This is a genomic window from Acinetobacter sp. YH01019 (assembly GCF_013420285.1).
GTDB lineage: Bacteria > Pseudomonadota > Gammaproteobacteria > Pseudomonadales > Moraxellaceae > Acinetobacter > Acinetobacter gandensis.
This window is the reverse complement of sequence record NZ_VOYM01000001.1, coordinates 57672-115342: the sequence shown is the minus strand read 5'-3', so window position 1 is coordinate 115342 and position 57671 is coordinate 57672. Positions and strand designations below refer to the sequence as shown.

Below are 57671 nucleotides of genomic sequence, written 5' to 3'. Positions count from 1 at the left end.
AGGTAATTACATATATGATTCCGCACGTTTCACGTTTACTCGACCTTTGGCGCATTGCCGCGCACTATAGACTCGACACGTTGTTTCCTGCGGAAGAATTACCTGAAAAAGCCCGTCATATTCTGTCCATCATTCGCATGCACCCTGCGGCATGGTCGAGCCGTGAGCGTAAAAATCCGCTCAAACTCAAAGAGGCGATGGAAGAAATGGGCCCGCTTGCGATTAAGCTCGGACAGCTTTTATCGACCCGTCGTGATTTGATTCCACCCGAAGTCTTAAAACAGCTTGTTTTATTACAAGATCAAGTCAAACCATTTGGTAATGATGTCGCAAAAATGCGTATTCAAGAATCACTCAAGGCCGATGTAAATACCTTGTTTGCCCGCTTTGACGAACAACCGCTTGCGGCTGCATCTATTGCTCAAGTGCATACCGCAGCGCTGCATGATGGTCGTGAAGTTGTGGTCAAAGTGACTCGTCCGAATATTCGCAACCAAATTCTGCAAGATTTTGAAATTTTAGAATGGCTCGGCCAGTTCCTAGAGAAACGTTTAGAAGCAGCACGCGCATTACATTTATCTGAAATTATTCAGGACTATCGTCAAATTATTCTGAATGAATTGGATTTGACTTTAGAAGCAGACAATACCCGCCGTATGCGTCATTACTTCACGGGTTCAAGCATGATGTATGTACCTGAAGTCTATATGGACAGCCGTGATGTGATGGTTGAAGAACGCATTACCGGTGTGCCAATTTCAGATATTGCGACTTTTGACCGTTTGGGCATGGATCGTAAAGATTTGGCGGAAAAAGGGCTGACTATTTTCTTTACCCAAGTGTTCCGCGATAACTTCTTCCATGCGGATATGCATCCGGGTAACGTGTTTGTTGAAACTATTAATCCAAGTAATCCACGCTTTATTGCATTGGACTGCGCGATTATGGGCGAGCTGTCGAAGCACGACCAAATGACCGTTGCACGCATGTTGCTTGCAGTGATGAACAGCGACTTTATGCAGCTGATTCAAATTGTGCATCAAGCGGGTTGGATTCCACCGGGTACAGATCAAGATGCTTTGGCGCGTGAAATGCGCCGCACCGTCGGGCCAATGGTTTCTAAACCAATGCACGAACTGGACTTTGCCGGCATCCTGATTCAAGTGATGGATATTGCCCGTCGTTTCCATCTGGAAATTCCACCACAATTGATGTTGTTGCTCAAAACTTTGGTACATGTAGAAGGCTTGGGCACAGACCTTTACCCTGAATTAGACATTTGGAGTTTGGCTAAACCAATCTTGACGGATTGGATTAAAGCCCAAATGAATCCGCAGAAAAATCTTAAAGAACTTGGACAAAAAATTCCCGACCTGTTACTCGGTGCACAAGATTTACCAACCTTGATGATTGATAGCCTCAATGGCTTGAAAAATCAGTCGGCATGGCATGCAAAACAACTCAATGAACTACAAAGCATGCGCCTACAAGTGGAACATCAGCAAAAGCGTAGTTGGGTATTTGGCAGCATCATGGCAATTTTCCTATCGATTGCCATTATCTCGCCGTGGTATGTTTCGATTGTTTTAATTGCACTTTCAAGCGTATTAGCTGTGTGGCGTGTATTTAAATAAAATATTCTAAAATGTCTCGGAAAATCACTTAAAATAGTGATTTGAATATAGACATAAATTTGCTTCAATCTGTTTAGCGCCTTGATAAATCAAGGTGCAATACCATGACTCTAAAATTATTTAAAAACGTTTAAATACTTATTAACTTTAAAAAAATTAGAACCTTTAGAATCAAGATCGCAGGTTAACTATGTCATACAGTTATTTAGGGGTGCTGTATGGTCGAAATCCACTCAGAGCGTGCGCCACTGCATTGCTATATAGTTTTTCGACCCTGCTTGATGTATTCGTACATTTGAATATGTATCTGTCCTTGATTGCATGGCAACCTGCACTCAATACCACCATGTATCGAATGCAGCACAGTTCAGCTTTTTGGTGGATCATTCTCTTTAACCTGCTTCCCTGCTTATTCCTTGTTTTTTTGCCACAGCACAAACTCATGTCGGGGTTAAATTATTGGTTATGTGCAGGCACAGTCTTTTTTATCCTTAATCTATTTATGTGGGCAGTATTTCCGATGGCTACTTGGGTGATTGTCTGCTTGAGCCTGTTTCAACTCCATCGACATAACGAACTTTTATTACAACAGCGCTATTAAACACATCTACATGACTGATAAGTCATGAGTGGTAAGTTTCAGCCATTGGGCCAATTTTAAAAGCGACTAAAATAACTGTACGACTGTATTTTTAGTTTACTGCCATGACCCAAATTTTGCATAAAAGACCACCTTCGCTGAATATCCGTGCTGGCCACTTAGCACGTCAGTTGGTTGAACAAGAAGGCTTACAAGCATCACACATAGATATTATTCCTGGTGCAGCGGGTGGCCCAAAAGGTATTGGCATTCAAGGCTTAGATCAGGCGATATTTGCTGACTTTTTACCACGTGCAGCACAGAAGCGTACTTTAATTGGTTCATCTATTGGCAGTTGGCGTTTTGCCAGTATTGCGGCATGGGGCGCAACTGAAGGCACAAAGCGCTTGTCTGAGCTCTATACCCACCTACACTTTCATAAAAAAATGAGTCGTCAAGAAGTGAGTGATATTTGCCGTGGTATGTTGATTGATCTCATTCAAGGCAAAGAAGGCGAGTTGGTCAATCATCCTGACTATCATCTCACCGTCATTTCTGTCAAAGCTCAACATATCTTCCAAAGTGATAAAGCTTTGCCTTTACTGGCCTCGGTTGCAGGGATTGTCGGTACGACTGCCGTAGCCCGTAAGCACAGTCGTCACTTTATGCAACGTGTAATTAGCCAACCACAATCAGGTCCACAATTTAAAATTGATGATGATGGCTTTACTACACACTATCACTCGCTTACACCAGACAGTGTCACGCCTTGGCTGATGGCTTCAGCATCCATTCCAGGTGTCATGGCCGCAATTCGTGACATTCCAGATGCTCCACAAGGCTGTTATAGAGATGGTGGCTTAATTGATTACCACATAGATTTACCCTTCCAAAGCCAAGGCATAGTGTTGTATCCACATTTTACTGACAGCATTACACCGGGCTGGTTTGATAAATTATTTAAACGTCAGGCTAATCCTGACAATCAAGCACGTACCCTTTTACTCTCTCCATCACAGGAATATCTTGCAAGCTTACCATTAGGTCGTTTACCTGACCGTAAAGACTTTACCCTCAAAGGTTTAGACAACCAGCAACGTATTCAGATGTGGAATCAATGTGTTGCTGAAAGTCAGCGTATGGGCGATGAATTTTTAGAAATGGTTGAAAAGCAGAATTTCCCTGCGTTTATGCAAGCACTTTAAGCGTTACAGTATTCTGTACAAATGGGCGTTATAATACCGTTAGATTATTTAGGTCAGTATGTTAGTTAAGATTTATGCGGATATTTTTAATTGTTTTGCAGTATGCCTGCGTCGCTTTTGCACTCTTCCTTGGCTATCAAGTTTCTACAGCTCTCATCAGTGGTCAATACGATTTAATGGAAGTCGTTGCCGATGTAGGTACAATTCTAATTTGTATTGATTTAGCGGTGTTTCTCTTCACTTCTAATGCGAAACAAGGCATTAGTATTGAAGATTATGCGAAACAACTAGAGCAAACCCCTTCTAAATTGGTTTATGTTACCCGTAAGATGGGGCATTTCGGTATTTTACTGATTATTACCAGTTGGATTGTTCCGATGATTCGGTAGGTCTCAATGATTCAATAAAAAGTCATTTAGATGAAGCCTCTGAATGTATGTTTTTGAAGTCATAGTTAACCGTTTATAATAAATTTAAAAAAATTAGATTTAAAAAAATAATGACCTAAAGCTTTGTAACCGCGTTATGGCGAGAACAATATTGTCGGACAATCCAATTTTTAGAAAGGTAATATTTATAGACTTATTGTGTGATTTTTATACTTTATTGCTAATCTTAAGATTAGACTCATATATCATTGCTATGGCACTTATATAAAAAAACCTCCCATTAGGGAGGTTTTTTTAGAACTTAAAGATTACTTCGAACCTTTAATCCCTGCTTGTAATAACAATGCACCCAAACCACCAATTTTGTTTTCTTGTGGTTTAGCCGCTTGATGTTTCTTGCCTTGTGGGCGGTCGCCTTGAGGACGAGACTGCTGTGGACGTTTCGCATGTGGCTTACGCTCACCGCGTTGCTCTTGCTGTGCATTATCACGACGTGGTTGACGTTGTGGTTTTGCCGCAACAGCGCCTTCAGCACGCATCGACAAGTTCACACGGTTACGTTCAACATCAACGTTTAACACTCGAACTTGTACAATTTGACCTGGTTTCACCACTTTATGTGGATCTGCCACAAATTCATTTGCAAGCTCTGAAATATGAACTAAACCGTCTTGGTGAACACCTACATCAACAAATGCACCGAAGTTGGTTACATTAGTAACCACACCTTCAAGCTGTAAACCTTCCGTCAATTGACCAACTTCAGTAATGTCTTCACGGAATTTAGCCGTGCGGAACTCTGGACGTGGGTCACGGCCTGGTTTTTCAAGTTCAGATAAAACGTCTTGAATTGTCGGTAGACCAAATTGGTCATTCACAAATTCTTCGGCGTTTACTTGGCGAATAATTTCAGTATTACCAATAATATCTTTGACTGTGGTTGCTTTCGCTGCCACAATTTTTTCTACTAAACCATAAGATTCAGGGTGAACAGCAGAAGCATCAAGTGGCTCAGAACCATCTTGAATACGCAAGAAGCCTGCTGCTTGTTCAAAGGTCCGCTCGCCTAAACGAGGAACTTTTTTCAAACTTTGGCGGTTGTCAAAACGACCATTTTCTTTACGGAAATCCACAATTTGCTGTGCAATTGATTTATTCAAACCCGCGATATAACCCAAGATTGCAGATGATGCTGTGTTCACATCTACACCAACTGAGTTCACGCAGTCTTCAACTACTGCTTCTAGTGTTTTTGCTAAACCTGTTTGGTTCACGTCATGTTGGTATTGACCTACACCAATCGATTTCGGATCAATTTTCACAAGCTCCGCCAATGGGTCTTGTAAACGACGAGCAATCGACACTGCACCACGAATCGAAACATCGAGCTCTGGCAATTCTTGAGAAGCCAATTCAGATGCTGAATAAACCGATGCACCTGCTTCAGAGACAGACACACGAATCAAATTCAAATCCGTATTCGCAGCCATCATTTCAGCCACAACCGCTTCAGTTTCACGGCTTGCAGTCCCATTACCAATCGCAATTAATTCAACATTGAATTCGCGGCAAAGGCGCGCAAGCTCTGCAATTGAACCAGCTTTATCTTCTTTCGGGGCAAATGGGTAAATAGTGCTGTGTGCAAGTACATCACCTGATGCATTCACAACGGCCAATTTCACACCCGTACGGATACCAGGGTCAACACCCAGAGTGGTACGCGCGCCTGCTGGTGCAGAAAGTAATAAATGACGTAGGTTTTCAGCAAATACATCCATCGCTTCAGCTTCGGCAGCCAAACGATTTTCAGTCAATAATGAATGCTCAATAGCAGGACGTACTTTGCCCAACCAGAACAGTTTTGCTGTTTGTTTTAAGAAATCTGCGCGTGCTTGAGGCTGTGCAGTTTCAACATTGTATTCAGTTTCAATACGTGCCAATGGTGCATCATCTTCACCATCGACTTTTAAGCCTAGGACATTTTCTTGACGGCCACGTAGCATCGCCAATAAACGATGTGACGGCACTTTATTTAAGCTTTCAGAAAAATCGAAGTAATCACGGAATTTTTTACCAACTTCTTTTTTCTCATCACTTGCCACTAAACTTTTTAACATTGCTGTTTTTGCAAATGTTGCTTTGAGTTCAGTGGTTAATGGAATATTTTGCGCCCATTCATCAATTAAAATGTGTTGAATCGCATCAAGTTGACTTTCAACATCTGCATAATCTTCATGGCTAAAGCCTGCCAAAGCTTCCGTAGGATCGATCGCTTCATTAAAGATTTTTTCAGCGATTGAGCCTAAACCCGCTTCTTTTGCTTTAAATGATTTACTGGTACGTTTTGGACGATACGGTGCGTAAATTTCTTCTAATGCATTTTTAGTTTCTGCTGCATTTACTCGTGCAAGTAAGTCATCAGATAACTTGTTTTGTTCTTTTAGAGACTCAATCACTTTCTCACGACGATCGAATAAATCACGCAGGTAGGCAAGACGTGTATCAAGCTGACGTAATTGAGTATCGTCCAAGCCTTGCGTCACTTCTTTACGGTAACGAGCGATAAATGGAACACTGGCACCCTCATCAATAAGCTTGATGGCAGCTTCAATTTGATTTGGACGTACGGCAATTTCTTTTGCCAACTGCTGAACTAAGTCAGTCATCGTATTAGATCCCTGCAAGGATAAGTTCTAAAAGCCATGATTATAAAGACCAAGACCATAAAATCCACAATTGTTTTTATAAATTTATGCGTGGTTTTTATTGCCAATCCATAGCAATGACACATTTTTTTACTAAACTGACTATGAAACAGCAAATTAGCGAATCCAGCGTACAGAACTTAAACCGCTTAACATGTATACATTTGGTATCTATGTCTTGATTTTAACTGCAATATTTGTTGCTTTAGAGCATAGTAAATTTATATAAATGAATCGTATACTCAAGTGAAATCTACTTTTTGTTTACGATGACAATAAAGGAGCACGTCATGAGTTTAGTTGTACCTGCTGAAAAAACAGATGCCGTACATGCCGAAACCGACCGAGTTGAACGCATTTTGGTTGTCGATGACGACGTTCGTCTGCGCACGCTCTTACAACGCTTCTTAGAAGATAAAGGGTTTGTGGTTAAAACCGCACATGATGCGACTCAAATGGATCGTCTGTTACAGCGCGAACTTTTCTCTTTGATTGTGCTTGACTTCATGTTACCCGTTGAAGATGGCTTAAGTATCTGTCGTCGCTTACGTCAATCAAATATTGATACACCTATCATTATGTTGACTGCACGTGGCAGTGACTCAGACCGTATTGCCGGTTTAGAAGCTGGCGCAGATGACTATCTACCTAAACCATTTAACCCAAATGAACTTTTAGCACGTATTCGTGCGGTATTACGTCGTCAAGTACGTGAAGTTCCTGGTGCACCAAGCCAGCAAATGGAAGTGGTTTCATTCGGTCCATGGTCACTGGATTTGTCTACCCGCACATTAACACGTGAAGGCCAAGTGGTAACGTTAACGACCGGTGAATTTGCGGTTCTTAAAGCTCTCGTTCAACACCCACGTGAACCACTCACTCGTGACAAACTGATGAATCTTGCACGTGGTCGTGAATGGGGTGCAATGGAGCGTTCAATTGACGTTCAAGTCTCTCGCCTACGCCGCTTGGTGGAAGAGAACCCTGCCCGTGCTCGTTATATCCAAACCGTATGGGGTGTAGGTTATGTATTTGTTCCAGATGGTGCGGAATAAGATTAAACAAAGATAAATGTCGCTAACACGACGGAGTCTTTTCATTAAACCTAATAGATATGCAATAACCTGTGGTTCGCCTTACTTTTGTTTCGGCAAAAGTAAGCAAAACCATTGTCATCCGCAAAACTCGTCCATTTTCTGCACATAGATAAAATCATCGCAGAAACTTTATATATTAAACACCTCCTGCCTCAAACAGTTGCGGATGACCTGAGCGCGTATCGGACATGGTTTATTGTTCTAACACTTTAAATTTTGCTCTAGGATAATGCGTGAAACTAGAACCAATCGACCCACAGGAATTTACCGACTACGTTGCCTACTCCGAAAAAAAACGGACACATTGGGAACGCTTCCTCGATAAAATTAAACCTCGTTCGGCAGCCATGCGCACCACCGTATTGGTCTTGTTTGTGGTGTTTTTTAGCCTGTTCATGTCTTTATGGTTCTTCTGGCGTACACTTTACCTCCCTGAAATTCAACAACATGCACGCTATTTAGCAGTTGAATTGGAAATCATTAACAACCCCGATCTACGTATTTTTCACAATAATGCCGAAGTTGATGTCGATGACTGGATGCGTAATCGTGTTGGCATTGAATATGTCACCGATCCTAAAGAGTTTCCGAACGTTAAAGACAAAGTTATTGCTGAATTCTTTACCAATCAAATTGAGAAAAAATTAGCCAAGGAAATGCGTATTGACAATGCCACCGTGTATTTCCAATTTAAGCCCGACCCACGCATTTGGATTCAAACTCCCGAAATGAACGGGAACTGGGTCCGTGAACCATTAAAAACCTATGCGAACTATAGTGCTGAACTAATTCTCGGATGGTTACTTGGAATTCCGCTGATTGCTGCCGCGATTATTTTAACTTTAGTGCGTCAGCTCAACCGTCCACTCAAACGCTTACAAGATGCCGCGAATAGCTATAGTAAGCATGGCACTGCACCATATTTAGAAACCAACCATGGCCCACAGGAAATTCGTGAAGTTAACCAAGCCTTTAATCACATGGTGTATACCTTAGAGCAGACAGAACGCGACCGCCGCATTATGTTGGCCGGCATTTCTCATGACCTACGCACCCCACTGACACGCATTCGACTCAGCGCAGAAATGATGCCCGATGATGACTTCTTAAAAGAAGGGCTGATTTATGATGTTGAAGATATGGATGCCATTTTGAATCAATTTATTTCATATATGCGTGATGGTTCAGATGAAACGCCTCAAGATACCGACTTGAATGCCGTACTACAGGAATTAGTCATTCAATTTAAACCATTGGATATTCGTTTTGAGCCACAGGATTTACCAATTATTCAGGCACGAACCCTGTCTTTAAAACGTTTAATTGGTAATCTCATTAATAACTCGAAGCGTTATGGTGCCGAACCGATTGAACTATCAACCGAATATGAAGGCGATCATATTAAAATTCGTGTTGCTGATCATGGTGAAGGGATTCCTGAAGATCAAATTGAAGATTTAATGCAACCTTTTGTGCGTGGAAATGATGCTCGAACCATCCAAGGAAGTGGTCTAGGTTTAGCCATTGTAAAACGAATTGTAGACATCCATTGTGGTGAACTTTCAATTCACAATCGTGCCGAAGGTGGACTAGAAGCGATCATTTCCTTACCAATCAATAAATTAGAAAATGATGAAATTTTAAACAACAGTCCATTAGAAAAAATCAAACAAACTTTGACTGAACGCTTTTAACAAGCGTTCAAAAAAAAGACAAACGATTTTGTTTAACGATTAACCGTTGTATTTTTTTACTTTAATAATCAATAAAATAAAAACCATAAAAATATCTTATACCCACATTTTTTCAAAAAATTAGACCTTAGCCTAACAGGTATGCAAAATGGCTTTTTTGATCGGTACAATCCGTATCAGTTTTAGGAATTTCACGAGAGTATAAGATGTCTTTAGATCGCATCCGTTTAGCGTCACTTCACGATAAAGTAATCAGTGCTAAACAAGCTGCTGAATTTATCAAAGATGGTATGACTGTAGGCATGAGTGGCTTTACCCGCGCAGGTGAAGCAAAAGCAGTGCCTTTAGCATTGGTTGAACAAGCGCATGCGAACCCGTTGAAAATCACTTTGATCACGGGTGCGTCTCTAGGCAATGACTTAGATAAAAAATTGACTGAAGCAGGTGTTCTTGCTCGTCGCTTACCGTTCCAAGTTGACAACACTTTACGTAAAGCCATTAACAAAGGCGAAGTGATGTTCATTGATCAGCATTTGTCTGAAACGGTTGAACAAATGCGTAACCTTCAGCTTAAAAAGCCTGATGTTGCGATTATTGAAGCTGTTGCTATCACTGAAGATGGCGGTATCATTCCCACAACTTCAGTAGGTAACTCTGCTAGCTTTGCTATTTTTGCTGAAAAAGTAATTGTAGAAATCAATACAAATCTAAGCCCTGCATTTGAAGGCTTACACGATATCTACATCCCGACATATCGTCCAACACGTCAAGCGATTCCATTGACTCATGTTGACGAACGTATTGGTACACATGCAATCAACATCGATCCTTCAAAAATTGTAGGTATCGTATTTAACAACGAATTGCATGACTCTCCATCTACAGTGACTGCACCTGATGATGAAACTCAAGGTATTGCAAACCACCTGATCGCTTTCTTTGAAAAAGAAGTTGAAGAAGGTCGTTTACCGAAAAACCTAGGTCCATTACAAGCAGGTATCGGTTCAATTGCAAACGCAGTATTGACTGGTCTTAAAGATTCTAACTTTGAAGACTTGATCATGTACTCTGAAGTACTTCAAGACTGTACATTTGAATTGATCGACGCAGGCAAAATGAAATTTGCTTCAGGTTCTTCTATTACGCTTTCTGCTAAATATGGCGAAAAAGTATTTAATAACCTTGAACAATACAAAGACAAACTTGTATTACGTCCACAAGAAATTTCGAACCATCCAGAACTTGTACGTCGTTTAGGTATTATCGGTATCAACACTGCACTTGAGTTTGATATCTACGGTAACGTGAACTCAACTCACGTTTGCGGTACAAAAATGATGAACGGTATTGGTGGTTCAGGTGACTTCGCACGTAATGCACACTTGGCAATCTTCGTGACTAAATCAATTGCGAAAGGCGGTGACATTTCATCTGTTGTTCCATTTGCTTCTCATATTGACCATGCTGAACACGATGTTGATATCCTTGTAACTGAACAAGGTCTTGCTGACTTACGTGGTCTTGCTCCACGTGAACGTGCTCGTGCTGTAATCGACAACTGTGCTCACCCAAGCTACCGTGATGCGTTGAACGATTACTTCGATCGCGCATGTGCAAAAGGCGGTCAAACACCTCATCTGCTTCGTGAAGCGCTTTCTTGGCACATCAACTTCGAAGAGAACGGTCACATGTTGGCAGCTCAACCTGAAGTTAAAACTGCTTAATTGACAGTTGTATAAAAGACGCTCTTCGGAGCGTTTTTTTTATGGCTTTTATTTTTCTATATAGCTTATCAAGGGCGCAAAACTCGATTAATCTAAATTGGTCAAAATAAATGCAAAACTATAATTATGTTTATTATTCGCCCCTATTTAGAATCCGATTTAGATGATGTCATTGCACTTTGGGAACTGTGCGGATTGACCCGTCCGTGGAATAACCCTGAAATAGATATCTTTCGTAAATTGGCGCAGCGCGATCAACTGTTTTTATTGGCGGTCAAAGATAACCAACTGATTGCAACCGTTATGGGTGGCTACGATGGTCATCGCGGATGGGTTAATTACTTGGCTGTACATCCTAATTTTCAACGTAATGGTGTTGCAACGGCATTAGTGCAACAACTAGAAAAACGTTTAATTGCATTAGGTTGCCCAAAACTACAACTGCTTATACGTAAAAATAATATTGATGTACAAAGCTTTTATGAACAATTGGGCTATGACGAAATTGACGTCATTTGTTTAGGCAAGCGCCTAATTCAAGATTGAAGCCGGTCTCATTTTGTTTAAACACACTTCCCTTGCATCACAAAATTGACCTGCAAATGTAATCGCTATGTTTGTAGAAATGGATGCATTTAACATTTTCATGATATGAGCCGAAGATCAAAAAGGGTTTGCATTCCTTGGCTTTAAAATTTAGGATTTGCCCCCATAACTCCCAAAGAACATTGAATAGAGATTTATCATGCGTGTAGATATTTGGTCTGACGTGGTTTGCCCATTTTGTTATATTGCCAAAAAACGCCTTGAATCCGCTGCTGAAGAAGCAGGCGTTGAGCTTGAAGTATTTTGGCATAGCTACCAATTAGATGCGGATGCCCCTGCTCGCTTACAGATTTCAAATACTGAGCGTTTAGCGCAAAAGTATGGACGTAGCATTGAAGAAGTCGAAGAAATGCAACGTAATATTGCTGCAATGGCAAAAGCTGAAGGCATTGAATTTAACTGGGAAAATGCAAATTCTGGTAACACATTTAATGCACATCGTTTAATTCATCTTGCACAAAGTAAAGGCTTGGGTAATGAAGCTAAAGAGGCTTTTTTCTATAGCTATATGACTCAAGGTTTAGCAATTGGTGAACGTGAAACTCTAGAAGATGTGGCTTCACGTATTGGTTTAAACCCAGTTGAAGTTGATGACTTACTTGATTCAGATGAATATGCTGATTTTGTCAAATACGATGAAGAAGTCGCGCGTGATCAGCTTAAAGTTACGGGTGTTCCGTTCTTTGTTTTTGAACAACGTATCGCTTTAGCTGGTGCACAGCCTAAAGAAGTTTTCTTACAAGTTTTAGAAAAAGCTGCTGAATTACCAGAACAGAAACCAACGCCAATTTGTTCTGATGACAGCTGTGAAACACCTGAAAAATAAGGCTTAAAATTTATTAGTATTAATAAATTGATGAGCAAAAAAAATCCCCAATTGGGGATTTTTTTTATATGCACTACTCGCCATCATTCAACCAAGAAGCTAATTTTTAAATTCACACGATATTCAGCAATCTTATTATCTTTCACCACGACTTTTTGTTCGTTAATCCATGCACCTTGTACATTTTTAACCGTCTCAGTGACCTTATTAATACCAGTTTGAATGGCATCTTCAAAGCTTTTTGTACTACTAGCATTGACTTCAACAACTTTAGCTACCGACATTTTAATAATCCTCATTGTTATGATTTTTGAACCTTCATCATAAGATCAAGTCATGCTAATTGGTTATTTTTTAAACACTAAAACATCAAAATATTACATGCCTTACACATGCAGCTTCATTTTTTGTCTTACAAACAAAAACGTTGCTTTACATGCGACAAATACTTATCTCACTAAGAGCAGGTTAGGCTAATCATTAATCTTTCATCAAGTTTTGGAGCGACACCATGACCATTGAAAATCAAAGCACGAACAATCCAACTCCGACAACAACCCCTTATTCCGCAACCACACCGCTCGATATACCGACCTCAACTACGGCTGAGGCTAAAAAATCACGCTTTTCACCAACAGTAAAAGGTGCGCTGGTTGGCGCGGTCGCAGGTAGTGTACTCCCCGTTTTTGGCACGTTCAGTGGTGCGATTATCGGTGGTATTGCAGGGAAAATTTATGAGAAAAAGTGTATTAAAAATTAAAAATTTTTAAGCACGTCCCTATTAGTTCTACGCGCTTGAATACGTATAAACAGGTTAGAGTAATAGCTCTAATCAATTGTTTTATATAATTTTATTTTATGCCGTTTGTCGTTTGTTGCCGATTCGATCATTTCTAGTTGATTATTTTTTGATATTATTTTCACGTAAATTAAAGATATCAATTTTCTCCCAAGTCTGACTTTGGTCAGACGAAATGATCGTTAGGAATACATTATGAACGCTCTTAAATGTGCTTTAGCTGTTGCTGTTTTAGCTCTATCTGCTAACGTTGCTGCGCAAATCGTTTATGTACCAGATTTTCCAGTTAAAAAAGCAGTAAGTACTGAAACTGCAAATGCTGAAACTAAAGCACCTGCAACTGAAGAAGCAACTCAAGGTGCAACAACTGCTGAAAAAGCTGCATAATATTTAGCAGAATTTTCATGCAATAAAAGCCGATTATTCAATGTAATCGGCTTTTTTATGCCTGAATTTTTTATTCATAAGATTGATCAGTTTTAATTAAAAATAACCAAAATTAAGATCAAACGTTTTGTTTAGAATTACCCAAAGTGAGGCCTTTTCACCAAGCTAGTAATGGCTTTAAAAGCAACATACACCATTTACTAGAATTTTTTTTGCTCAAAATGAGCATTATTTGTCATTACTTGAATTTTATTGCTAGAAGCTGACAATTATTTCCATGTTTTTTTTAATGAAATCCCTATAATCAAAAAATAATAATATTCTTAATTTTTTATTCATAAGCATTGCCCTATGCAAGAACTTCAAGCACTTATACAAGGAAAAATTTCAGCTCAGGCCATAGATATTGACCAGCTATTAGCTTTGGCTAAAAAATATAATGATCCCAATTCTTCAGAATATAAATTAGTGGATCTTGCCACCAATATTGTGTTGGCTAAATATTTAGAAAAAGCAAAAAAAGTCATTTAGGACGATATAAAATGGATGCACTCATAAAAGCGCAATTGATCAAAGAAATTCATGATCTGACTTACAAACTCGAGCATCGTTCATTGAGTTTGTATGAAACTGCGATTTCTAAAAAGCGCATACATGACATTTTTGCTTGCTGTGATGAACCCATTTTTCAAAAGCAAATACTTGAATATAAAGCTCTGACACAACCTGAAGTTGCAGCACAAACATTTGCCCTACAGACCCCTTTTGCACTCTCTTTCCGAGGCTATTTCTTAGAGCATGAAATGCTTGAAAATGCACTTTATGCGCAAGCAGACGCGGGCTGGGCTTTCATGCATGAAGAAAATCTAGGCTGGCAAATTTGGCTGATACCGGCACCCTCACGTACAGCATTAATCAGTGAATGGGGCGATTTCAGCAGATGCTATGACTGGTTGCTGGAACAGCAGCAAATCTATCGTTGTCTGGCCACGGATAACGAGATCAGTAGCCTTGCTGTACCGCTTCGAATTGATCAACAAACACTGAAGCATGATCGTCTAATTGAGCAACAAAATGAACTTGAATTAAGGTCTATGCAGCCCGCTATCCTTATAAAAGACGAAATTGAAACGCAGTACAATCTTGCTAATGAAACCTTAGCTCAAAAACAACAAGTACACGTTGCAAGAGAGAATCATCATATCGAAGAACAGACTGCCTTTGATAACTTAGCACTCACCCCATTAGCCCACACAACACAGACTTTCCCTGAGTTCATTCATATTGGTGCTTTACACGCGCAGCTAATCCCCCCTGTTCATGATGTTTTAAATACACAGCAAATTTTTGCGTTAGATGTATCATCACAAAATGAATTAGGGACATATATAGATTTCGTCTTGCATCTTTCTGAGTTCAATTCATGGGAAGCATGCCCCTGCTATATTGCGGAACAATTAGATAAACAGTCACAATTTATAAAATATCTCGTTCTTTTAGGGGCAGAGAACCAAATGGAAGCGATCCGTCTCGCATCGTTGTTTGCTGAGCAAAATAGTCACTACATAGCTTCTTTGAAAGTCATTTCGAATACAGAGTTGGATATTTTTATCGATCAAACCGAGCAGCTGTATCAGCATTATCAAAATGCAGAATTGCTATGGAACAAAGATCATTATTTTCCTTTTATTCCAGCGGCTTATATTCACACTCAAAAATTTCTGCATTTTGATGAAATGGACGCAGATTTTGAAACGCCTGTCTTACTGCTTCAAGAACGTAATAAAATTCGGCTTATCCATGGTGAAAAGCGCATGACTTTATCGCAGGTTGAACACGCTTATCCTTATTTGTTGCTAAACCGTCAACAAGGTATCAACTGGCAAACAATTCAGCATGTCATTCAACAATTAACGCCGCCCATCCAGGTCACACAGCTCTATACCGCATTAAAGGCGCATATTCAGGAATAATTGCAGTGGTTTTGTAGTTTAACTTGCTTTTTTTATACAAATTTTACAAAACTACAGAAGCAGATTCACTTAATAAGAGCCAAAACATATGCACAAAAAACAACAGCACTTTGTTAGGACTTTTTTACTGACAGTTTCTCTGGGTCTTACTTACCAAAGTATTTGGGCAAATGAATCAATCAGCACAGCGACGCTACCTGTGACGGATGCTGAATCTAAGGATAGTGCTGACACAGACAGCATAAATACACCGAAGAATTACGATTTACTCGACCAAATTCCACGTTGGATTGATGCCTCACCAACGTTCTTGCCAGGCCAATCTGATCACGCAATCGTACCGAATACAAACCAAACTGAAAATAATAGCTGGACAGATCGACAACAGAAAAAAGTCCGAAATTGGGCAGATCGAACGGCCGTTCGTATGGATAACTGGTTTGGTCAAAGTGAGCCTGATAAACCAGCCAATGCTACCCTTAGGGTGATTTTAGACAACAGTTGGAATAAGCACGATGAATACGAAATTAAGCCACGTATTCGCGGTAAAATTAAGCTTCCCACTTTAGAAAAAAAATTGAGTGTGGTCTTTGGTGATGACTCACTTGATAATGAATTAGAAAATAATACTGCAATTACCAATGAAAACCCTGCGGGGCGTAGTGATAAAAATTATGACAATAAGCAAACCCGTGAAGATAACAGTTCACTGGCTTTACGTTGGTCAGAAATTTCAGATCGACTACCCTTCGAAACTGACGCTGATCTAGGTTTACGTTCTGGTGATGATTTATATGTCCGCTTAAAAGCAGCTAAAAAATGGCAATTAGATAATGATTATAGTTTTCTAGCCGAACAAATTTATCGTTATGGTATTGATAGTGAAAATTATCTACGTACCAATCTTGAATTGACCCATACTCGCCCAGGTGAACCTTTCATTTCAAATCAGTTCAATCTGACCTATGCCGATACTCAGGATGATGATTTAAAATGGGACAATTTCAGTTATCGCCAACACCAGTTTTTTAAAGGCAATCGCTTCAACTACGGCCTGTATACAGGTGGATTTTATAATAATGATCAACTGCGTCTAAATAGCTGGGGACCTTACATATCGTGGCGCCAACCATTTTTGCGTGAATGGTTCTATATACAAGGTGATCTCAATTATTTAAATGACCATCGTGAAGACAAGAGTCACTACCTCGGTGCCCTAGTTCGTTTAGAAGCCTTGTTTTAATTGCCCCATAAAAAAGCCCATCACTTAGAGATGGGCTTGAATACACATTTAACTGCAACACATTAAATCGCCTTAATTACACTCACGCGATCATTACGCATAATACGCTGTTTCTTTTCAGCCACTTTTTCTACTTTCGGCATATTGTACTGAACACGATCATTACGAATGACACGACGGCTATCCACAAATGGATTGATGTCATAATGTGCGACATGTTTTGTCACTTGTACACGATCATTACGCATCATTTTTTTTACTGCTCTCAGCCAAAGCCGATTGCATCATAACGACAGATAACATTGATACGACAACGAGAGATACAAAAGTTTTCATCAAAAAAATTCCCAATATTTAATAATCGCTATTATAGATTGTTTTTATTTTTTTAATTTGTTTTTAGAATTAAAACTTGGACGTATTTATTTATCGTTTTCATCGAAAAATTTAATCTCGATAAAAAGAAAGCCTCCTATAGGAGGCTTTCTCATTTTGACTTGCTTATTTTAATAATAAGCTGTTAATGCGTTTAATATACTGTGCCGGATCTTCAGGTAAGCCGCCTTCAGCAATCAACGCTTGATCGAAGATCACATTTGCCAAATCATCAAATTGCGCTGAACCTTCTAATTTTTGTACCAATGGATGTGATGGATTAATTTCTAAAACAGGTTTTGATTCAGGTACCGCTTGGCCTGCTTGTTTCAGCATACGAACCAGTTGCGGTGACAACTCACCTTCAGCCACCACCAAACACGCAGGAGAGTCTACCAAACGTGTTGTTACACGGACTTCAGAGGTCTTATCTTTTAACGCATCCGAAAGTTTTTCAACAACAGGTTTAAACTGCTCAGCAGCTTGCTCAAGTGCTTTCTTCTCTTCAGCATCTTGTAGATCACCCAAATCAACTGCACCTTTCGATACGTTCTGTAATGGTGTGCCATCAAATTCAAAAACGAATTCCATTGCCCATTCATCAACACGTTCGGTCATGAGCAGTACGTCAATGCCCTTTTTCTTAAACAGTTCAAGTTGTGGTGAGTTTTTCGCAGCATTTAAACTATCAGCCGTCACATAGTAGATCGCCTTTTGGCCTTCTTTCATATTGGCTTTATAGTCTGCAAATGATGTTTTCACTTCATCATTATTCGACGACGCAAAGCGTAATAATTTTAGAATACGCTCACGATTCGCCATGTCTTCGCCTAAGCCTTCTTTCAAGACTGAACCAAACTCGGCGTAGAATTTTGCAAACTTCTCTTGGTCAGCAACATCTTCAGATTTCGCTAAACCATCTAGCACCGTTAAAATACGGCGTGCATTACCTTCACGAATCGTTTTCACGTCACGACTTTCTTGTAATAACTCACGACTCACGTTTAAAGGTAAATCTGCACTATCCACAACACCCTGCACAAAACGTAAATAATTCGGAATTAAATTATCCGCATCATCCATAATAAATACACGTTTCACATACAGCTTAATACCTGCTTTAGCTTCACGAGTGAAAATATTGCTTGGTGCGCGTGCAGGAATATACAGTAATTGCGTATATTCCGTACTTCCCTCTACACGGTTATGTGCCCATGCAAGTGGTGCTTCATAGTCATGACTTAGATTCTTATAGAATTCAGTATATTGTTCTTCACTGATTTCATTTTTATTACGCGTCCATAATGCACTTGCTGAGTTAATCGCTTCCCATTCATCTGTTAGTACATATTGACCCGGTTTTGCTTCTTCGCCTTCGGCAGCTTCCTCTTGTTGCCAAACTTCTTTCTGCATTTCAATTGGCAAACTAATATGATCAGAATATTTATTAATGATCTGCTTTACTTTGTTACGATCTAAATAATCCAAAGCATCTTCACGTAAATGCAAAATGATGTCGGTTCCACGTGAAGCCTTATCAATTGGTTCTACATCAAACTCACCTGTACCATTACTAACCCAACGTACCCCTTCAGCGGCACTAACCCCAGCACGACGTGATTCCACCGTAATCTTTTCAGCAACAATAAAGCCCGAATAGAAACCCACACCAAATTGGCCAATTAATTGTGCATCTGATTTCTGATCACCCGTCAGCTTCGACATAAAGTCTTTAGTGCCTGACTTGGCAATCGTTCCCAAATGATCAATCGCTTCTTGTTGTGTCATACCAATACCATTATCAGAAATGGTAATCGTCTTCTGCTCTTTATTTAAATGAATGCGGACATGTAAATCTGGATCATTTTCATAATATTCAGGGTGGTTAATGCCTTCAAAACGTAATTTATCACAGGCATCAGATGCATTTGATACCAACTCGCGAAGGAAAATTTCAGGGTTTGAATATAAAGAATGTGTTACTAAATGCAGTAACTGAGCCACTTCCGCTTGGAAGCTATGTTTTTGAGATTGTTGTTCGCTCATCAGTCTCTCCGTTCATACTGAGTAAAATTATTAACTGCCTATATGAATGGAGTGACTTGATTTTTTTTCAATGGGGTTGAAAGATTTTTTTATATTGAAATTCAAATGAATTTAAAAAGGCCCCTGTTTATACACTCGATTCATATATAGATCGAGCTTTTGTTGACGCATTTTATAAACATCCGTTAAGCAACTCAGGTTGTCTCGACATTGATCGCGCAATTGTATCCATTTGATCTGCTGATCTTGAATGGCACCGCGCGTCCCCATTGGCACCAAATGACGGATAATATTATAGGTGGTTGCCATTTTGACATCCGCATCATTAATCACACGATGTTCACAAATCGCATGTTCAGTTATAGTTTTTGCTTTAGCACAATCAAAACTTGCTGCCTGTGCAGGAAACACAAGATAAGCAGAACTCAGTAGTATTCCCCATTGAATCATCCGTTTCATTTTATTCATCCTAAGTTCTAAAGTTTAAAAATTATTGATTATTCATTGCAATCTCACAAATCTACTTTAGTTGAGTATTCCCAATCAGCTCAATTATATTTTGTGTTTACATGTTTTTTTTTACAAAAAAACCCTGCTTTAAAGCAGGGTTTTAAGCACAAACTAAAAATTAGAATTTGTAGCTATAACCCAAAGTGTAAATCACTGGATCAATATCAAGATCAAATTTTTCAACTCCTAATGCTGCAGCGGTATCAGCATTTAGAGTTACCTCTGGGCTTAACTGAGCATAACGAGCATCAAAGAATATACCCCAATTTTTTGCATCTGCTGGCTGGTAGTTGAAGCCTACTTGACCTGCAAAACCAAAGTCTTCTTTCACATCTTTAGCAATACCTGACTCATCCCAAGCAATAAATGCTGTGCCACCTACACCAATATATGGCGTAAAGCGAGTTGAGTTTTTAAAGTGATATTTAGCAGTCAATGTTGGTGGCAAGTGTTTAATACTTACAGCTTCTCCACCATTCACAAGTACATCATGTTTGATTGGAGCAGCAAGAAGTAATTCGGTAGAAATATTGTCATTAAAGAAATATTCAACAGATGGTGTAAATGCTAATTCATTATCAGCTTCAACTTTTAAATCACCTAATGAAACTGATTCAGTCGGAGCTAATGCTGATGCACCAACTTTAACTTGCCACTCACCTGCCATTGCAGATGCTGAAAGACCCATTAATGCAATTAGAGCAACTTGCTTTAACATTTTGAATACCCCATGGGAAGAATAATTATCAAGAAAAATAAACCTTAATTAATAATAAACATGGCTTAAATTAATATGCAATAGAGGTTTTAAAACTAATTTTTATTTATTATTTAAGTATATGTAATTATTATACATTTATTTTAAATCAACCATATTGGTTGGTTTTAAATACCCAGTAAATTAATCAGATTAAAATAATAATATTCAGAGTAAAATAATCAGGTTTATATTAATTTTTTATTTAAATATATATTTTAAATACATCTTATAATTTATTTTAAATCTAGGCAAATCTGCTCCGATTTATATCAGAGCAGATTAAAAAGAACTTACAGAACCATGGCTGCAATCCAGCCAAAAATGATAAGCGGAATATTAAAATGAATGAAGGTTGGAACCACACTATCCTTCATATGGTCATGCTGACCATCCATATTCAGACCGGATGTTGGGCCTAGAGTTGAATCTGATGCTGGAGAGCCGGCATCACCCAAAGCAGCCGCAGTCCCGATGATCGCAATAGTTGCTGTAGGACTAAAACCAAATTGAATACAGAGCGGTACATAAATAATCGCCAGAATCGGAATGGTAGAGAATGATGAACCGATACCCAGAGTAATCAGCAGACCAATCAACAACATTAAAAAGGCTGCAAGTGCCTGGCTATTACCAATCCAGTCAACCGACGCTTCAACCAGCGCAGGAACCTGTCCTGTTGCCTCAATCACGGCAGCAAAACCTTGCGCGGCAATCATGATAAAGCCAACCAGAGCCATCATACGCATACCGGTGATGATCACATCATCTGCTTCTTTCCATTTAAAGATTCCGGCACAACTCAAGATTGCGACACCGACCAGACCGGCAAGAATCATCGAATCTGAATAGAGCTGTACCACAAGAGTTGCAATCACCGCGATCGCTGCCATCCAGATGGTCAGTTTGGCAATTTGTGGTTTTGCTGATTTTTGTTCTACACCCAGTTCAGCAGAGATACTTTGCTGCTGTTCCACATGGATATCTTTATAAAGACGTGGCTTACGGTAGCTGATAAACATGGCTACCAGCAAACCCACGAACATACCTGAGACCGGAATTGCCATCGCAGCGGGAATCTGGTCATAAGTAATCTCAAAGCCATAAGGTTTACCAAAGGTATTGATGTTATGGCCCAGAATATCATTCAGGAAGATGGCACCAAAACCGACTGGAACCAGCATATATGTTCCCACCAGACCAAAGGTCAGCAGACAGGCCACCAAACGGCGATCCAGCTTCAGATGGTTAAATACCAGCAATAACGGTGGAATCAGAACCGGAATAAAGGCGATGTGCACTGGAATCACGTTTTGCGAGAAAACGGCAGCCAATGCGACTGTACAGAAGATCAGATATTTAACCTTGCTCTGTGCCTTTTCTGATGCCTCACCTTTTAAGGTAGTGATCATTTTATAGGCCAGCAAGTCAGGCAAACCGGAACGTGCCAAGGCCAAAGCAAAGGCACCCAAGATGCCATAAGCCAAGGCAATTTTAGCGCCACCGCCCAGACCATTGTTAAATGCGTCTAAAGTTCCCTGGAGGCCAAGACCTGCCAGCAAACCACCCGTAACAGCACCAATGACCAGGGCAAAAACCACAGGTACACGTGCCAATGAGAGTCCAAACATGACTCCAATAGCAGCAAGAATTGCGAACATAATGAATTGGGAATGAGAGAAAACGGCTATTTTATCAGAAAATCCGGATAAAAATTCTTCCACTTATCCCTTGCCGAGTCACGTTCCCAATCTCCGTATTAAGTGGTCGCTGTTAATTTCTGCTGAATAAAATTATGGATTAGATGAGCCACCTGTTCCGGCTGGCTCAAAATCGCCCAGTGATTGGCATTTAATTCTACCCGGGAAAAATCTTTTACCCATTTTGGCATTTCATCAATCAGATCTGGGCCAACAAACTGGTCCTTCTTGAGCACAATTGCCTGTACCGGACAGACTGCAAAACGCTGTCTAGGTCGAGATAAACGCGGTAAAAAGTTCGCCCGATACAGATTAACGCCATATTTTCCGTCTTTGACAATATTCTGGTTTAGCGGCAGATTTTCCTGCTGTTCCAGCTGACTGATCATTTTGCCCCAACGTTCTGCATTAAAGAAATTCCATGCGGTAGGTGCTATAAAAGGCAACTGGAATACCGCGATATACCAGGACCTGGTCATCTGTTTAAAGAACTTGGTCTTATGCTGTTTAAACTGTTCACGCATCCAGAAAGCCGCATGATCCAAACATGGACCAGAAATAGTTGAATAAGACAAAATACGTGAGCGAAATTTTGGCTCAGTCACCGATTCCCAAGATTGGATAGAACCCCAATCATGCGCAGCCAAATGAAAACAACGTTCACCTAATACAGCGTGAGTGACGCTATCCAAATCAAGTGATAATTGCTCCAAACGATAATCTCGAATGTTTCGAGGCACGGAAGATTGCCCTGCGCCACGCACATCATAGCTAATGACATAAAAATCATGAATCAGATGCTGAATCACAGGCTCCCACACTTCCTGATTGTCCGGATAGCCATGAACCAGGACGAGTGCAGGGTTAGCCTCATTGCCCCATAACTTTACAAAAAGCCGCTGTTGATCGGTCGTATTGACCCACTGAGTTTGTACTTGCATTTTTGTTGTCCTTTTATTGTGACTTTCGCATTGACGTTTTATTTAGGATTGCGGGCAATGTGATCAATGCCACATTTTTAAAACTCATTTAGTATGATGAGCTCAATATAAAAAGAAATTGACCGCTATGAGCATAATCCAGAAAATAATGACAATGCCAATTGTCTCTAAATTTTTATTGAATCATTATGCCCCATATAAAGGTGCAGGGATTGCGATTGATAAAATTGACCTAGCAAATCATCATATCCGCGTCAAAATGCCACTAACACGAAAAAACCAAAATATCGTTGGTGTCCATTTTGGTGGCAGCCTATATTCGATGGTCGACCCATTTTATATGCTCTTGCTTATGCATCATTTAGGTTCTCGTTATATTGTTTGGGACAAAGCTGCAACTATTCAGTTTTTATCACCTGGTCGCGGTATGGTTTATGCCGATATTCAACTTGATCCAAATGAAGTCTCACACATAAAAAACTTGGCGGAAAATCATGCTCCGGTTCTACGAAATTACACCTTAAATATTTTTGATGAGGCTGGCGTGCGTATTGCTGAAGTGCAAAAAACATTATATATCCGTCGTAAACAGCCACGGCCGCGCAAATAAAAAGGCGCTTAATCCATAAGCGCCTTTTTTTAAAATAATAACGTTGAATTAACGGTTTTGTTCAATCGCAGCACCTGCACCGCCACCGATTGCGCCACCAATTGCAGCACCGGTATTACCACCAAAAATGCTTTTACCGACAGCTGAACCAATCGCACCACCTACGCCACTATAGGTTGCATTACGGTTTGAACCGTTTTGGGTTTTACTTCCCACGGCAGCACCTGCACCACCACCAATCGCCGCGCCTGTACCACCACCAACATTGTTACCAACGCCACCACCAATAGCACCACCAAGTGCTGCTGCACCAATACGCTGTTCATTTGGGCTCATGCTCTCACAACCAGCAAGCATCATGGTCGACATAGTCGCTACTGCAAATACGCTCATTAGTTTTTTCATTGCGATGATCCTTGTCTTCTTTAATTCGTTTCAGTCTAATTTCATTGTATGAAACAATTCCAAAGAGCTTGTTAAGTCTCTAGACATAAATGCTGCATTTTGTAAAATGCCTACAGATATTCTAGCTTAGAAACTATTCAGTACTTTCTGGATTGTCATCCACAATCAATAAATCTTTGGTGGTTTCACCATTTTCAGTCAAAACCGCATGTGAAATTTTAGCTTTGGTTTCAGGCTGGGTTGCTTGCTCCAATTGAAGCGTACGTTTAATAGGCGCTTGGCCTTTTTTAAACTCCATGCCTTCCGCATCAATATTGGTCGTTTGGCGAATCACTTGCCCTTCTTGTTTCACTGTCGTTTTGGTTTCAATTTTAGAGGTTGGCACAATGACACCACCACGTTTGACTACAGGAATCGACAATTGCTTTTCGGAAAATTCGCCTTGTTGATCTGAAAGCTCTATTTCACGTGCCACAATGTCTTGGCCTTTATTGCTCATTTCCAATACGGTAGCAGTCACTTGACGCACTGGCTCTTGCCCAGCAACACGGCGAATAACCTCTGTTTTTAGTACCGGTACAATCGCTTTATCCTGCACAACAATTGAATTGGGCATCGGTGCAGCAATCGCTGCAAAAGACGTGAACAAAGCAGAAACAGCTAAAAATTTATAGGTTAGTTTCATTTAAAGACCCCATATTGTTTAAGTTTAAATATCAATAAATTTGTTATGTACTTTTTTACTATAGGAAATTAAACGATATTAGGAAAGCTTTAATTTTCAAATAATCAGCATAAAAAAGCCACCCGAAGGTGGCTCTTTTTTGAATGGTTTAAAGGCTAATTAAAGACCGTTAAATTCATCGCTAAATGCTTGGCTTAAAGCTTGATCTACATCAGAGAAATCATTGTGAAGTTCAAGCTCTGCAGCTTCAGATTCTTGACGACGACGCTCTAAGTGGTAAGCCAAACCTGTACCCGCTGGGATCAGACGACCTACAACTACGTTTTCTTTCAGACCGCGTAATTCATCTTCTTTACCTGTTACAGCCGCTTCAGTTAACACACGAGTTGTTTCCTGGAACGATGCAGCAGAAATGAACGAGTCAGTAGAAAGTGACGCTTTGGTAATACCCATCAATTGACGTTCAAACTTCGCTGGGAACTTGTTCTGAGCTGCCACTGCTTGGTTTTCTTGAACAACGCGGATGTATTCCACTTGTTCGCCTTTGATGAAGCTTGTATCACCACCGTCAGTGATTTCAACTTTACGCAACATTTGACGTACGATAACTTCAATGTGCTTATCGTTGATTTTTACACCTTGCAGACGGTATACGTCCTGAACTTCGTTCACGATGTAGTTTGTCAGTGCAACTTCGCCTTTCAAACGTAAGATGTCATGTGGGTTTTGCGGACCATCAGAAATGGTTTCACCACGGTTCACATGCTCGCCTTCGAACACGTTAATGGTACGCCATTTCGGAATTAACTCTTCGTAAATCTCAGAGCCATCATCCGGAGTAATCACAAGACGGTTCTTACCTTTGGTTTCTTTACCGAAGCTCACGATACCTGAAATTTCAGCAAGGATCGCATGCTCTTTCGGTTTACGTGCTTCGAACAAGTCAGCTACACGCGGTAGACCACCGGTAATATCACGTGTACGTGAAGATTCTTGTGGTACACGACCAATAACGTCACCGACACCAATTGTTTCGCCGTCGCGAACAGTCAGAATCGTATTTTGTGGCAAGAAGTAGAACTGTTCGCCGCCATCCGTTGTATCCAATACAACAGCTGGACGCATATCTTTACCAGATGCTGGACGTGAAGTTACTGGAAGTACTTCAATAGTCGTCATACCTGTTGCATCATCAGTTTTCGATGTAACAGTTACGCCATCAGCGATTTGGCTGAAACGTACTTTACCTGCAACTTCTGTAACAAGTGGATGTGTATGCGGATCCCAAGTCGCTACGATACCGCCAGCTTCCACAGCTTCGCCATCTTTAATGATGATTGAAGCACCGTATGGAAGTTTGTAACGTTCGCGTTCACGACCTAAATCATCAGCAATACCGATTTCACCTGAACGTGAAGTTGATACCAAGTGACCTTTTGCGTGTTGTACTGTTTTCACGTTGTGGAAACGTACTGTACCTTTGTTTCGAACTTGTACGCTGTTTGCAGCAGAAGTTCGGCTCGCAGCACCACCAACGTGGAACGTACGCATCGTTAACTGAGTACCTGGCTCCCCAATTGATTGAGCAGCCATTACACCTACAGATTCACCTGGGTTCACTTGGTGACCACGTGCTAGGTCACGACCATAACACTTCGCACATACGCCGAATGTAGACGCACAGTTTACAACTGAACGTACTTTAATTTCATCGACACCTGCATTTTCAATAAATGCAGCAAGTTTTTCATCGATCAATGTGTTACGTGCAAGAAGAACTTCTTCTGTACCCGCTTTTTTCACATCTTCAGCAACTACACGACCCAATACACGAGTACCAAGGTTTTCGATTACATCGCCACCTTGAATGAACGGTGTCATTACTAGACCGTCGTAAGTACCACAATCTGGCTCAGTAATTACTAAGTCTTGTGCTACGTCTACAAGACGACGAGTCAAGTAACCAGAGTTCGCAGTTTTAAGTGCTGTATCGGCCAAACCTTTACGCGCACCGTGTGTTGAAATGAAGTACTGAAGTACTGTCAAACCTTCACGGAAGTTTGCTTTAATTGGTGTTTCAATGATCGAGCCATCTGGCTTAGCCATCAAACCACGCATACCCGCTAACTGACGAATCTGAGCTGCCGAACCACGGGCACCTGAGTCAGACATCATATAAATCGAGTTGAATGATTTTTGTTTCTCGTCTTCACCCTGTTTATTTTTAACAGTTGTGAATGACAAGTTGTCCATCATTGCTTTCGCTACTTGGTCGTTTGTACGCGCCCAAATATCGACAACTTTGTTATAACGTTCGCCGGCAGTTACGAAACCTTGCTCAAATTGTTGTTCGATTTCACGAACTTCAACTTCAGCTTTTTCGATAATTGCTTGTTTTTGTGGCGGAATCAACATGTCTTCCATACCAACAGACACACCTGAGTGAGTCGCTTGACGGAAGCCCAAGTACATCAATTGGTCAGCAAAGATAACAGTATCTTTTAGACCCAATTTACGGTAGCAAGAGTTGATCAATTTAGAGATGTTCTTTTTAGTCATCTCAACGTTAATTTGTTGGAAATCCATGCCTTCAGGCACAACTTCCCAAAGTAAACAACGACCTGGTGTTGTATCAACAACAATCGTTTGTTGTTCACGGTTACCATTTTCGTCGATTACAGTTTGGTGTACACGCGCTTTAACACGAGCGTGTAAATCAACTTGACCTGTTGCAAGTGCACGGTTTACTTCGTCAGTATCCGCGAACACCATGCCTTCACCTTTGGCATTAATTGCATCACGTGTGATGTAATAAAGACCTAAGACAACGTCCTGAGAAGGTACGATGATTGGCTCACCGTTCGCAGGAGACAAGATGTTGTTAGTTGACATCATTAACGCACGAGCTTCTAACTGAGCTTCAAGTGTTAATGGTACGTGTACCGCCATTTGGTCACCGTCGAAGTCGGCGTTAAATGCCGCACAAACTAACGGGTGAAGACGAATCGCTTTACCTTCAATTAGAGTCGGTTCAAATGCTTGAAGACCCAAACGGTGAAGTGTTGGCGCACGGTTCAACATCACTGGATGTTGACGGATTACGTGAGCAAGAACGTCCCAAACTTCTGGTGTTTCGCGCTCAACCATTTTCTTCGCAGCTTTAATGGTTGTTGCTTGGCCAGATGCTTGTAGTTTCGCAAAAATGAATGGCTTGAATAATTCAAGTGCCATTTTCTTCGGAAGACCACATTGGTGTAAACGTAAAGTAGGGCCTACAGTAATTACCGAACGACCTGAATAGTCAACACGCTTACCAAGTAAGTTTTGACGGAAACGACCTTGTTTACCTTTGATCATGTCTGCCAAAGATTTAAGAGGACGTTTGTTCGAACCAGTAATTGCACGACCACGACGACCGTTATCCAGCAATGCATCCACAGATTCTTGCAACATACGTTTTTCGTTACGTACGATGATATCTGGAGCCGCAAGGTCAAGTAGACGTTTCAAACGGTTATTACGGTTAATTACACGACGGTAAAGATCATTCAAGTCAGAAGTCGCGAAACGACCACCTTCTAGAGGAACTAAAGGACGAAGATCTGGTGGAAGTACTGGCAGTACAGTCAACACCATCCATTCAGGCTTATTGTTCGAATCTTTAAACGCTTCCATCAATTTCAGACGTTTCGATGCTTTTTTCAGCTTCGTTTCTGAAGTTGTATTTGGAATTTCTTCACGAAGACGTGAAATTTCTGCTTCAAGATCGATGTCTTTCAACAAGTCTTGAACAGCTTCCGCACCCATTTTCGCGCTGAATTCGTCACCGTGTTCTTCTAATGCTGTGAAGTATTCTTCATCGTTTAGAAGTTGGTATTTCTCAAGCGGAGTCATACCAGGATCAGTGACAACATAAGATTCGAAATACAATACGCGTTCGATATCACGTAGCGTCATGTCTAATAATAGACCGATACGGCTAGGAAGTGACTTTAAGAACCAAATATGTGCAACTGGAGAAGCAAGGTCAATATGACCCATACGCTCACGACGTACTTTTGCAGTTGTTACTTCAACGCCACATTTTTCACAAATGACGCCTTTGTATTTCATACGCTTGTATTTACCACACAAGCATTCGTAATCTTTTACTGGACCAAAGATTTTGGCACAGAATAAACCATCACGTTCTGGTTTGAACGTACGGTAGTTGATGGTTTCTGGCTTCTTCACTTCACCGTGAGACCATGACTTAATCATTTCTGGTGACGCAAGACCAATACGGATGCGATCAAACTCTACAGGAGCATGACCGTCTGAATCCGTCTTTTTGCGCATGATATCGAGCAAGTCTTTCAATTTTTTTCTCCGTGTGTTGTGGAGATTTTCACTTCACAACTGGGTCACAAATATTGTTTTTTAACTGAGTAATCCCCCTCAATCCCGCCTGATTTAAGCGGGAAACTCCCCTTAAAATAAGAGGAGTAAATCCCCCCCTTATAAAGGGGGTTGGGGGGATTGAATGGTTACTTAGTCACCATTTTTCAGTTCAATGTTGATACCTAAAGAACGGATCTCTTTGGTCAATACGTTGAACGATTCAGGCATACCCGGATCCATATAATGGTTACCATCTACAATGTTCTTGTAGATACGAGTACGACCTTCAACGTCATCCGATTTCACAGTTAACATTTCTTGAAGTGTATATGCAGCACCGTAAGCTTCAAGTGCCCATACTTCCATCTCACCGAAACGCTGACCACCGAATTGAGCTTTACCGCCCAATGGTTGTTGTGTAACTAGAGAGTAAGAACCAGTAGAACGCGCATGCATCTTGTCGTCAACCAAGTGGTTCAGTTTCAACATGTACATGTAACCTACAGTTACTGGACGGTCAAAACGTTCACCTGTACGTCCATCATACAATACTGTTTGACCAGTACGTGAAATGTTCGCAAGTTCAAGCAACTCTTTAATTTGTGATTCTTCAGCACCATCAAATACAGGCGTCGCTAAAGGAACACCTTTACGTAGATTGCCTGAAAGTACCAAGATTTCTTCATCAGTTAAGCTATCAAGATCTTCTTGCTCGCCACCAACTTTGTTGTAAATCTTGTCTAAGAATGCACGAAGCTCAAGAATCGTACGTTGCTCTTTCATCATCTTGTCGATTTGATCGCCAAGACCTTTTGCAGCCATACCCAAGTGAGTTTCAAGAATCTGACCCACGTTCATACGTGATGGTACACCCAGTGGGTTCAACACGATATCAACAGGTACACCGTTTGCATCATGCGGCATGTCTTCTACTGGTAAGATGTTAGATACAACACCCTTGTTACCATGACGACCTGCCATCTTATCACCCGGTTGGATGCGACGTTTTACAGCAAGGTAAACTTTAACAACTTTCAACACGCCAGTTGTAAGCTCATCACCTGTAGAAAGTTTGCGTTTTTTCTCTGCAAATTTCTCGTCAATCTCAATGCTCTTCTCTTTTAAGAAAACTTGGATTTGAGTTAGACGTTCAGCAACTGCTTCATCTACTGGTTGAATTTCAAGAAGTTCAACAAGCTCTAAGCTAGACAATAAATCTTCAGACAGTTTATCGCCACGTTTAGTCGTGCCGCCGCCATTCGATTCTTGGCCTTTCAACAAGCGAACGATACGTTCACGTGCTGCTTCTTCGAAGATTTTGTATTCTTCTTTCAAGTCTTTACGGTACGCATCAAGCTGTGCTTTCTCAATTGCTTGAGCACGTTCGTCTTTTTCTAGACCGTCACGTGTAAACACTTGTACGTCAATAACTGTACCTTTAACGCTTGAAGAAACACGTAAAGATGAGTCTTTTACGTCAGCAGCTTTTTCACCGAAGATTGCACGAAGCAATTTTTCTTCAGGTGTTAATTGCGTTTCACCTTTAGGCGTTACTTTACCTACAAGGATGTCGCCCGCAGTAACTTCAGCACCAATGTAAACGATACCTGATTCGTCAAGTTTAGAAAGTGCTGCTTCACCCACGTTTGGAATATCGGCAGTAATTTCTTCAGCACCCAATTTAGTATCACGTGCTACACATGATAATTCTTGGATGTGGATTGACGTTAAACGGTCTTCTTGAAGAACACGCTCAGATAATAAGATCGAGTCTTCGTAGTTGTAACCGTTCCAAGTCATGAATGCTACACGCATGTTTTGACCTAATGCCAATTCACCGCCATCTGTCGATGGACCATCAGCAAGAACGTCACCACGTGCAACTTTGTCGCCTAAACGTACAACAACGTTTTGGTTAATACATGTATTTTGGTTCGAACGTGTGTATTTGATCAGGTTGTAGATATCTACACCTGCTTCACCTGCGATCATCTCTTCTTCGTTTACACGAATAACCACACGAGATGCATCAACAAACTCAATACGACCACCACGTTTCGCAAGTACACACACACCAGAGTCATGCGCTACGTTTGCTTCCATACCTGTACCAACGAGCGGTTTATCAGCACGTAAAGTAGGCACAGCCTGACGTTGCATGTTTGAACCCATCAATGCACGGTTCGCGTCATCGTGTTCAAGGAACGGAATCAGTGACGCCGCTACAGATACAACCTGCTGAGCAGATACATCCATATGCGTTACTTTTTCAGGAGGCATACGTACGAAGTCACCTTGGTGACGTACAGATACGAACTCTTCAGTCAAATGACCGTCTTTATCTACACCAGAATCGGCCTGTGCAATCACAGTACCTACTTCTTCAATCGCAGAAAGATATTCAACATCATCAGTTACACGACCTTCAACAACTTTACGATACGGCGTTTCTAAGAAGCCGAAGTTGTTACATTTCGCATAAACAGACAATGAGTTGATCAAACCAATGTTTGGACCTTCAGGAGTCTCAATTGGACAAACACGACCGTAGTGAGTTTGATGTACGTCACGTACTTCGAAGCCCGCACGTTCACGTGTTAAACCACCTGGACCAAGCGCCGATACACGACGTTTGTGTGTGATTTCAGACAACGGGTTGTTTTGGTCCATGAACTGAGATAACTGGCTTGAACCAAAGAATTCTTTGATTGCAGCAGCTACTGGCTTCGCATTGATTAAATCTTGCGGAGACAAGTTATCAGTTTCAGCTTGTGATAGACGTTCTTTAACAGCGCGTTCTACACGAACAAGACCTACACGGAATTGGTTTTCTGTCATTTCACCAACAGAACGAACACGACGGTTACCTAAGTGGTCGATATCGTCGACTTCACCTTTACCGTTACGGATTTCAACCAATGTTTTTAATACATCAGTGATGTCTTCGTTAGAAAGAATGCCTTCAACTTCACGAGACTTCTGATCTGTACCTACTTCGTAAGGACGACCCAAACGACGGTTAAACTTCATACGACCTACTGGTGATAAGTCATAACGTTCAGAAGAGAAGAACAAGTTGTTGAATAAGTTTTCAGCAGCTTCTTTTGTTGGTGGCTCACCAGGGCGCATTACTTTATAGATTTCAACTAGCGCTTCTTCGCGACCAGTAGTTGTATCAGCACGTAATGAGTCAGCAATGAACGGACCACGGTCGATGTCATTGGTATAAAGTACGTTAAATTGTTTAACGCCACCTTCAGCCAATTTCACCATAATTTCATGGCTTAGTACTGTATTTGCAGCAATTACTTCGCCGTCACGTAATGCAACGTCTTCAGCAATAATACGTTCATACAAATATTCGTCAGGTACTAAAAGTTTTTCCAGACCAGCTGCTTCCATTTGACGAACATGACGCGCATTAATACGTTTGCCTTGTTCAACAATTGTTTTGCCATCTGTACCAACGATATCAAATTGAGCCATTTCACCACGCAGGCGTTCAGGCACAAGATCAATTTGATAGCTACCCATGTCCAGGTAAACAGGAACTTTTTCATAGAACATGTCTAAGATTTGTTCGTTGTTATAACCCAACGCACGAAGCACTACAGTCGCTAATAATTTACGACGACGGTCAATACGAACGTATACAAGATCTTTCGCATCAAATTCGAAGTCTAACCATGAACCACGGTAAGGAATGATACGAGCAGAATAAAGAACTTTACCGCTAGAGTGTGTTTTGCCTTTATCGTGGTCAAAGAACACACCTGGTGAACGGTGTAATTGAGATACGATTACACGCTCAGTACCGTTAACAACAAAAGTACCGTTGTCTGTCATGAGTGGCATTTCACCCATGTAGACTTCTTGCTCACGCACGTCTTTAATTGTCTTCGTTTCGCGATCTTTAATGATCAGACGAATTTTTACACGCATTGGTGCAGCATAAGTTGAGCCACGAAGGATACATTCGCGTACATCAAACTCAGGCTTACCAAGACTATACTCAACAAATTCTAAAGCAGCATTGCCAGAATAACTTTCAATAGGAAAAACTGAACGAAATGCGGCTTGGAGACCGATATCTTCGCGGTTTTTTGGAGTTTTGCCGTCTTGAAGGAAGGTTCTGTACGAGTCCACTTGAATCGCGAGCAAGTACGGAACATCCATTACCTTGGGCAATTTACCAAAATTCTTACGGATCCGTTTCTTTTCGGTATATGAGTATGCCATCTGGAGTCCTCGGAAAGTAAACTAAGGCCGCCTGCAGAACGGACTTAGAAGGAATTACGCAGGCCGATATGGCCACCACTTTCACAAATGCTGCAATTTTTAGTGGTATTAAAACGCTTAACAATATTTTTTACTGAAAAATATTGGTAAGCGTTTGTTTTTATAAATTATTTCTAATTTGTATGATTTTTATATCATGCAAACAAAAATCGAGCCGATTATTGTAACGCAAAAAGGCTGATGACCCAAGGGGCACCAGCCAATTTGTGGAGTCGATTATAAAAAAATCGACTCCCCTTAAGATTACTTAAGTGTAACTGTAGCACCAGCTTCTTCAAGTTTTTTCTTAAGCTCTTCGCCTTCTTCTTTAGAAACGCCTTCTTTAAGAACTGAAGGAGCGCTTTCAACAAGATCTTTAGCTTCTTTAAGACCAAGACCAGTAGCTTCACGAACTGCTTTAATTACAGCAACTTTGTTAGCACCGAAAGAAGTCAACTCAACGTTGAATTCTGATTGTTCTTCAGCAGCAGCAGCAGCGCCAGGAGCAGCAGCAACAGCTACAGCAGCAGCAGATACGTTGAATTTTTCTTCGAAAGCAGAAATAAGTTCAACAAGTTCAAGAACAGTTTTTTCAGCTACTGCGTTTAAGATTTCTTCGTTTGTTAAAGCCATGAGATTAACTCCAAATGGGTATTGAATGATGTGTGTTTAAGTTTGAGCTTATGCAGCTTCTGACTCGTTTTTCTCTTTGAGCGCAGTAATAAGGCGACCCAATTTCGAAATAGGAGCTTGAAGTACGTTTGCAAGCATAGTAAGAGCTTTCTCTTGGTTTGGAAGGTTCGCGATAACGCTAACTTCAGCACCTTGATAAACTTTACCGTCAAATGCAGCAGCTTTAAGTTCAAATGCTTTATTAGTTTTAGCAAATTCTTCGAACAAACGAGCAGCAGCGCCCATGTCGTCTTCAGAAGTTGAGAAAGCTAAAATTGTTGGGCCAACAAGGTTGTCGTTCAAGATATTGAATTGAGTATCTTGAAGAGCGCGTTTAGCCAAAGTGTTACGAACTACGCGAGTAGCAACACCCAGTTTACGAGCTTCAACACGTAGAGTAGTTAATTGCTCTACAGTTAAACCTTGATAGTCAGCAACAACAGCAGCAAATGCAGTAGAAGCAACTTCAGTTACTTCAGCTACGATCTGTTTTTTGCCTTCGATAAGAAGAGCCATTGTAAAACCTCCTAACGGTGATTTATGCACTCAAACAAGTGCACTCCCAATTCGTAAATTCATTACTGAACTTACACGCGGAGGATGAACAAATCACACCACCGCGTCTACGCAGGCTGGACGATTAAGAAAAGAGCATAAAACTCCCCTCACCTGCGGTCTTTGACGCTGATAAACGAAAAATTTATCAATTCAAAGTTTGCCTAAGTTTGCAAGTAGTCCGAAACCGGTTTCTTCTTGCGTAATATTTGAAGCAGTGCTTCAAATATTACTCAGGGCTTTAAAATTCTGTAATAAGTCGAAACTTATTTAGAAACGTTAGCTACGTCAATAGTAAGACCAGGACCCATAGTTGAGCTCAAAGTGATCTTTTGAATGTAGATACCTTTAGAAGTAGCAGGTTTTGCTTTCTTAAGGTCAGCAACAAGTGCTTCAACGTTTTGACGAACAGCTTCAGCAGTGAAACCTACTTGACCGATCGCAGCGTGGATGATACCCGCTTTGTCTACACGGTAACGTGCTTGACCAGCTTTCGCGTTTTTCACAGCGCCAGCTACATCAGGAGTTACTGTACCCACTTTAGGGTTTGGCATTAAGCCACGTGGACCAAGAATCGTACCTAATTTACCCACAACACGCATAGCGTCTGGTGCAGCAATTACTACGTCAAAGTCAAGGTTACCCGCTTGGATGCTTTCAGCAAGATCATCAAAACCAACAACGTCTGCGCCTTCAGCTTTAGCAGCTTCAGCAGCCGCGCCTTGAGCAAACACAGCAACACGTACAGTTTTACCAGTACCTGCAGGAAGTGTAGTCGCGCCACGAACAACTTGGTCAGATTTACGAGGGTCAACACCTAGGTTTACTGAAACATCCAAAGATTCTTTGAATTTAACAGCAGGGATAGTGTTAAGAACTTGCACTGCTTCTTCCAAAGTGTAAACTTTGTTTGCTTCAACAGCAGCAGCAATGGCTTTTTGACGTTTAGTTAATTTAGCCATGTCTTATAGCTCCACTTCCAAGCCCATAGAACGCGCAGAACCAGCGATGGTACGTACACGTGCGTCTAAATCAGCACCAGTAAGATCTGGTTCTTTAGTAGTCGCAATTTCTTCTAATTGAGCACGAGTCAACTTACCAACTTTAGTTTTGTTAGGTACAGCTGAACCCTTTTGGATACCAGCAGCTTTCTTAAGAAGAATCGCAGCAGGTGGAGTTTTCATGATGAATGTGAACGACTTGTCGTTGTACACAGTGATCACTACAGGAATTGGAAGACCAGCTTCAACTTTTTGCGTAGCAGCATTGAATTCTTTACAGAATGCCATGATGTTTACACCACGTTGACCTAGTGCAGGACCAATCGGTGGAGATGGATTTGCTTTACCAGCTGGAACTTGCAGCTTGATATAGCCGTCAATCTTCTTAGCCATTTTCAATTACCTCTGGGTACAAGCGCCGATGAAGGCTCCCCAATGATTTCAAGTAACGACAACCGTTACAACAACAATGCCCGACTTATAAAAAATCGGGCGTTTATCAACCAACTAAAATTAGTTCGCTTTTTCGACTTGTCGAAATTCGAGTTCTACTTGAGTCGGTCGATTAAATACATTAATCGTCAAAGTAAGACGAGATTTTTCGTATTGAACTTCTTCCACCACGCCTTTAAAGTCGGTGAATGGACCATCAATAACGAGTAATTCTTCACCTGGCTCAAACATTGTCTTAGGACGAGGCGCTTCACCAGTATTACGTACACGAGCAAGAATCGCATCAGCTTCTTTTTGCGTAATCGGTGCCGGTTTTTCAGCCGTACCACCAATAAAACCTAAAACTTTTGGACATTCTTTAACAATGTGCCAAGTTTCATCGTTCATTTCCATTTCGACTAACACATAGCCTGGAAAGAACTTACGCTCTGACTTACGTTTCTTACCATCCTTCATTTCCACCACTTCTTCAGTAGGGACAAGGACTTCACCAAAGCTATCGGCTACAGCGCTACGCTGGATTCGATCATTAAGTGAGCGTAACACTTGTTTTTCATAGCCTGAATAGGCATGAATAATGTACCAACGTTTCATAGCTCTCTTACCCGATAATAAACTTCATTAACCAGCTCAAAGCGTAGTCAAAACACCATAATAAAATGGATGCCACTAAGACTACAGCAAGTACCTGCCAAGATGTGGTCACGGTCTCTTGCTTTGTTGGCCAGCTCACTCGACGTAGCTCAATACGAGCATCTTTCAACAATCGAACAAAGCCTTTGCCTTGATGGGTGGCGTATAATAAACCTAAAGCCACGATGATACAAGCCAAAATCACCCCAACACGAACCCAGACATCATTCGCTGGTGCCCAGTATGCTGGCAAATATTGATTCACCATCATTGAACCGCCGAGTAAAATCAATGCGATAGCCCACAGAACAACGTCCAGAGGGGAACCAGAATTAACAACTTCAGCAGAATTATTTCTTTGAGGAATTGGCGCGTCGCTTAATGCGTCACGCGATTTATCATTCGACATTTTTGTACTCGTCGTAGAATTCGCGACTTATTATATGACCAGTTGAGCCAGCATCAAGCTTCTTTTTAAAAAAATTGGCAGGCCAGGAGGGACTCGAACCCCCAACATTCGGTTTTGGAGACCGACGCTCTACCAATTGAACTACTGACCTGCAGAGCAAATCGAGAGTCGTAACTCTCGATCTGTATTTAACAATGTGTATTATGCAGTAACTTTAGCAACTACACCAGCACCAACTGTACGACCGCCTTCACGGATTGCGAAGCGTAGACCTGGGTCCATTGCGATCGGGTGGATAAGCTCTACTGACATCTCAACGTTGTCACCAGGCATTACCATTTCAACACCTTCTTTAAGTGCAATCGCACCAGTTACGTCAGTTGTACGGAAGTAGAACTGTGGACGGTAACCGTTAAGGAATGGAGTATGACGACCACCTTCTTCTTTAGAAAGTACGTATACTTCAGCGTCGAATTTAGTATGCGGTTTGATTGCACCTGGTTTAGCAAGTACTTGACCACGTTGAACGTCTTCACGTTTAGTACCACGTAGAAGAACACCACAGTTCTCGCCCGCACGACCTTCGTCAAGAAGTTTACGGAACATTTCTACGCCAGTTACAGTTGTTTTAACTGTATCTTTGATACCAACGATTTCAACTTCTTCGCCTACTTTAACGATACCAGTCTCAACACGGCCAGTTACTACTGTACCACGACCTGAGATTGAGAATACGTCTTCGATTGGCATAAGGAATGGAAGATCGATAGCACGTTCTGGCTCTGGAATGTAAGAGTCAAGCGCTTCAACAAGAGCAACAACAGCTGGTTCGCCGTATTGACCTTGGTCACCGTTAAGAGCTGCAAGAGCAGAACCACGGATAACTGGAGTGTCATCACCAGGGAAGTCATAAGTAGAAAGAAGTTCACGAACTTCCATTTCCACTAATTCAAGAAGCTCTTCGTCGTCTACAAGGTCGCATTTGTTTAAGAATACAACGATGTAAGGTACACCTACCTGACGAGAAAGAAGGATGTGTTCACGAGTTTGTGGCATTGGACCATCAGTCGCAGCACATACAAGGATCGCGCCGTCCATCTGAGCAGCACCAGTAATCATGTTTTTAACATAATCGGCGTGGCCCGGGCAGTCTACGTGAGCGTAGTGACGAATAGTTGAATCGTATTCTACGTGTGAAGTATTAATTGTAATACCACGTGCTTTCTCTTCAGGTGCAGAGTCAATTGCAGCGTAGTCTTTCGCTTCGCCACCAAAAGTTTTTGCACATACAGTTGCAATTGCAGCTGTTAAAGTTGTTTTACCATGGTCGACGTGACCAATTGTACCCACGTTAACGTGTGGCTTATTACGTTCAAACTTAGCCTTAGCCATGCTCTTCTTCCTCGTTTACGTCGAAAACAATTCTGAGTAACACCCAGCTCCGACATATCGCCTAAAAAATAAACACCCAATACTTGAAAAGCAGACTAAATAGCCTGCTTTTTGGAATCTTGTGCAACAATGTTGCTAAACTGTAATCTGGAGCTCTTATCGAGATTTGAACTCGAGACCTCTCCCTTACCAAGGGAGTGCTCTACCACTGAGCTATAAGAGCAAATATAAGTACTTCAATATATATGGAGCGGGAGACGAGGGTCGAACTCGCGACATGCAGCTTGGAAGGCTGCCGCTCTACCAACTGAGCTACTCCCGCACGATGTTGGTACAAACCACTTATTGAAGTCTTAAAATTGGTGGTGAGGGAAGGATTCGAACCTTCGAAACTTTCGTAGCGGAGTTACAGTCCGCCCCCTTTGACCGCTCGGGAACCTCACCATTTTACACTTACTTCAGTGTTGTTCTTTCTACTCACTCTCAAACTTCTAAGATGGTGCCGGCACACGGATTCGAACTGTGGACCTACTGATTACAAGTCAGTTGCTCTACCAACTGAGCTATGCCGGCGTTTCTTAGTGTTTCGTACGTTTCGTATCGGAACGGTGTGCAGTTTAGCAAAAACAAAAATCTGTGCAAGTGTTTTTTCTAAAAAAAACGTGAAAAACTCACAAAATCAATCCATTTGACGATAATTCAACCGCTTTGATCACTGCGCGAGCTTTTATTTGGGTTTCATTCCATTCAGATTCAGGATTTGAGTCATAAACCACCCCTGCTCCCGCCTGTACATAGACCTTATTTTCACGAATTACACAGGTACGAATCGCAATCGACATGTCCATTTCACCATGCCAGCCTAAATAACCAACAGCACCGCCAAAAATTCCACGTTTGACCGGCTCAACTTCGTCAATAATTTCCATTGCACGTATTTTTGGTGCACCAGATAGCGTACCCGCTGGGAATGTTGCCTTAAAAACATCCAACGCATCTACATCATCGCGCACTTCACCTTGCACATTTGACACAATATGCATGACATGTGAATAACGCTCGATCACCATTTGATCAGTCACGTGAACTTTACCGATTTTTGATACACGACCAACGTCATTTCGACCTAGATCGATCAACATCAAATGTTCTGCAATTTCTTTCTCATCAGATAGCAGATCTTTTTCCAGCGCCAAATCTTCTTCTTTGGTTTTACCACGTGGGCGTGTACCCGCTAATGGACGCACGGTTGCGATACCATTTTCTAAACGCGATAAAATTTCTGGTGATGAACCAACAATATGAAAAGGTGTATTGTTTTCTAAAGTCCGCCCTTGCACCAAGAACAAGTACGGTGATGGATTAAGGTGGCGTAATGCACGATAGACCTGTAACGGCTCACCATCAAAGTCTGAGACCATCCGATGCCCTGGTACAACCTGCATCACATCACCCGCCTTAATGTATTCTTTCACATTGGCAATCGACTCAATAAAGTTATCGTGCCCTGTAATAGATTCAAAATTTGGTGCAGTGTGCTTTTCAGCAATCAAAACAACAGGTGTTGCCAACAATGCTTCGATGTCATCGAGCTGCGCTTGTGCTTTGGTATAAGCCGCTGGATCATTCACATCTGCATGCACAATTAAAAACAGCGTATCTTTTAAGTTATCAAAGACAATGACTGTCTTCGATAACATCATCCAAATATCAGGAATGCCGACTGGATCAGCTTCTGGGACATTATTCAACTTAGGTTCAATATAACGTACAGCATCATAACCAAAGTAGCCCACTAGACCACCAGTAAAGCTTGGCAGTGCAGGTAGCTCTTGCTGTGTCGGCACTTTAAACTGTGCTTGGAAGTCACGTATGTATTGGAATGGATCTAAGCAAGCCTGTTTTTCGATCTGACCATTGGTATGTTGAACCGTTAATTGCCCTTCATTACAAGAAAATACGGTCGATTCACCTAAGCCAATGATTGAATAACGTGCCCAGTTTTCACCACCTTCAACAGATTCAAATAAATAGGCTTGTTTATGTTGTTTTAATCGAGCAAAGACAGATAAAGGCGTTTCCGTATCTGCTAAGCGCTGGCGATACACAGGAATGAGGTTATAACCTGCTGATTTTAAATCTTCAAATTGAGCTTGTGTAGTCATCTTGTTTCTCTATCTATTTTCGTATGGTTGATTTTCATTTGCTATTTTGGATGCTGAATTAATCACGCCATCGAAAAACTACACACTCACTCATTCCCACGTCCTTACCCACTGCTTATTTCAACCCAATAATTCTTTTAAATTATCAACCACCATTTGTGGCTGGCAATCTTGAATATTTTCCCCATGATTATAGCCATAGCTGACCACAATACAATCGATACCCGCACGGCGTGCAGCTTCAACATCATTCACCGAATCACCAATCATTAGAATCTGCTCTTTCGGCAAACCATAATGTTCTGCACAATACAAAAGTTGTTTCGGATGCGGCTTACGCTCTTCAAAGCGATCACCACCAATTACATCTACAAAGTATTGATTCATCCCCAGTGCCTCAACAATGCTGCGCGCAGGCTGCTCAGGTTTATTGGTGACACAAATTAAAGTCTTTTGCTCAGCTTGCCCCCATTTTAAAAATTCTAGGATGCCATTAAAAGGCTGTGTTAACACACAAGGATCTGCATTATAAATTTTCAAGAAAGTTTGCAGTAACAAATGATGTTGTGCCGCATCCACCTTACCAGTCAAATGTTCTAATACACTTTGACAAAATAACGATGTTCCTTTACCTATCCAATTACGCACCTGCACTTCTGTCACAAGCGGCAACTGCAAGGTATTCAAACTCATATTCATGGCACGATATAAATCTGAAGCTGAATCCACTAGGGTTCCATCCAAATCAAACAAAATCATTTGGCGATCTGCTAGGCGTACATCCAACATTTTTACCCTCTTTAAATTGAAACTGAAACAAAAAAGGCATGCTCATGCATGCCTTTTGATTGAGCTGTCCAAAATTATTTGAACATTACCCATGCAATAATGGCAAGAATGACCAATACAATGACAGAGATCAAACCCACAGAGGCATTTTTTTGCGCTTCTTTTTCTTGCTCAACGCAGCTCTCTGGAATTTCAACATTGCAGGCTTCGGGTGTCACAGGCGCATTAACATCAACCCCTTCAGGAATTGGTGCTGGCTTAGGAATACCCACATTCGTAGGCATACCATCACGGGTTAACTGCACCGAACCATCACGTTCTTTGAGTTCAGGCATGCCTTGATCATTCATTTGCTGCGCAGCAGACTTTTCTTGCGCAGTTTCAGATACAGCCACAGCTTCTGCTGGCTGTTGAATAGCTTCAACACTTTGAATCTCATTAATGCTTTGCTGTATTTCAACAGGCACATCAACAGCTTTAGCAGGTGCAAGCACGCTAAACTTTAAACTCGCAAACTGAACAATATCACCCTGTTTTAATAAAGACTCACCATCCAAACGCACATCATTAATAAATGTACCATTTGAAGAGTTTAAGTCCTGCAACCAGAGTGCCTGTTCTTTAATTAAAAATGCCGCATGCTTACGCGAAATTTCAGATTGTTGTAGCACAATATCGGCCTGTTGGTGGCGACCCACCAACATATCGCGATCAATACTGATTTCCTGACCGGTTAAATCACCTGAAATCGCTTGAATTTTCCAAGTCATAGCTTATCTCTCTTTACCTAAATCAATCATAACACAGAGAATATCCATTCCCATTCTGACAACTTGGCGTCGATTGTGTGAACGGTTGATTTTTTTGAAATGCTAACAAATTTTCAGGGTTCAAATGTATGGTTCGGTATTCATCTTTGTGATCATTCATTCTATTGGCAGAAGCTGATGCTTCATCCAACTGAAAAGATCTAGATAAACCTGCAACAACCATCGGTTGATCAATTTTTTGCACCACACTTTGCTGAATTTCCCGCACTAACACTGATTCATTAACCTTTACATTCATTGTGTGGGTAGATTGAGCAACAGTAACTTTTTTTGTGGACTGTGGTTGTGTCGGTAACACATGATAATTTGAACTTGTTTGTCGACTGCCATTTGGTACAGCAATTGTTTGACGCTTAACAGGTGGCTCAATCGCAACAGGGGTTGTCACCACAGGTTGTGTCACTTGTGGCTGTGCAACAGGGGCCGGCTGAACGGGTGCAGGTGCAACACCTTTAGACACAGGAATACGTTGCTGATAAATATCTTCAACACTTTCAGGCAACTTAGCAAAGTTGCCATCGGTATCCAGTGCCAATTGCAAGCTATATAACTGGTTATAACGCTGCTGTGACATTTTTTTCACATCAGCTGAATTACCTACAATTGTTGGATGAATGAAGATTAATAAATTTCGCTTAACATTGGACTTGCCCTCAGAACTGAAGAGCTTACCCAAAACAGGAATCGAACCTAAACCAGGCACAGACTGACGGCCATGCTGGGTATTATCTGAAATTAACCCACCTAAAACGATGGTTTGACCATGCTCAGCCAAAATGGAGGTTTTAATGGCACGCTTACTGGTCACCAAGTCAGATGCTTCACCTTTATTGGTTTTCACATCTGAAACTTCTTGCTCAACCTCTAAACGAACCGAACCACCATCACCAATGTGCGGAACCACTTTTAAGGTCACACCGACATCTTTACGCTCGATGGTAGTATATGGATTTGCAACGCCTGCTGCACCGGTCGATACAGAACCTGTTACAAAGGGTACGTTCTCACCAACCACAATATAGGCTTCTTCGTTGTCCATGGTCACAATCGACGGCGTAGACAGTAAGTTCGACTTGGTTTTTTCTTTTAATGCTTGAATCATGGCACCGTATAATTTACGAGAACCATCACTTCCTTCTCGATAATCACCCAATACTAATGATGTTCCCGCACCGACCGCACTACCCGCGCCCGCAGCACCACCTGTCAAATAACCTGCTGCAATATTTTTTAAACTTGAACCAAAGTTATCAAAGTTAATCAGTCCAATACCACTACTGATATCCCCTAATGCCCATTGCACACCCAATTGATCTGCATCGGAACCCTCTACCTCGATGATGGCAGCCTCGATCAATACCTGTTGACGACGGATATCTAATTGTTGAATAGCTGATTCGATTTCACGCATCAATTGCGGATCAGCTTTGACCACCAAAGCATTTTGCGTCGCGTCAGCAATAATGCTAACACCATTGGCATTAAAGCTACTGATACTGTTTTGATTATTTGAATTATTATTACTGTTGAGATTAATCCCAGAACTAGTATTGTTATTGGCTGTTAATGACTGATTATCAGATGTGCCGTTGAGTAAGTTACTCGTTGAATTATTATTTGAATTAGCCGAATTATTGTTACTTGAAACCGCCTGCCCAGTCACTAGCCCTTGTAATATTTCAGATAAATTTTTCGCACTGGCATATTTTAAACGGAAGACTTTCAGCCCACCTAAACGATCCGCTGCAGGAACATCTAAGGTTTCAATCATCTGGCGGATACGTTTACGCGTCGCCGTATCCCCTTTAATAATAATACGATTGGTACGATTATCAGCGATCAGGCGAATGCGCGAGCCTTTCGGATCTTTCGACGCACCTGTCGAGCTCATTGCTTCAAGCAAACCAATCATTTCTTCCGCCTGACTTGATTGCAAAGTCACGGCTTCAATATCATTTTGCCCAGTTCCATCCAAATTACGAATAATGGTTTCAAGCTGATAAATATTGCTCGCACGGTCTGAGACAATTAGCGCATTGGTCCCCGCTACTGCAGACAAATGTGCAAACTGTGGCATCAATGGGCGTAAAGCAGGGATCAAGTCATTGGCATTGGTATTATCCAACCAAATCACACGCGTCACAATTTGATCGCCCGAAGCACGGTGTCGGGCATCATAAGGAATACCTGAACTTTTAACGTTACTATCAGGTACAAGCTTAATGGTATTGCCTGATGGAATGGCCACCACACCATTAACGTTTAAAACACCCAAAAATAAATCGTAGACTTCTGTTTTATTTAAAGCCTTATTGGAAATGACTGTGACATTACCACGCACACGAGGATCAACAGCAAAGTTTTTCCCCGTGATATCAGCGACTTCATTAATGAACGCTGTTAAATCAGCATCACGTAGATTGATTTTCCAAGTTTGAGCGAAACTTGCCGTACTGACCATCGCAGCCAAGGGCAACATGGCATAGGCAGCTAGAGTTGAACGATTATTATTAAAAAAAGCCATATACGCCTGTGTTTCCTAACCCTATATAGTGATGAATCATCACTAAAAATCCTGTTGTATGGTCATCACTTGATCACCACGTTTTACTTCAAGTTTCACCTGCCCTTCACGGCGGGCTTGTTCTAATAATTGCGCTTCTGATTGACCTTGACCTACGGTTTGCCCGTTTAAAGACATAATACGGTCACCCGGTTGCAATCCTAGCTTATTTCTTAATGCGGTCGGTGTGCGGCTTGTCACTTCAAAGCCACCACTTCCTGAAGGGGTAACCCCCATTTCTTGCATATATTGTTCACGGTTTTCAGCCATGCGCTGAACTGCTTGCCCGATCGCCGTTTGTGTCTGACTTTGTGCCTTGTTCGATGTCATGGCGCTATTGTCAGTGCTGCTATTTTGCATCGTTGTATTATTGGTCGCATTGGCTGTAGGGACAATCGGCTGATTCAGCCCATTCTCGATGCCTTTAAATGCCAGTTCTCGTGTTGCCCCATTGGCTTGACGCAAAATCACTTTATCCCAATAGACTTCAGACAATTGATAAGAAGAACCCTCTATCGTTTCACCTACCAAGTAACGGTCTGAACTTTCATTAATTTTGATCACCGCAGATGAATAGCGACTTGGCTGCCCAACCACCACACCTTGTAACACCATATTCAGTTGTTCGTTTGCTGCATTTGATGATTGTTCCTGAAACAACGCAAACGAACTAATATTCGGTACTTGCACTTGAGCAGAACCTAGCTCAACACGCTCAATTTGCATAGCCTGAGGTGGTGCAATCAAGAGCCAAAAAAATGCCGCCAATTTCCAGCATAGATACAAGATTAATAAGGCCAAGACCAATGGAGCAATACGATCAGCTTGCTTCCAGTTCAATTCGCGCATTGTGTCTAGATAATTACGCATCAGTTCACCCCAGCTAATAAAGGCTGACGTGAGCTAATTACGTAAGTATCAAGACCAGCTTTACCTTCATAGGATGCAACATTCATCAAAAACCGCTGGGTGAGCTGCACATCTAACATCAAGTCTGGCTCAAGCTGCAAATTCATCATTTTTTGTTCACGTTGATCCCGCACATCAATCGTTAACTTACCGTTATCATCTTTTAATTTTGCCGACAAAACAGGAATATTCATCGACTCTTGGCGCTGCGCAAAGGTAAAACCAAGATCTCCACCCGCCCATTGCAATTCACCATCCGTCGCAGTAAATCCTTGTTGCGGCTTGTATTTAAACTGCACGTCTTTCAGCTGGATCGCATTGATTGGCCATTGCCATTGGGCAAAACTTTTTAATGTTTCAGGTGCAATTTGCCCTTCTAACGCTTTAATGGTGATGGCTTTACCCAAGCCATAACCCACTACGCCTTGTAGTTTGGTGTTACCGCTATGAATTTCAACATTTGCACCAAGACGCAATAAGATCAAATCCCAAGGTCGTGTCTTCCAATTTAAAGAACCTTTAAGGTTACCTTTGGTCCAATCCGCTTGGCCATGCCAAATATTGCCGCTAACGTTGTGCAACATTTGATTATTTTTATAAAATTTTGTGATCAACCATGCTGCTGGGACTTGCAGCAAGACAAAAATAAAAAAACTCAGGATGGCGAAAATGAGCCATCGAATATTATTAGATTTACTGATCATCCCACCACAACCGAACTTTCAACTTTACATCCATGATTTAAACTTTTTTTCTTTATAGGCACATTATGCATACTTTTTCTGCATAGCCAATTCAAAGAGCTAAAAAAACCGAGCATTTGCTCGGTTTCATCATCCTAGATTCAGGATGTTACGACTTGATGAAAGACTTAGATTAAGAAGTCTTCAAGTTTTGCGCCTTTTTCAAGCTCAGCAACTAACCAACGTGGTTGTTTACCGCGACCTGTCCAAGTATCAGCAGCATTCGCTTTACTACGGTAACGTGGCTCAACAGCTTTACGTGTTGATTTTTTACGTTTGTTCGCGCCAGATTCAAGAATCTGCTCTACGGTTAAATCTAAGTTTTCAGCAATTTCTAAAATACGATTATACGCATCTTCAATCGCTTGGTCTTTTTTAGACGCAATTAAAGCTTCCGCTTCAACTTGTAATTTCTTTAACTCTTCAACTGATAGATTGCTAATATCAGGCATAATCTTTACTCCGAAATATCGTATTATTTTGCTTTTTAAAACTTGCACATAATATTTATAATAAAATAATTATTCAATAAACAATTTACGCTACACAACAATAAATTAACACAAATATATTCATTTCATCATGCATTTTTGTATTTAAATATTATTTTGAGCAGTCAATTCAATTTCTTTAATACGTTGTTTAATATTTTCAGGTATCGCCATTTTTTGCATCAATTGATTATCGACGCATACAATAACTGCATCACCCGATGCTACATAGGCTTGCTGTGACTCGCTCCATAATAGATAACTCATACGAAATGCACTATTTCTTAATTCTTCTACTCGCGTTGCCACTTTTAATTGATCTGGATAAATTACAGGACGAATAAATTTGCACTGACTTGATGCAACAACAGTAAGTACATCTTGATTAAATATATTCAACAAATCTAAATATGCAATTCGTGCACTTTCCATATAGCGATAATAATGCACATTATTAACATGACCAAATGCATCCATATCGCCCCATGCAACTTTTTGTTCATATATCACAGGATAGTTGTTTAATTCTTGCATATTCAATTTCCTTATATTTTTATTTCCATAAAATTCGCATTGTTTTCAAAGATTAAATTTAATTGTCGAATTAAATCATCCTGCTGATTTAATGCTGATTTAATTCTGAGATAGCTCATTAATACATCATCAGGATATTGTGCCAACAAAGCATCCGCTTCTGCACTACGCTGGGTTGCGTTATAAATATTCCACTTTGCAAAATTCAATACAGGCAATGCAGGATATTTTTGTTCCCACAGCGCAATCTGTTGCTCCACCGCGACATAGTCAGGATTTTGTTTGAGAAGTTGTGCCTGAAACCACATATAAAACACATCTTGATTAAACTGCTGTTCTAGCAGATGCACAGCTAATCGTTCATGTTCTTGGCTCATATCCGGCATGCGAGATAACACTTTGAGCCACAGCACTTTGACCGCATAATTTCTCTCGGCAATTTGATCCTGCAAATCATGGTAACGCTGTTTTAAATTCTGCAAATCATCGACATCTGCTTGATCAAAAGCTTGTAATAACTGTGCCAACCAGGCCTGCTTAGTCACCTCATCCAAATGGCCATAACGTGTTGAGCGTAAATACAACCATGGAAATTGTAAAGCAAAGGCACCCCACAAGGTATTCAAGCGCTGTTCATACGCAGTTTTTACTTTATTTAACCATGGTGACAATTCATGTTGATTTAAAAACTCTAAATGCGTTAATGCTTGCTCACCATCATTTTGTCCTAAATAAATTTCTATTCGTTGTAATTCAGCCAATTCAAAAGCCATAGGACTGGTTTGATTTAATGCCTGTAATGCTGCTGGATAATCTTGCTGAATCCAAGATAATCGTGCATCGATCACACCTTTTAATAAACCTGACTCAGTAAATGCTTGTTGAATAAAATCCTTTTGATCATGTGCAGCATTCAATAACCAAATAACTGCAAGCTGTTCATAAGGGTGTAATTTATTAAAATTAAAAACAGTTTCACTTTTGCGTTGCTCACGGCTTAAATAACGCTTTAGCCCATACCAAAGCATTTGAACAATAAAACTGATTAAAGCTAAAACAAAAATAATAAACCAAATATTGGATTGAACTTGCCAATCACGCCAGTAAACATAGACATAACCAGCACCATAACCAAAGCTCAATACACTCATAATGGCTATGGCAAATAAGCTAATCAATAAATAGGCCAATAAAATTTGTTTCATCGCCATTAACCTATCAGTGCACGGGTATTTAATTGAGGAACAGATAAAACAGGTGTTTCTTTTAATTGCACTATTTTTTGTTGTATCTGCTTTAAATGTGGATCAGGCAATTGCTGCATGATTTGAATAATTTCAGTCAATTCTTGTTGAAATTCAGGATACTGCCCTTTCAACATAATTTGCTGAGCCAATAATAATCTGAGTTGAATTTCTTTTAAGACAATTCCACGTTGTAATAAATCCACACTCGGCCGTTCAACAGCTTCAACCTGAATCCAGCGACTCAAAAATGACTGTTCTTTTTGTTTTGGGGTATTTTGATAAGGCTGCTGTATTTCTTTTTGCAGTGCTTGATCCAGTGTCTGTAAAACTTGTTTAATTTTATTTTGCTGAGTTTGGCGCGCAACCACATATTGCGTCAGCATCTCTCGATCTTTCGCAATCACCTGATGCAGACTCATTCTAAGTGCGGGTGCCAAACTAAATATTTCCAGCTGTTGATCTAGCTGATTCAATTTTTCTAGCGCCACACCAAATTGCTGCTGTTGTAATGCGAACTCAACCAACTCTAAACGCTGCCCAATCAAAGTAATCGGCTGAACACCAACGTGATCATCTGCTTGCATTGCTGGCGGATTTGCAGGTGAAGAAGTTACAGGCTGACCATCATATTGTCGCTTCATCGCAACCAACTGATCATTCAAACCTGCATTTTGCTGCTGCAATTGCGTTTGCTGCTGCATCAACTCCGTTTGTTTGGCATTCATTTGATAAACATCAAAACTTAACTTGAACAGCCAAAGTAGCGCGGCAATGACAACAACAATAACCAACCTCTTCATGTATTTCCCTGCACCTGCCTAACCTGCTGCAAAATATGTAATGCATTTAAATCGTTTAATTGCAGTATTTTGAGTTCTAAATTTGACTGCTGTCCGTAATGTTCAAGCAATTGCATCAGACGCTCGCCCAACACCAAATAATATGCATCCGCAACACATTGTGGATATGGCTGCATCAGTCGCAACCAATTGAGCCAACTGGCTTCACTGGTCACGAGCATACAATACGAAGATGACGACTCAAAAACAGTACGATTTTTTTTAATAATTTGTTCGGCTTCAGTTGGACATTGCCGATGGTATAAAACAAAGTTAAGGACATGAATACCACGATCAATTAACTGCTGCATCATAAATTGGCGACCACCTTCACCACGCCAAAATGCAACTGTGGCACCAGCAGCCAATTGTTCTAGAATCGGTAAACTCAACATGCCTTCTGAAGTTTCGACTTCTGGAACTGCACTATTGATACCGTAATCCGCTAATGTATTTGCAGTTGCCTGTCCTACAGCAATCCAATGAATCTGCTTTAATTGCTCAATCTTCAGTCCCGCTTGAGCCAATCCAGCCATTCCCATATGTACGGCAGAAGGACTCACCACAACAATGACTTGCGCATACAAAAGGGCTGAATATAGCTGCGCCAAATCTTGTGACCATGGGGCAGCTTTTAACTCAAGGAGTGGAAGCTCTAGTACACGCACTCCGGCCTGTTGCAAAGTCTCAGTGAGAACCGCTGCACGATCTTGAGGGCGTGTATTGATAAACAACATGTATTAATACAATGCCTTCAAAATATCACCAGCACCTTGCGCTAAAAGCTCTTGTGCTAAGGCAACACCAAGTTGTTCAGCGTTCTCGCTTGCGCCAATTCGCTGTGCTTTCAGTAATGTTTTACCGTCCACACTGCCGACACGACCTTCTAAGTGAATTTGACCATTTTGCAGTACTGCATAACCTGCAATTGGAACTTGGCAACCACCTTCCAAATACGCATTGAAAGCACGTTCTGCACGTACACATGCATTAGTTTCACTATGCATTAAAGGCTGAATCAAATCTAAAACGGCTTGGTCATCGGTACGGCACTCTAGCCCCAATGCACCTTGACCTACTGCTGGTAAACTAAATTCCGGTTGGATGGTATGACGGATACGCTCGGCCAAACCCAAACGTTTCAAACCTGCACTCGCCAAAATAATGGCGTCATAGTTACCCGCATCTAATTTTGATAAACGTGTACCCACATTGCCACGCAGATCAATAATCTCAAGGTCAGGACGTTGTTTTAAAATCTGACATTTACGGCGTAGACTTGATGTACCGACTTTTGCACCTTGTGGTAGCTCATCAAAATGATTGTAGGTATTCGAAACAAAAGCATCGAGCGGATCTTCACGTTCACAAATTACCGCTAAATTTAATCCTTCAGGCAGCGCCATCGGCACATCCTTCATTGAATGCACCGCTAAGTCTGCACGACCATCTAATAAGGCCGCTTCAAGCTCTTTTACGAATAATCCTTTACCACCAATTTTAGCCAAAGGTGTATCAATAATTTTGTCACCTTGAGTGACAAAAGTAACCAACTCAACTTTTAAATCGGTATGGAGTGCTTCTAAACGCGCACGAATATGTTCCGCTTGCCATAATGCAAGTGGGCTTTGTCGAGTTGCAATCTTGAGGATTTTCATAAAATTTAAAATGCAGTCTGTTTAAGCGTTATTCTAAACTTAACCTGCTCACTTTAAAATGCAAGCATATTTAAATTTGAAAATACGCGTGTGCATTATAATTTTTGAATTCGCTCACGTAAATTTGGCAAATGACGGCGACTCACCGCAAGGCGTTCTTCCAGATCGCGACAACGCACTTGGTATTGACCTGAACTCACAACCTCAAGGCCATCTAGAAAACCAATAGAAACCAAAGCGTTACGATGGATACGTATAAAACGATCACCAAATTCATTTTCTAAATCTTTTAGCGTCTCATCAATTAAGACACTGCCATTTTTATGTCTTACCGTGACGTATTTTTGATCTGCTAAAAAGTAGTAAATATTTTCAACAGGCACCAATTCCACACCACGATAGGTTTTTGCCGCTATTTGATGTCGGCTGATTTTGATTTCGTCCATATTTTCTTTTTGTTTTATCGTGCTCAGCTGAGCTTGGGTTAATTTAATAATATGATCTAAAACCTGCTGCAATTCCTGTTGCATAACTGGTTTTAGCAAATATCCCTCTGCATTTGATCGAAACGCATCAAGTGCATGATGATCATAAGCAGTACAAAAAATAATTGCGGGCATTGGATCTAACTGACGCAAATATTGCGCGCAAGTTAATCCATCCATTTCAGGCATTTGAATATCTAATAGTATGACATCTGGCTCTAGGCTTTGAACCAACTCAATTGCTTGCCGACCATGTGTTGCTGTTGCCACAACATGATGTCCAAGTTGAGTGACTAAACGTGACAATCGTTCTATCGCTAGAGACTCATCATCACAAATCAGGATGTCCATATCTCCTCCTTTATACAGTTAACATCAGTTGTTTTTATAGATTAACTGTAATTTTCTACTTATATCGATATTGCACCACAGTCGTATACATTCCTTCGCCTGCATTGGTTTGAAAGATGACGCTTTGACCATAGTATGCCTCAAGTCGCTGCTTCACATTTTCAATTGCAATACCATTCCCCTGACGTAAATTTATTTTATCCTGTGTATAAGGATTTGTAATAACGATATTTATTTGATTTTGTAAGATTTCAATCAATATACTTATCGTACTCTTTGTCAGAATTTTTTCAACTCCATGAAAAATACTATTTTCTAGCAAAGGTTGTAAAGTTAATAGTGGAATTTGTACGCTTGAGTATCGATCTGACGGCTGTAATTTCCATTCAACATTTAAACGATCTCCCAATCGCATCTGTTCAATCGCCAAATAGCGCTGACATAAGTCTATTTCCTCTTGCAAACTCACCAACTTTAACTCTTGAAAACTGGCTCGAAATAATCGAGACAGATTTAATAGCATTTGCTCTGCTTTATCCGGATCAATTGCGATTAAACTAATGACACTATTTAAACTATTAAATAAAAAATGTGGATGAATACGTGCCTGCATGGCCTGTATACGCGAATTTAACTCGCTATGTTGTTGACGCCCCCACTGTTCTCTTAAATATAAATAACGAAAACAAAATGCGCCAAGCAATACACCATAACTTAAATGCAAAACCAAATTTTGCGTCGCCGTAGCCAAATTAAGGTCTGAAAGACTCATATTTGTACCAAAGTGCAGCAAGATATTTAAAGCGACTGTGGTGAGAAAGACCAAAGCTTGTAACAAACTAAAACCACACAGCAAAGCCATTTTAATACCCATTTGACTAAATCGATCTTTCCAGAGATCTACAAAAGCCGCAAAGGCAAGGAGTATCCAGTTAATAAATAGAATATGTTGTAAAACAGAATTTAAGCTCAAAGCCTGCCATGATTGCACCTGTGCTAAAGCCAACACCAAGCCTAATATATTGCCTGCTACAAATAACTCCAGAAGATGCTGCCAACGCCCCATTCTGCTAAAAAAATACGATGCTGGATCATGCCTATTTGAAGAAGTCGAAGATAGATGTCGCTTGACTGCGGCAACAGAGCTCGAATTTGCTATACTGTTTTTAGTTCTACTGCTTTTTATCTTATTGAGCCGACATGACCACATCTTCTAATTCCTCAAATCCGTCACAAGCCCAAACTTCAGGCATGTGGGGCGGTCGTTTTTCTGAAGCTACTGACGCTTTTGTTGCTGAATTTACAGCATCTGTACAATTTGACCAACGCTTTTATAAACAAGATATTGCAGGTTCAATTGCACATGCAACCATGCTTGCAAAAGTAGGCGTATTAACCGAGCAAGAACGCGAAGACATCGTAAATGGTTTGAACACCATTCAAGCTGAAATTGAAGCGGGTAACTTCGAATGGCGCATTGATCTTGAAGATGTGCACATGAACATTGAGTCTCGTTTGACTCAACGTATTGGTATTGCGGGTAAAAAACTTCATACTGGCCGCAGTCGTAATGACCAAGTTGCAACTGATATCCGTTTATATGTACGTGATGAAATTGATGCCATTTTAGGTTTGTTACAAAAATTGCAAAAAGGTATTTTGGGTCTCGCTGCTAAAAACACCAATACCATTATGCCTGGCTTTACTCACTTGCAAACCGCACAACCTGTGACTTTCGGCCACCATTTAATGGCTTGGTTTGAAATGTTGGTACGTGACTCAGAGCGCTTAATTGACTGTCGTAAGCGTGCTAACCGTATGCCATTAGGTTCTGCTGCACTTGCAGGTACGACTTACCCAATCGACCGTGCATATACTGCTGAATTATTAGGTTTTGAAGCGGTTGCTGAAAACTCGCTAGATGCAGTGTCTGACCGTGACTTCGGTATTGAGTTCAACGCTGCGGCATCTTTAATCATGATGCATTTGTCACGTATGTCTGAAGAAATGATCCTATGGACATCTGCTCAGTTCAAATTCGTGAACATTCCAGACCGTTTCTGTACAGGCTCTTCAATCATGCCACAGAAGAAAAACCCTGATGTTCCTGAGTTAATTCGTGGTAAAACTGGCCGTGTTTATGGTGATTTGATGAGCCTATTGACCCTCATGAAAGGTCAACCATTGGCTTATAACAAAGATAACCAAGAAGACAAAGAACCGTTGTTTGATGCGATTGATACCGTTCGTGGTTCATTGATGGCCTTTGCGGATATGATCCCAGCATTAGTACCAAACATTGAAATCATGCGCGAAGCAGCACTTCGTGGTTTCTCTACAGCAACTGATCTTGCTGACTACTTAGTTAAAAATGGCGTTGCATTCCGTGATGCACATGAAATTGTAGGTAAAGCCGTTGCACTAGGTGTTCAAGAAGGTAAAGACTTATCTGAATTAACACTTGAGCAACTTCAGCAATTCTCTGACTTGATTCAAGCGGATGTATTTGAAAAAGCATTGACTTTGGAAGCATCAGTCAATGCCCGTAACCACATTGGTGGTACGGCACCGGCTCAAGTTGAAGCTGCGATTGAACGTGCACACGCTCGTTTAGAAAAACTTTACGCATAACTGTTCAAGTTAAATGGAGTATTGATATGTCTCGACAAGTTTTTTGCCGTAAATATCAGGCTGAAATGGAAGGTTTAGACTTTGCACCATTCCCCGGTGCAAAGGGTCAAGAATTGTTTGACAGCGTGTCAAAGCAAGCTTGGCAAGAATGGTTAAAACACCAAACAACGTTAATCAATGAAAAGCGTTTAAATGTGTTTGAACCAGATGCAAAAAAGTTTCTTGAAGAACAGCGTGAAAAATTCTTCAGCAATGATGAGTCTCTTGAAAAAGCCGAAGGGCTCAAGCCTGAAGCGTGATAAAGCGGAGCACTGCTCCGCCACGCTGCAAGACGAGAAGCTATGCTTCGAGTGAAAAAAAGGCGCTGCCTTATTTTTCTGCAAGACAAGCGAAGCGCGTAGTTCTAATTGTCAAAATGGGAACTCATTCCGGGTTCCCTTTTTATTTTAAGAAGCACTGCCCCGCTCTTTCGCAATACAAACATCGAAGATGTGCATAGGCTTGAATAAAAAAAGAGACTCTATGGAGTCTCTTTTTTTATTTTAGAAGCATTAGTACACTAGGCTAAAAGAAAGCGGAAGCGTAATTTACAACCACATCACAGGGTCTAAAAGGCCGCTTTTTATCTTGATCTAAGCTAAAACCAAAAGCAGAACTAAACGAAAAATATTGCTTATTTTTTTATTTAAACCATAGAGAATAGTGGTAAAAATTATGAGCTAAAATATTTTACAGCACAAAAAGTTTTTATTACGTAGTCAATTTTATTTCAAATTAAATCATTCAATATATTATAAAAAATTAAAATATTTCGATTTTCTAGGGTTCAATTAACACATTTAACTGGCTTTCAAAAGGCAGATTACACCAAAGTAAGCTTATAAGTTGTATCAAAAATTAAGTTTGTAAATCTGTGATACATTTCTCAATAAAACACAACATTACACTACAAGAACCTACATGCTTTTTTTAAATCACTTTCCTATAATACAAATCAAGGAGATGGAAACATCTTCAATAATAGCGATAAGTAACCCCGATTTCCTTCCCAGTCTTCCCCCAAAGTCTGGGAATTTTTTTATCCAAAATTTGCTTATTTAATCATGATCTAATTACCTGAACAATTTTTGCTTCATTTGTTCATTCCTGTCTTCACTTTATAATTTTTAAAAACACAAAATTTAGTTAACTCAAATAGTTGGCCATAAAAAAGCCCCTTATGAAAGGAGCTTTTCAACTGTAATCGTCAGTTTAAGGCTGTTTTAAATAGGGCCATGCGGCTTTTAAATAAATAAACATCGACCATAATGTTAATACGACTGCGGTATACAGTAATCCATACGCCAACATTTCAAGTGGTTGCCAATTCAATAAGAAGACTGAAATTGCAATCATTTGAAATGCTGTTTTGTATTTACCGACAGTAGACACTGCAACGCTAGTACGTGCACCCAGTTCAGCCATCCATTCGCGTAGTGCCGAAACTGTAATTTCACGTGAGATAATGACAATTGCAGCAAATGCCATAGAAATGGTCGGCTGCCATTGCACCAAGACGATCAATGCCGCCGCAACCATCAATTTATCTGCTACAGGATCTAAAAAACGCCCGAATGCAGAGGTTTGATTTAATGATCGTGCTAAATAACCATCAAACCAATCCGTCACAGCAGCAATAACAAAAATCGACGTCAACAAAATATGACGTGACATACTTGCAACATGCTCACCCACACCCATTGCAGGTGGCCAATAAGCCACAAGCAAAAATACAGGAATTAAAGCAATTCGTGCCAGTGTTAAAATATTAGGAATATTCAGGATTCGACCTGTTGTCATAGACACCCCAGTTTTCCCCTCATGCACGATGTAAATGCAGAATAATTTGAGGATTTATCCATCGTTAGTTGCACTCACTTTATACGAAATGCCTAGCAGTGTCACTAGGCAAACACTGTAACCGTCTGCCGTGCAATTGCAATTAACCGATCCTGATCATCCCATAAATGCGCATATTCTGTTGCATAACCATCTGCTGCATAGTCTGTAAATACTTTATATTTAAACCAGTTATGCACATTCGATTGTAATGGATGTACATAGGTTAAAGTCCAGGTCAGTGAGCTCGCTGGTGCCATGGTTTTAAACATGGGTAACACGCCAGGCGGCCACATATCCATCGAGACCAATAGATCAGCCTCAGTCATCTTCCGATTTTCATGTTTGAGGGGATTGAATCGCATCCAACCACTGAAGTCTGGCTTACGACTGGCTGTACATGGATATTGCCCATCAACCCAGGCCAAGTCCATTTGCTGGAAGCATTGCGGTGCAAGTGGATGGTGTTCTGCAATTTTCAGTGTTTCCACATTAGGAAAAGTCGGTGCAATGCGCTCTTGATTAACGACAATCGAGGATTCACGTGGAACACCAAAGCTCACCAATAGAATACTTTGCACTGCATCATCTTGCCAAAGACGTACTTCAATGGTGGTCACTGACTTGCCCTGTCTTAAAATTTCCGCAGCTAAGCGGACAGGTGCCAATTGAACAGGGCCTACAAATGTCACATTACAACTGAGTAGACGACGCCCCGTATCAGCTAGAGTTATCAAGGCCTTTTGCATCATCATGCCTGCAACTAAACCACCATAGATGGTTCTGCCTTGCAACCAACCTTCTGGAATATCCACCCATTCATGCTGTTCTATATGTTGATATAACGCTGTAAGTGACATATCCATCCCTGATCTTTTTTGAATTTTATATCAT

General features: G+C 40.8%; 51 protein-coding genes, 5 tRNA genes and 1 pseudogene. 17 read left to right on the top strand and 40 right to left on the bottom strand.

Going from position 1 to position 57671, the window contains the following annotated elements; genetic code table 11:
• Window positions 1–14: 14 nt before the first annotated feature.
• From FTT84_RS00595 to FTT84_RS00580, 4 genes are all read left to right on the top strand, one after another.
• Window positions 15–1634 carry an AarF/ABC1/UbiB kinase family protein gene (locus tag FTT84_RS00595; RefSeq protein ID WP_180056254.1) on the top strand — a complete coding sequence of 540 codons (1620 nt, stop codon included), beginning with the start codon at window positions 15–17 and terminating at the stop codon, window positions 1632–1634.
• A 190-nt stretch (window positions 1635–1824) separates the two neighbouring features.
• Entirely contained in the window at window positions 1825–2235 is a 411-nt protein-coding gene (locus FTT84_RS00590; RefSeq protein ID WP_180056253.1) for a hypothetical protein, read from the top strand.
• Between the two features lie 104 nt (window positions 2236–2339).
• Window positions 2340–3419 carry a patatin-like phospholipase family protein gene (locus FTT84_RS00585; RefSeq protein ID WP_180056252.1) on the top strand — a complete coding sequence of 360 codons (1080 nt, stop codon included), beginning with the start codon at window positions 2340–2342 and terminating at the stop codon, window positions 3417–3419.
• A gap of 74 nt (window positions 3420–3493) precedes the next feature.
• Entirely contained in the window at window positions 3494–3808 is a 315-nt protein-coding gene (locus FTT84_RS00580) for a hypothetical protein (protein WP_067761284.1), read from the top strand.
• 308 nt (window positions 3809–4116) lie between these two features.
• Here the strand turns inward: FTT84_RS00580 and FTT84_RS00575 are convergent, their stop codons facing one another.
• Window positions 4117–6474 (bottom strand): Tex family protein, encoded by a 2358-nt coding sequence (locus tag FTT84_RS00575; protein WP_180056251.1) that lies wholly within the window; start codon window positions 6472–6474, stop codon window positions 4117–4119.
• A 329-nt stretch (window positions 6475–6803) separates the two neighbouring features.
• Between FTT84_RS00575 and ompR the strand changes: the two genes are divergently transcribed.
• The 5 genes from ompR to FTT84_RS00550 all read left to right on the top strand — a co-directional run bounded on the left by ompR (window position 6804) and on the right by FTT84_RS00550 (window position 12460).
• Complete coding sequence (ompR, locus tag FTT84_RS00570; protein WP_067761296.1) at window positions 6804–7568, top strand: two-component system response regulator OmpR; 765 nt, start codon at window positions 6804–6806, stop codon at window positions 7566–7568.
• Between the two features lie 275 nt (window positions 7569–7843).
• Window positions 7844–9304 (top strand): ATP-binding protein, encoded by a 1461-nt coding sequence (locus FTT84_RS00565; RefSeq protein WP_180056250.1) that lies wholly within the window; start codon window positions 7844–7846, stop codon window positions 9302–9304.
• Between the two features lie 206 nt (window positions 9305–9510).
• Window positions 9511–11028, top strand: a complete 1518-nt coding sequence (locus FTT84_RS00560; protein WP_067761300.1) for an acetyl-CoA hydrolase/transferase family protein — start codon at window positions 9511–9513, stop codon at window positions 11026–11028.
• Window positions 11029–11154: 126 nt separating this feature from the next.
• A complete protein-coding gene (locus FTT84_RS00555) occupies window positions 11155–11574 on the top strand; it encodes a GNAT family acetyltransferase (protein WP_180056249.1) in 420 nt (139 codons plus the stop codon).
• A 199-nt stretch (window positions 11575–11773) separates the two neighbouring features.
• Window positions 11774–12460, top strand: a complete 687-nt coding sequence (locus FTT84_RS00550) for a DsbA family oxidoreductase (protein ID WP_067761306.1) — start codon at window positions 11774–11776, stop codon at window positions 12458–12460.
• 83 nt (window positions 12461–12543) lie between these two features.
• On the opposite strand, the gene FTT84_RS00545 is transcribed toward FTT84_RS00550, so the two are convergent.
• On the bottom strand, window positions 12544–12744 hold the full coding sequence (locus FTT84_RS00545; RefSeq protein WP_067761311.1) for a dodecin family protein: 201 nt from the start codon (window positions 12742–12744) through the stop codon (window positions 12544–12546).
• Between the two features lie 227 nt (window positions 12745–12971).
• Between FTT84_RS00545 and FTT84_RS17985 the strand changes: the two genes are divergently transcribed.
• The 5 genes from FTT84_RS17985 to FTT84_RS00520 all read left to right on the top strand — a co-directional run bounded on the left by FTT84_RS17985 (window position 12972) and on the right by FTT84_RS00520 (window position 16862).
• A complete protein-coding gene (locus FTT84_RS17985) occupies window positions 12972–13220 on the top strand; it encodes a hypothetical protein (RefSeq protein WP_067761314.1) in 249 nt (82 codons plus the stop codon).
• A 234-nt stretch (window positions 13221–13454) separates the two neighbouring features.
• Window positions 13455–13646, top strand: coding sequence for a hypothetical protein (locus FTT84_RS00535; RefSeq protein ID WP_067761317.1), 192 nt, complete (start codon window positions 13455–13457; stop codon window positions 13644–13646).
• Window positions 13647–13997: 351 nt separating this feature from the next.
• On the top strand, window positions 13998–14177 hold the full coding sequence (locus FTT84_RS00530) for a hypothetical protein (protein WP_067761320.1): 180 nt from the start codon (window positions 13998–14000) through the stop codon (window positions 14175–14177).
• Window positions 14178–14188: 11 nt separating this feature from the next.
• On the top strand, window positions 14189–15619 hold the full coding sequence (locus tag FTT84_RS00525) for a hypothetical protein (RefSeq protein ID WP_180056248.1): 1431 nt from the start codon (window positions 14189–14191) through the stop codon (window positions 15617–15619).
• A gap of 88 nt (window positions 15620–15707) precedes the next feature.
• On the top strand, window positions 15708–16862 hold the full coding sequence (locus FTT84_RS00520) for a hypothetical protein (protein ID WP_180056247.1): 1155 nt from the start codon (window positions 15708–15710) through the stop codon (window positions 16860–16862).
• A 62-nt stretch (window positions 16863–16924) separates the two neighbouring features.
• Here the strand turns inward: FTT84_RS00520 and FTT84_RS00515 are convergent, their stop codons facing one another.
• The 6 genes from FTT84_RS00515 to FTT84_RS00490 form a co-directional block, all read right to left on the bottom strand.
• Window positions 16925–17113, bottom strand: coding sequence for a hypothetical protein (locus FTT84_RS00515; protein ID WP_067761329.1), 189 nt, complete (start codon window positions 17111–17113; stop codon window positions 16925–16927).
• 250 nt (window positions 17114–17363) lie between these two features.
• Complete coding sequence (gene htpG, locus FTT84_RS00510) at window positions 17364–19283, bottom strand: molecular chaperone HtpG (protein WP_180056246.1); 1920 nt, start codon at window positions 19281–19283, stop codon at window positions 17364–17366.
• Window positions 19284–19394: 111 nt separating this feature from the next.
• On the bottom strand, window positions 19395–19742 hold the full coding sequence (locus FTT84_RS00505) for a lysozyme inhibitor LprI family protein (RefSeq protein ID WP_180056245.1): 348 nt from the start codon (window positions 19740–19742) through the stop codon (window positions 19395–19397).
• 169 nt (window positions 19743–19911) lie between these two features.
• Complete coding sequence (locus FTT84_RS00500) at window positions 19912–20511, bottom strand: OmpW family protein (RefSeq protein WP_180056244.1); 600 nt, start codon at window positions 20509–20511, stop codon at window positions 19912–19914.
• A gap of 332 nt (window positions 20512–20843) precedes the next feature.
• A complete protein-coding gene (locus tag FTT84_RS00495) occupies window positions 20844–22211 on the bottom strand; it encodes a Na+/H+ antiporter family protein (protein WP_180079665.1) in 1368 nt (455 codons plus the stop codon).
• A 98-nt stretch (window positions 22212–22309) separates the two neighbouring features.
• Entirely contained in the window at window positions 22310–23191 is an 882-nt protein-coding gene (locus FTT84_RS00490) for an alpha/beta fold hydrolase (protein WP_067761336.1), read from the bottom strand.
• Window positions 23192–23318: 127 nt separating this feature from the next.
• Here FTT84_RS00490 and FTT84_RS00485 point away from each other — a divergent pair, with 127 nt between their 5' ends.
• Window positions 23319–23801, top strand: a complete 483-nt coding sequence (locus tag FTT84_RS00485) for a DUF4442 domain-containing protein (RefSeq protein WP_180079562.1) — start codon at window positions 23319–23321, stop codon at window positions 23799–23801.
• 48 nt (window positions 23802–23849) lie between these two features.
• On the opposite strand, the gene FTT84_RS00480 is transcribed toward FTT84_RS00485, so the two are convergent.
• From FTT84_RS00480 to FTT84_RS00335, 30 genes and pseudogenes are all read right to left on the bottom strand, one after another.
• Window positions 23850–24206: a DNA transfer protein p32 gene (locus FTT84_RS00480; RefSeq protein WP_180056243.1), complete on the bottom strand. Its 357-nt coding sequence runs from the start codon at window positions 24204–24206 to the stop codon at window positions 23850–23852.
• A gap of 133 nt (window positions 24207–24339) precedes the next feature.
• Window positions 24340–24891 (bottom strand): hypothetical protein, encoded by a 552-nt coding sequence (locus FTT84_RS00475; RefSeq protein ID WP_180079560.1) that lies wholly within the window; start codon window positions 24889–24891, stop codon window positions 24340–24342.
• Window positions 24892–25050: 159 nt separating this feature from the next.
• Entirely contained in the window at window positions 25051–29250 is a 4200-nt protein-coding gene (rpoC, locus tag FTT84_RS00470; RefSeq protein WP_067761347.1) for a DNA-directed RNA polymerase subunit beta', read from the bottom strand.
• Between the two features lie 171 nt (window positions 29251–29421).
• Window positions 29422–33510, bottom strand: a complete 4089-nt coding sequence (gene rpoB / locus FTT84_RS00465; RefSeq protein WP_067761350.1) for a DNA-directed RNA polymerase subunit beta — start codon at window positions 33508–33510, stop codon at window positions 29422–29424.
• Between the two features lie 303 nt (window positions 33511–33813).
• Entirely contained in the window at window positions 33814–34182 is a 369-nt protein-coding gene (gene rplL, locus FTT84_RS00460; RefSeq protein WP_067761353.1) for a 50S ribosomal protein L7/L12, read from the bottom strand.
• A gap of 48 nt (window positions 34183–34230) precedes the next feature.
• The gene (gene rplJ, locus FTT84_RS00455; RefSeq protein ID WP_067761356.1) at window positions 34231–34737 is read right to left on the bottom strand and encodes a 50S ribosomal protein L10; all 507 of its coding nucleotides are present in this window, start codon (window positions 34735–34737) and stop codon (window positions 34231–34233) included.
• A gap of 305 nt (window positions 34738–35042) precedes the next feature.
• On the bottom strand, window positions 35043–35738 hold the full coding sequence (gene rplA / locus FTT84_RS00450; RefSeq protein ID WP_067761358.1) for a 50S ribosomal protein L1: 696 nt from the start codon (window positions 35736–35738) through the stop codon (window positions 35043–35045).
• A gap of 3 nt (window positions 35739–35741) precedes the next feature.
• A complete protein-coding gene (gene rplK / locus FTT84_RS00445) occupies window positions 35742–36170 on the bottom strand; it encodes a 50S ribosomal protein L11 (RefSeq protein WP_004868049.1) in 429 nt (142 codons plus the stop codon).
• Between the two features lie 120 nt (window positions 36171–36290).
• The gene (gene nusG, locus FTT84_RS00440) at window positions 36291–36824 is read right to left on the bottom strand and encodes a transcription termination/antitermination protein NusG (RefSeq protein ID WP_067761361.1); all 534 of its coding nucleotides are present in this window, start codon (window positions 36822–36824) and stop codon (window positions 36291–36293) included.
• Between the two features lie 7 nt (window positions 36825–36831).
• Window positions 36832–37272, bottom strand: coding sequence for a preprotein translocase subunit SecE (gene secE / locus FTT84_RS00435; protein ID WP_180079558.1), 441 nt, complete (start codon window positions 37270–37272; stop codon window positions 36832–36834).
• A gap of 75 nt (window positions 37273–37347) precedes the next feature.
• Window positions 37348–37423: transfer RNA gene (locus FTT84_RS00430), tRNA-Trp, on the bottom strand.
• Window positions 37424–37473: 50 nt separating this feature from the next.
• On the bottom strand, window positions 37474–38664 hold the full coding sequence (gene tuf / locus FTT84_RS00425; RefSeq protein ID WP_067761367.1) for an elongation factor Tu: 1191 nt from the start codon (window positions 38662–38664) through the stop codon (window positions 37474–37476).
• Between the two features lie 148 nt (window positions 38665–38812).
• Window positions 38813–38887: transfer RNA gene (locus FTT84_RS00420), tRNA-Thr, on the bottom strand.
• Between the two features lie 23 nt (window positions 38888–38910).
• A tRNA-Gly gene (locus tag FTT84_RS00415) sits at window positions 38911–38986 on the bottom strand.
• A gap of 38 nt (window positions 38987–39024) precedes the next feature.
• A tRNA-Tyr gene (locus FTT84_RS00410) sits at window positions 39025–39108 on the bottom strand.
• A gap of 53 nt (window positions 39109–39161) precedes the next feature.
• A tRNA-Thr gene (locus FTT84_RS00405) sits at window positions 39162–39237 on the bottom strand.
• A gap of 98 nt (window positions 39238–39335) precedes the next feature.
• Window positions 39336–40829, bottom strand: a complete 1494-nt coding sequence (trpE, locus tag FTT84_RS00400; RefSeq protein ID WP_180079556.1) for an anthranilate synthase component I — start codon at window positions 40827–40829, stop codon at window positions 39336–39338.
• Between the two features lie 120 nt (window positions 40830–40949).
• Window positions 40950–41618 (bottom strand): phosphoglycolate phosphatase, encoded by a 669-nt coding sequence (gph, locus tag FTT84_RS00395; RefSeq protein WP_180057769.1) that lies wholly within the window; start codon window positions 41616–41618, stop codon window positions 40950–40952.
• Between the two features lie 74 nt (window positions 41619–41692).
• Window positions 41693–42388: an FHA domain-containing protein gene (locus FTT84_RS00390; protein ID WP_180057767.1), complete on the bottom strand. Its 696-nt coding sequence runs from the start codon at window positions 42386–42388 to the stop codon at window positions 41693–41695.
• 528 nt (window positions 42389–42916) lie between these two features.
• Window positions 42917–44972 (bottom strand): annotated as a pseudogene (gspD, locus tag FTT84_RS00385) (type II secretion system secretin GspD); the annotation flags it as partial.
• Between the two features lie 42 nt (window positions 44973–45014).
• The gene (locus FTT84_RS00380; RefSeq protein ID WP_180057764.1) at window positions 45015–45881 is read right to left on the bottom strand and encodes a type II secretion system protein N; all 867 of its coding nucleotides are present in this window, start codon (window positions 45879–45881) and stop codon (window positions 45015–45017) included.
• Window positions 45881–46624: a type II secretion system protein N gene (gspN, locus tag FTT84_RS00375; protein WP_180057761.1), complete on the bottom strand. Its 744-nt coding sequence runs from the start codon at window positions 46622–46624 to the stop codon at window positions 45881–45883. Before gspN ends, FTT84_RS00380 begins: the two co-directional genes overlap by 1 nt.
• Before the next feature lie 167 nt (window positions 46625–46791).
• Window positions 46792–47118 (bottom strand): H-NS family nucleoid-associated regulatory protein, encoded by a 327-nt coding sequence (locus FTT84_RS00370; protein WP_067761817.1) that lies wholly within the window; start codon window positions 47116–47118, stop codon window positions 46792–46794.
• A 141-nt stretch (window positions 47119–47259) separates the two neighbouring features.
• Entirely contained in the window at window positions 47260–47688 is a 429-nt protein-coding gene (locus FTT84_RS00365; protein WP_067761385.1) for a thioesterase family protein, read from the bottom strand.
• A gap of 11 nt (window positions 47689–47699) precedes the next feature.
• Window positions 47700–48893: a heme biosynthesis protein HemY gene (locus FTT84_RS00360; protein ID WP_180057759.1), complete on the bottom strand. Its 1194-nt coding sequence runs from the start codon at window positions 48891–48893 to the stop codon at window positions 47700–47702.
• 5 nt (window positions 48894–48898) lie between these two features.
• A complete protein-coding gene (locus FTT84_RS00355) occupies window positions 48899–49735 on the bottom strand; it encodes a hypothetical protein (RefSeq protein ID WP_067761388.1) in 837 nt (278 codons plus the stop codon).
• On the bottom strand, window positions 49732–50511 hold the full coding sequence (locus tag FTT84_RS00350) for a uroporphyrinogen-III synthase (RefSeq protein ID WP_067761391.1): 780 nt from the start codon (window positions 50509–50511) through the stop codon (window positions 49732–49734). Before FTT84_RS00350 ends, FTT84_RS00355 begins: the two co-directional genes overlap by 4 nt.
• A 3-nt stretch (window positions 50512–50514) precedes the next feature.
• Window positions 50515–51432, bottom strand: coding sequence for a hydroxymethylbilane synthase (gene hemC, locus FTT84_RS00345; protein WP_218949592.1), 918 nt, complete (start codon window positions 51430–51432; stop codon window positions 50515–50517).
• Between the two features lie 95 nt (window positions 51433–51527).
• On the bottom strand, window positions 51528–52268 hold the full coding sequence (locus FTT84_RS00340; protein WP_067761397.1) for a LytTR family DNA-binding domain-containing protein: 741 nt from the start codon (window positions 52266–52268) through the stop codon (window positions 51528–51530).
• Window positions 52269–52323: 55 nt separating this feature from the next.
• Window positions 52324–53478, bottom strand: a complete 1155-nt coding sequence (locus tag FTT84_RS00335; RefSeq protein ID WP_180057756.1) for a sensor histidine kinase — start codon at window positions 53476–53478, stop codon at window positions 52324–52326.
• On the opposite strand from FTT84_RS00335, the gene argH reads away from it, so the two are divergent.
• Window positions 53469–54899 (top strand): argininosuccinate lyase, encoded by a 1431-nt coding sequence (gene argH, locus FTT84_RS00330; RefSeq protein ID WP_171256639.1) that lies wholly within the window; start codon window positions 53469–53471, stop codon window positions 54897–54899. The genes FTT84_RS00335 and argH overlap by 10 nt on opposite strands.
• Before the next feature lie 26 nt (window positions 54900–54925).
• A complete protein-coding gene (locus FTT84_RS00325) occupies window positions 54926–55198 on the top strand; it encodes an oxidative damage protection protein (protein ID WP_067761406.1) in 273 nt (90 codons plus the stop codon).
• Window positions 55199–56150: 952 nt separating this feature from the next.
• Here FTT84_RS00325 and pgsA read toward each other — a convergent pair.
• Both pgsA and FTT84_RS00315 read right to left on the bottom strand, forming a co-directional pair.
• Window positions 56151–56738: a CDP-diacylglycerol--glycerol-3-phosphate 3-phosphatidyltransferase gene (gene pgsA, locus FTT84_RS00320; RefSeq protein ID WP_067761409.1), complete on the bottom strand. Its 588-nt coding sequence runs from the start codon at window positions 56736–56738 to the stop codon at window positions 56151–56153.
• 104 nt (window positions 56739–56842) lie between these two features.
• Entirely contained in the window at window positions 56843–57637 is a 795-nt protein-coding gene (locus FTT84_RS00315) for a thioesterase family protein (protein ID WP_180079554.1), read from the bottom strand.
• Window positions 57638–57671 lie beyond the last annotated feature (34 nt).

Bases quoted from the DNA above. Each gene is read 5' to 3' on its own strand.
- FTT84_RS00595 (WP_180056254.1), top strand. From the start codon at position 15: ATGATTCCGCACGTTTCACGTTTACTCGACCTTTGGCGCATTGCCGCG.
- FTT84_RS00590 (WP_180056253.1), top strand. From the start codon at position 1,825: ATGTCATACAGTTATTTAGGGGTGCTGTATGGTCGAAATCCACTCAGA.
- FTT84_RS00585 (WP_180056252.1), top strand. From the start codon at position 2,340: ATGACCCAAATTTTGCATAAAAGACCACCTTCGCTGAATATCCGTGCT.
- FTT84_RS00580 (WP_067761284.1), top strand. From the start codon at position 3,494: ATGCGGATATTTTTAATTGTTTTGCAGTATGCCTGCGTCGCTTTTGCA.
- FTT84_RS00575 (WP_180056251.1), bottom strand. From the start codon at position 6,474: ATGACTGACTTAGTTCAGCAGTTGGCAAAAGAAATTGCCGTACGTCCA.
- ompR (WP_067761296.1), top strand. From the start codon at position 6,804: ATGAGTTTAGTTGTACCTGCTGAAAAAACAGATGCCGTACATGCCGAA.
- FTT84_RS00560 (WP_067761300.1), top strand. From the start codon at position 9,511: ATGTCTTTAGATCGCATCCGTTTAGCGTCACTTCACGATAAAGTAATC.
- FTT84_RS00555 (WP_180056249.1), top strand. From the start codon at position 11,155: ATGTTTATTATTCGCCCCTATTTAGAATCCGATTTAGATGATGTCATT.
- FTT84_RS00550 (WP_067761306.1), top strand. From the start codon at position 11,774: ATGCGTGTAGATATTTGGTCTGACGTGGTTTGCCCATTTTGTTATATT.
- FTT84_RS00545 (WP_067761311.1), bottom strand. From the start codon at position 12,744: ATGTCGGTAGCTAAAGTTGTTGAAGTCAATGCTAGTAGTACAAAAAGC.
- FTT84_RS17985 (WP_067761314.1), top strand. From the start codon at position 12,972: ATGACCATTGAAAATCAAAGCACGAACAATCCAACTCCGACAACAACC.
- FTT84_RS00535 (WP_067761317.1), top strand. From the start codon at position 13,455: ATGAACGCTCTTAAATGTGCTTTAGCTGTTGCTGTTTTAGCTCTATCT.
- FTT84_RS00530 (WP_067761320.1), top strand. From the start codon at position 13,998: ATGCAAGAACTTCAAGCACTTATACAAGGAAAAATTTCAGCTCAGGCC.
- FTT84_RS00525 (WP_180056248.1), top strand. From the start codon at position 14,189: ATGGATGCACTCATAAAAGCGCAATTGATCAAAGAAATTCATGATCTG.
- FTT84_RS00520 (WP_180056247.1), top strand. From the start codon at position 15,708: ATGCACAAAAAACAACAGCACTTTGTTAGGACTTTTTTACTGACAGTT.
- FTT84_RS00515 (WP_067761329.1), bottom strand. From the start codon at position 17,113: ATGATGCGTAATGATCGTGTACAAGTGACAAAACATGTCGCACATTAT.
- htpG (WP_180056246.1), bottom strand. From the start codon at position 19,283: ATGAGCGAACAACAATCTCAAAAACATAGCTTCCAAGCGGAAGTGGCT.
- FTT84_RS00505 (WP_180056245.1), bottom strand. From the start codon at position 19,742: ATGAAACGGATGATTCAATGGGGAATACTACTGAGTTCTGCTTATCTT.
- FTT84_RS00500 (WP_180056244.1), bottom strand. From the start codon at position 20,511: ATGTTAAAGCAAGTTGCTCTAATTGCATTAATGGGTCTTTCAGCATCT.
- FTT84_RS00495 (WP_180079665.1), bottom strand. From the start codon at position 22,211: ATGTTCGCAATTCTTGCTGCTATTGGAGTCATGTTTGGACTCTCATTG.
- FTT84_RS00490 (WP_067761336.1), bottom strand. From the start codon at position 23,191: ATGCAAGTACAAACTCAGTGGGTCAATACGACCGATCAACAGCGGCTT.
- FTT84_RS00485 (WP_180079562.1), top strand. From the start codon at position 23,319: ATGAGCATAATCCAGAAAATAATGACAATGCCAATTGTCTCTAAATTT.
- FTT84_RS00480 (WP_180056243.1), bottom strand. From the start codon at position 24,206: ATGAAAAAACTAATGAGCGTATTTGCAGTAGCGACTATGTCGACCATG.
- FTT84_RS00475 (WP_180079560.1), bottom strand. From the start codon at position 24,891: ATGAAACTAACCTATAAATTTTTAGCTGTTTCTGCTTTGTTCACGTCT.
- rpoB (WP_067761350.1), bottom strand. From the start codon at position 33,510: ATGGCATACTCATATACCGAAAAGAAACGGATCCGTAAGAATTTTGGT.
- rplL (WP_067761353.1), bottom strand. From the start codon at position 34,182: ATGGCTTTAACAAACGAAGAAATCTTAAACGCAGTAGCTGAAAAAACT.
- rplJ (WP_067761356.1), bottom strand. From the start codon at position 34,737: ATGGCTCTTCTTATCGAAGGCAAAAAACAGATCGTAGCTGAAGTAACT.
- rplA (WP_067761358.1), bottom strand. From the start codon at position 35,738: ATGGCTAAATTAACTAAACGTCAAAAAGCCATTGCTGCTGCTGTTGAA.
- rplK (WP_004868049.1), bottom strand. From the start codon at position 36,170: ATGGCTAAGAAGATTGACGGCTATATCAAGCTGCAAGTTCCAGCTGGT.
- nusG (WP_067761361.1), bottom strand. From the start codon at position 36,824: ATGAAACGTTGGTACATTATTCATGCCTATTCAGGCTATGAAAAACAA.
- secE (WP_180079558.1), bottom strand. From the start codon at position 37,272: ATGTCGAATGATAAATCGCGTGACGCATTAAGCGACGCGCCAATTCCT.
- tuf (WP_067761367.1), bottom strand. From the start codon at position 38,664: ATGGCTAAGGCTAAGTTTGAACGTAATAAGCCACACGTTAACGTGGGT.
- trpE (WP_180079556.1), bottom strand. From the start codon at position 40,829: ATGACTACACAAGCTCAATTTGAAGATTTAAAATCAGCAGGTTATAAC.
- gph (WP_180057769.1), bottom strand. From the start codon at position 41,618: ATGTTGGATGTACGCCTAGCAGATCGCCAAATGATTTTGTTTGATTTG.
- FTT84_RS00390 (WP_180057767.1), bottom strand. From the start codon at position 42,388: ATGACTTGGAAAATTCAAGCGATTTCAGGTGATTTAACCGGTCAGGAA.
- FTT84_RS00380 (WP_180057764.1), bottom strand. From the start codon at position 45,881: ATGCGTAATTATCTAGACACAATGCGCGAATTGAACTGGAAGCAAGCT.
- gspN (WP_180057761.1), bottom strand. From the start codon at position 46,624: ATGATCAGTAAATCTAATAATATTCGATGGCTCATTTTCGCCATCCTG.
- FTT84_RS00365 (WP_067761385.1), bottom strand. From the start codon at position 47,688: ATGCAAGAATTAAACAACTATCCTGTGATATATGAACAAAAAGTTGCA.
- FTT84_RS00360 (WP_180057759.1), bottom strand. From the start codon at position 48,893: ATGAAACAAATTTTATTGGCCTATTTATTGATTAGCTTATTTGCCATA.
- FTT84_RS00355 (WP_067761388.1), bottom strand. From the start codon at position 49,735: ATGAAGAGGTTGGTTATTGTTGTTGTCATTGCCGCGCTACTTTGGCTG.
- FTT84_RS00350 (WP_067761391.1), bottom strand. From the start codon at position 50,511: ATGTTGTTTATCAATACACGCCCTCAAGATCGTGCAGCGGTTCTCACT.
- hemC (WP_218949592.1), bottom strand. From the start codon at position 51,432: ATGAAAATCCTCAAGATTGCAACTCGACAAAGCCCACTTGCATTATGG.
- FTT84_RS00340 (WP_067761397.1), bottom strand. From the start codon at position 52,268: ATGGACATCCTGATTTGTGATGATGAGTCTCTAGCGATAGAACGATTG.
- argH (WP_171256639.1), top strand. From the start codon at position 53,469: ATGACCACATCTTCTAATTCCTCAAATCCGTCACAAGCCCAAACTTCA.
- FTT84_RS00335 (WP_180057756.1), bottom strand. From the start codon at position 53,478: ATGTGGTCATGTCGGCTCAATAAGATAAAAAGCAGTAGAACTAAAAAC.
- FTT84_RS00325 (WP_067761406.1), top strand. From the start codon at position 54,926: ATGTCTCGACAAGTTTTTTGCCGTAAATATCAGGCTGAAATGGAAGGT.
- pgsA (WP_067761409.1), bottom strand. From the start codon at position 56,738: ATGACAACAGGTCGAATCCTGAATATTCCTAATATTTTAACACTGGCA.
- FTT84_RS00315 (WP_180079554.1), bottom strand. From the start codon at position 57,637: ATGTCACTTACAGCGTTATATCAACATATAGAACAGCATGAATGGGTG.